Here is a 55,419-nt window from a genome sequence, read left to right as displayed (position 1 = left end):
TGGCGCATGTGCTGAAGGGCTGGCTCTACGGCCTGTCGACCGAGCGGGAAGCGATGGCTGTGGCGCGGGATTGCCACCAGACGGCGGCCGGTCTTGCCGCAACGGCGCGCGAGAAGGCACATGTCGCCGCCCTCGGGCGTCTCGCCGGCGGTCACTGGCACGAAGCCGGGCATATCCTGGCGGAGCTGACGGCGGAGCATCCCACCGATGCGCTGGCGCTGCAGGCCGGGCACCAGATCGACTTCTTCACCGGCAACGCTCTGATGCTGCGCGACCGCATCGCACGTGCGATGCCGGCATGGGGCAGGGGCATGCCGGGCTATCACGCCATCCTCGGCATGCAGGCCTTCGGCTTCGAGGAGATGGGCGACTATAAGACCGCGGAGTCGCTCGGCCGCGAGGCGGTGGCGCTGGAGCCGCGCGACGGCTGGGCGCAGCATGCGGTGGCGCATGTGATGGAGATGCAGAGCCGCCAGGGCGACGGCATCGCCTGGATGCGCGGCAATGTCGACGCCTGGACGAAGGACAGCTTCCTGCAGGTCCACAACTGGTGGCACCTGGCGCTGTTCCACTACGATCTCGGCGAGACCGACGAGGTGCTCGCGCTTTATGACGGGCCGATCTACGGGGCACAGTCGAAGCTGGCGCTCAACATGGTCGACGCCTCGGCGATCCTGTGGCGGCTCAATCTCGGCGGCGTCGATGTCGGCGGGCGCTGGGCCAGCCTCGCGGCCAACTGGGCGCCGAAGGCCCAGGCCGGCAACTACGCCTTCAACGACGCGCATGCGATGATGGCCTTCGTCGGGGCCGGGCTCGAAGCGCCGGCCAGGGCGATGCTCGACGCCCAGCGCGAAGCGATTGCCCGCGACGACGACAATGCCGCCTTCACCCGCGATGTCGGCCACCCGGTGACGCTGGCGGTCAAGGCCTTCGGCAAGGGGAGGTACGGCGAAACGGTGCGGCTGCTCGAACCGGTGCGGAAGATCGCGCATCGTTTTGGTGGCAGCCACGCCCAGCGCGACGTGATCGAGCTGACGCTGATCGAGGCTGCCCTGCGTGACGGCAATGACGCGCTGGCAGTGCGGCTCGCCAACGAGCGCAACCATGCGCGGCCGGCAAGCCCGCTGTCGGGCCTGTTCGTGCAGCGTGCAGCACTTCTTGCCCATGGCTGACTGAGACCGAAGGCCCGTCGCCGAGGCGCTCGATTTATTTTTTGCGAGTTCCGAAATAAATGTCGACCCGACCCGGGAATGTTTGCTAATAAGCATCGTCCGTCGGAGGAACGGGCAGGTGGCCCGGCCGTTTGCCTCTTGGCGACAACGCCGGCCAATGACGTGAGAGGATGGACGCGACGAGCGTCCGCGTCGCTCATTCGGGAGGAATGGCATGTATCTCGGGCTCGATCTCGGCACGTCAGGCGTGAAGGCGCTTTTGATGGACGCCGACCAGAAGATCATCGGCTCCGGCCACGGTTCGCTCGACGTGTCGCGGCCGCGTCACGGCTGGTCCGAGCAGGACCCGGCCGACTGGATCGCCGCCACGGAAGAGGCGATCGCCGAACTCAAGGCGGCACATCCCGGGGAAATCGCCGCCGTGCGCGGCATCGGCCTGTCGGGCCAGATGCATGGCGCGACGCTGCTCGACGTCTCGGGCAGGGTGCTGCGGCCGTGCATCCTTTGGAACGACACGCGCAGCTTTGCCGAGGCGGCCGCGCTAGACGCGGATCCGCGCTTCCGCAAGATGACCGGCAACATCGTTTTCCCCGGCTTCACCGCGCCCAAGCTCGCCTGGGTGAAGGCCAACGAGCCCGACATCTTCGCCAAGGTGGCCAAGGTGCTGCTGCCCAAGGACTATCTGCGGCTCTGGCTGTCGGGCGAATACACTTCGGAGATGTCCGATTCCGCCGGAACCTCGTGGCTGGACGTCGCGGCGCGGCGCTGGTCGCCCGAGCTTCTGGCCGCCACCGGCCTCGGCATCGAGCACATGCCGTCGCTGGTCGAGGGCACCGACAGGGCCGGGGTGCTGCGCGGTGAACTCGCGGCAAATTGGGGCATGGGGCAGGGCGTCGTGATCGCCGGCGGCGCCGGCGACAACGCGGCTTCCGCCTGCGGCATGGGCACGGTCAAGCCGGGCGCGGCCTTCGTGTCGCTCGGCACCTCGGGCGTGCTGTTTGCCGCCAACGGCGCCTATCTGCCCAATCCGGAAAGCGCCGTGCACACGTTCTGTCATGCGCTGCCCAATGCCTGGCACCAGATGGGCGTCATCCTGTCGGCGACGGACTCGCTCAACTGGCTGAGCGGCATCACCGGCAGGGACGCGGCCGAGCTGACCCGCGAGCTGGGCGAGGAGCTGCGCGCACCCTCGGGCGTGACCTTCCTGCCTTATCTCTCGGGCGAACGCACTCCGCACAACGACGCGGCGATCCGCGGTTCGTTCAGCGGCATCGCGCATGAGACCGGCAGGGCGGCGATGACGCAGGCCGTGCTCGAGGGCGTGGCCTTCGCCTTCCGCGACAGCCTTGAAGCCTTGGCCACGGCCGGGACCACGCTGACGCGCGTGACGGCAATCGGCGGCGGCTCGCGCTCGCGCTACTGGCTGAGGTCGATCGCCACCGCGCTCGGCCTGCCGGTCGACATTCCCGCCGACGGCGATTTCGGCGCCGCCTTCGGTGCCGCGCGCCTCGGCCTCATCGCCGCCGAGGGCGCCGACCCGCACCGGGTCTGCACGCCGCCGGCGACCGCCGAAACCATCGAGCCGGTCGCGGCGCTGGCGGGCGCCTATGACGAGGCCTACCAGCGCTACCGCAAGCTCTATCCGGCGATCCGGGGGACGATGTGAGGTCGCACTCCTTCGCACCCCCCTCTGCCCTGCCGGGCATCTCCCCCACAAGGGGGGAGATCAGTCGCGTCGCCTCAGCCCGGCACCTTGTCGAGGAAGCCGGTGATGGCGCTCAGGCGGCCGCCTTCGATGGTGGCGAAGTCGGTGCCTTCGACCACCGCGTCGACGCCGTCGGGGCCAAGGCCCCAGGAGAAGCGGATGGTGTCGCCGAAGCCGTCGGCCTTGCGGACGGCTGCGTCGGTCTCGTTCCAGGCGGCGAAGTAGGCGTCAGTGATGGCGTTGTAGTCGGTCATTGCCGCTCTCCGTCGGGTTCGTCCTGGTTGACGCAGCCCTTTTCGCAGCAGGCGCGTCTGAGACCAATTACGCCTGAGGTAATCGAATTCGGAATTTCGGCAGCAGCCCGGCAGCGGGCGGCGATGCGTACTCACTGAAAGGAGTTCTCCCATGAGCACCGGCTATTTCGGCGACACCAAGCCCGTCAAGTATGAGGGTCCCGACAGCACCAATCCGCTGGCCTACCGGCACTACAACGCCGACGAGGTGGTGCTGGGCAAGCGGCTGGAGGACCACCTGCGCTTCGCCGTCGCCTACTGGCATACATTCGCCTGGCCGGGCGGCGACCCGTTCGGCGGCCAGACTTTTGAACGCCCCTGGTTCGGCGAGACGATGGAGCACGCCAAGCTGAAGGCCGACGTCGCCTTCGAGCTGTTCTCGCTTTTGGGCGTTCCCTACTACTGCTTCCACGACGCCGACGTGCGGCCCGAGGGTGCCAATTTCGCCGAGAGTGCCAAGCGCCTCGACGAGATCGCCGACCATTTCGAGGCCAAGATGGCCAAGACCGGCGTCAAGCTTCTGTGGGGCACGGCGAACCTGTTCTCCAACCGCCGCTTCATGGCGGGTGCGGCGACCAACCCCGATCCGGACGTCTTCGCCTATGCGGCGGCGACGGTGAAGCACTGCATCGACGTGACCAAGCGGCTGAATGGCGAGAACTACGTTCTGTGGGGCGGTCGCGAAGGTTACGAGACGCTGCTCAACACCGACATGGGCCGCGAACTCGACCAGCTCGGCCGCTTCCTCAACCTCGTGGTCGACTACAAGCACAGGATCGGCTTCACCGGCACGATCCTGATCGAGCCCAAGCCGCAGGAGCCGACCAAGCACCAGTACGACTACGACGTCGCCACCGTCTACGGCTTCCTCAGGAAGTACGGGCTGGAGAAGGAGGTGAAGGTCAACATCGAGCAGGGCCACGCGATCCTCGCCGGCCACTCGTTCGAGCACGAGCTGGCGACCGCCAATGCGCTCGGCATCTTCGGCTCCATCGACATGAACCGCAACGACTACCAGTCGGGCTGGGACACCGACCAGTTCCCCAACAACGTGCCGGAGATGGCGCTCGCCTATTACCAGGTGCTGCTCGGCGGCGGCTTCAAGACGGGCGGCACCAATTTCGATGCCAAGCTGCGCCGCCAGTCGCTCGACCCCGAGGACCTGCTGGTCGCCCATATCGGCGGCATGGACGCCTGCGCCCGTGGCCTCAAGGCGGCGGCCAGGATGATCGAGGACAAGGCGCTGTCCGGCCCGCTCGACGCTCGCTATGCCGGCTGGAACTCGGCCGAGGCCAAGGCGATGCTTGCGGGCGAGCGCAGCCTCGAGGAGATCGCCGCGCGCGTGGTGAAGGACGGCATCGAGCCGCAGCCGAAGTCGGGCCGGCAGGAGTATCTGGAGAACGTCGTCAACCGCTACGTCTGATGCGCCTTCCGGGCATGGCTGTCGGAAACCGTTGAGGCCCCACGCGCCGCCGATGGCGCGTGGATAGGGCGGTTGAGGTTCCGGCGGGGGCACACCTTGCCCCCGAATTGCCCCTTTCTCGCCCTCATGGCGCCAGTCGAATCAGCCACTTAGTGCCGCATGAGACGGGAACAAAAGACTTTCACCACCCATGATCCGGCGATCGAGGCGCTCCTGGACAAGTCGGAGGCCGTTTCCATCGTCGATCGCCTGATGGCGCTGCCGCCTGTGGCGGAGACCGAACTGTCCGACGAATGGAGCCGGGCAGTGGCAAAGCGGCTCGAACTCGTGCTCGCCGAGAGCATGCGGGCGCGCATCGACCACGAGGGCCGCGACGCGGCATAGCCTTCTCGCCGTTGCGTTTGACGAACGGAGGATGGTCCGCCATCCTCCGTCGATGATACGCGCCGTGCTCCTGGATCTCTCGGGCGTCGTCTATGACGGCGACACGCCGATCCCGGGCGCGGTCGAGGCGATCGCGCGACTGCGCGATGCCGGTTTGCCCATCCGCTTCGTCAGCAACACCACGCGCTCGCCGCGACAGGCGATCGTGGCGCAACTCGACGGCCTCGGCATCGCTGTATCCGACGACGAATTGCTCACGCCGGCGAATGCCGCGGTCGCCTGGCTGACGGCGCATGGCTGCAGCCCGCATCTGCTTGTCCATCCGGATCTCGAACCGGAGTTTTCCGGCGTCCAAGAGGGCGGGCTGAAAGCCGTCGTGGTCGGCGACGCTGCCGAGGCGTTCGGCTACACCGCGATGAACGCGGCCTTCCGGCAACTCGTCGACGGCGCCGAGTTCCTGGCGCTCGCCACCAACCGCACCTTCAAGGATGCCGACGGAGGGCTCAGCCTCGATGCAGGCGCGTTCGTCGCGGCACTGGAATTCGCGGCAGGCAAGCAGGCGATCGTGCTGGGCAAACCGTCGAGGGACTTTTTCCATGCAGCGCTCGTCGGTCTCGACTGCACGCCGGGACAGGCGGTCATGGTCGGCGACGATGCCGAAAGCGATGTGGCGGGGGCGTTGCGGGCCGGCATCGGATTGGCCTTGCTGGTGAGGACCGGCAAGTATCGTACCGGCGACGAGAGCCGGTATGCGCCGCATCCGACTGCCGTCGTCGACGACCTGGAAGCTGCGGTCGAGTGGGTTGTTCGCAAGCGAGGCTGAGGGCTGCCTTGGTCGCCGACATCCTCCTCACCGCCCGGCGCCTACGAGGTTACCCCCACCCCTAACCCCCACCCACAAGGGGGAGGGGGATTCCGGCACTGCCCACGCCAAGCGAGATGGGCTCACCATTGGATCGCAAGGCGCGACGCAAGCCTCCCTCCCCCTTGTGGGGAGGGATTGAGGGTGGGGGTCTGAAGCCGCGAGACCGTCCCTGCAGTGTGCTGGTTATCCCCGGCGCATCCTGACGGGCGCCGTTCCGAACGCGCGCGAAAAGCTGCGCGAGAAGGCGGCGGCCGAGGAGAAGCCGGCTCGCTCGGCAACTTCGGCCATGCTGACGCGGGTATCCACCACCAGCCGGCGGGCGGCACTCAATCTGAGCCTCAGATAATAGGCGCCCGGCGTTTCGCCGATAGAAGTGCGGAAGATGCTTTCGAGCGTGCGCGCCGTCACCCCGGCGCGCCTGGCGATCGCGGCGATCGTCAGCGGGCGGTCGACATGCGCCTCCATCAGCCGGATCGCCTGGGCGAGCCGCGGATCGTAACCGTCGAGCCGGCCGAGCGAGACCAGCGGCTGGGCGTCGGTCGCCGCCCGCGACTGGTCGTAGATGAAGACGCTCGCCACATCGAGCGCCACGGCCATGCCGAGCCGCGACCGCACCAGATGCAGCATCAGGTCGAAAGTCGGGGCGGCACCGCCGCAGGTGAACACCGGGCCGTCGATGATGTAGCGGTCGGGGCGCACCTCGACCTCGGGAAAAGCCACTGAAAAGTCCTCCAGGTCCTCCCAGTGCGTGGTCGCGGCCCGCCCGTCCAGCAGGCCGGCGCGAGCGACCAGCCAGGTGCCGGCCTCGACGCCGCCGACGGCCCGCGCGCCACGCGCGGCGCGGCGGAGGCCGCCAAGCAGTTTCGACGTCGTGTAGCCCTGGGTGCCGAAGCCGGCGACGACGACGAGCACGTCGCACGGCTCCGCGGGATCGAAGGCGCCGGATACGGCTACCGGCAGGCCGCAGGTGGTGACCGCCGGCTCCCCGGTGGCCGAGACGAGGCGGAAATCGAACAGCGTTTCGCCGGCGATGCGGTTGGCGGCGCGCAGCGGATCGATGGCGGAGGCCACGCACATGATGGACGCGCCGGAGAAGACCAGCATCGTCACCCTGAGCGGGGCGCGCTCGCTGCGAAAGATTGTCGGTTTTTCGCTCTTGGCCATTTGGATTTCGTAAAACGCAAAACAGATGCACGCAAGCGGCGCGATGATCGCGGCCAGATGTTTCGTATGGGAGGAATGCGATGCCGCTCGAGATGAACCGCGAGGTCTTCATTACCTGTGCCGTGACCGGGTCCGGCGGCACGCAGGATCGCAGCCATCTGGTGCCGCGCTCGCCCAAAGAGATCGCCGACTCGGCCATCGAGGCGGCCAAGGCGGGTTCGGCGATCGTGCACTGCCACGTCCGCGACCCCGAGACCGGCAAGCCGCGCCGCGACATCCATCTCTACCGCGAGGTGACCGAGCGCATCCGCGAGGCCGACGTCGACGTGGTGCTCAACCTCACCGCCGGCATGGGCGGCGACATGGTGTTCGGTGGCGTCGAGAGCCCGCTGCCGCTGAAGGAAGCCGGCACCGACATGGGCGGCGCGTCGAACCGCGTCGAGCATGTGCGCCAGTGCCTGCCGGAGATCTGCACGCTCGACTGCGGCACGATGAACTTCGCCGAGGCCGACTACGTCATGACCAACACGCCGGGCATGCTGCGCGCCATGGGCGGCATGATGACGGCGATGGGCGTGAAGCCCGAGATCGAGGCCTTCGACACCGGCCACCTGTGGTTTGCCAAGCAGCTGGTGGAGGAGGGCGTGCTTGCTCCCGACGCGCTGGTGCAGCTGTGCATGGGGGTGCCGTGGGGGGCGCCCGACGACCTCAACACCTTCATGGCCATGGTCAACAACGTGCCGAAGAGCTGGACCTTTTCGGCCTTCTCGCTCGGCCGCAACCAGATGGCCTATGCGGCGGCGGCCGTGCTTGCCGGCGGCAACGTGCGCGTCGGCCTCGAGGATAATCTCTGGCTCGACAAGGGCGTGCTGGCGACCAACGCGCAGCTGGTTGAGAAGGCGGTGACCATCGTCGAGAATCTGGGCGCGCGGGTGATCGGGCCGGAGGAGGTGCGCAAGAAGCTGAACCTGGTGAAGCGCGCGCCGCTGGCGGCGTAGGAAAATCGCGAACATGGCATTCCTTCGCGCCCCCCCTCTGTCCTGCCGGACATCTCCCCCACAAGGGGGGAGATCAGCCAGCCGCACAGGGGGCGCCAACTTTCGGCGTCGCGGGGAAGGTAGGGAAATCGAAGCTGCCAATCTCCCCCCTTGTGGGGGAGATGTCCGGCAGGACAGAGGGGGGCAACGTAGAGTGCTACGCCCTCGGTGAGAGGGAGTTCACACGATGACAATTTCCAAGGCAGCCGCCATCGGCGGCGGGGTGATCGGCGCCGGATGGGTGGCGCGGCTGCTGCTCAACGGCATCGACGTGTCGATCTACGATCCCGACCCGGAGGCCTCCCGCAAGGTCGGCGAGGTGATGAAGGGCGCGCGCCGCGCCTACAAGCAGATGCTGCCCGGCGGCCTGCCCAAGGAGGGCAAGCTGACCTTCGCCAAGACCATCGCCGAGGCCGTGGCCGATGCCGACTTCATCCAGGAAAGCGTGCCCGAACGGCTCGACCTCAAGCACAAGGTGCTGGCGGAGATCGACAGCCACGCCCCCGCCAATTCGATCATCGGTTCGTCCACCTCGGGCATCAAGCCGTCGGACATGCAGGTGGCGATGAAGAAGCATCCCGAGCGGCTGGTGGTCGGCCATCCGTTCAATCCGGTCTACCTGCTGCCGATCGTCGAGATCGTCGGCGGCGCCCAGACCTTCCCCGAGGCCATCGAGGTGGCCAAGGAGATCTACGCCTCCATCGGCATGAAGCCGGTGGTGATCCGCAAGGAGATCGAGGCCTTCGTCGGCGATCGTTTGCTGGAGGCGGCATGGCGCGAGGCGCTGTGGCTGATCAAGGACGGCATCTGCTCGGTCGAGGAGCTCGACGACATCATGCGCTACGGCTTCGGTCTGCGCTGGGCCCAGATGGGCATGTTCCAGGTCTATCGCGTCGCCGGCGGCGAGGCCGGCATGCGCCACTTCATGGCCCAGTTCGGCCCGTGCCTGAAATGGCCGTGGACCAAGCTGATGGACGTGCCCGAGTTCAACGACGAGCTTGTCGACCTGATCGCGACCCAGTCGGACGAGCAATCCGACAAATGGTCGATCCGCGAACTGGAAAAGATCCGCGACGACAATCTCGTGGCGATCATGGATGCGCTGTCGAAGCAGAACAAGGGCAAGGGATGGGGCGCCGGCGCGCTCTACAAGGACTACACCAGGCAGCTGGCGGCCCAGGCCAAGCCGAAGGTTTCCAAGGCAGCCGAAAAGGCCAAGGCAAGCAAGCCCGTGAAGACGGTGAAGAAGGCTGCGGCCAAGAAGAAGGGCTAGCGCCATGCATTTCGGTCTGTCCGAGGAACAGCAGCTGATCGTCGACACGACGCGCGCCTTCGTCGAGAACGAGCTCTACCCGCATGAGCGCGAAGTCGAGCGCACGGGCCATCTGCGGCGCGAGCTGATCGAGGAGATCAAGCAAAAGGCGATCGCCGCCGGGCTCTATGCCGCCAACATGCCGGCGGATGTCGGTGGCGCCGGGCTCGATACGCTGACCTGGCTGCTCTACGAGAAGGAGCTCGGCCGCGCCAACTATGCGCTGCATTGGACCTGCGTGGCGCGCCCGTCGAACATCCTGCTCGCCGGCACGCCGGAGCAGCGCGAGAAGTATCTCTTCCCCTGCATACGCGGCGAGAAATGGGACTGCCTCGCCATGACCGAGCCGGGCGCCGGCTCCGACCTGCGCGGCATGAAGGCATCCGCCGTCGAGAAGGGCGGCGACTGGGTGCTGAACGGCACCAAGCATTTCATCTCCCACGCCGACCTCGCCGATTTCGCCATCGTGTTCATGGCATCGGGCGAGGAAGACACGCCGCGCGGAAAACGCAAGAAGATCACCGCCTTCTTCGTCGACAAGGGCACGCCGGGCTTCACCGTGCGCGACGGCTACCGCAACGTCTCGCATCGCGGCTACACCAATTCGGTGTTGGAGTTCGACGACTGCCGCCTGCCGGCGAGCCAGGTTCTGGGCGAGGTGCACAAGGGTTTCGAGGTCGCCAACAGCTGGCTGGGGGCGACGCGCCTGCAGGTGGGCGCCACCTGCCTCGGCCGCGCCGAACGGGCGCTGGGCCACGCCGTCGAATATGCGGCGCAGCGCGAGCAGTTCGGCCAGCAGATCGGCAAGTTCCAGGGCGTGTCGTTCAAGCTCGCCGACATGGCGACCGAACTCAAGGCGGCCGAGCTGATGGTGATGGAGGCCGGCTGGAAATACGACCAGGGCACGGTCACCGACCAGGACATGGCGATGGCCAAGCTGAAGGCCACCGAGATGCTGGCCTTCGTCGCCGACGAGGCGATCCAGGTCCATGGCGGCATGGGCCTGATGGACGACCTGCCGCTGGAGCGCATCTGGCGCGACGCCCGCGTCGAGCGCATCTGGGAAGGAACGTCGGAAATCCAGCGGCACATCATCTCCCGCGCCCTGCTCAGGGCGGTGGGCGGATGATGTCGCGGCTTCCTGGTTCGACCCTCCCCCTTGTGGGGAGGATGGCCCGCAGGGCCGGGTGGGGGTAAATATGTCTGGCTCGACTTCATCTACCCCCACCCCGAAGCCGGCGCCGCCCGAACCCGGCAAGGGCAGGCTCGAACGCCTGCTGCGGCCGAAATCGATTGCCGTGTTCGGCGGCTCGCAGGCAGCCGCCGTGGTCAGGCAATGCCTGAAAATGGGCTTTGCCGGCGACATTTGGCCGGTGCACCCGACGAAGGAGGTAGTCGAGGGGATAAAAACCTTCCGCTCCGTCGCCGAACTGCCGGGCGCGCCCGACGCGGCCTTCGTCGGCGTCAACCGCTTCCTGACCATCGAGGTGATCGCGCAGCTGTCTGCGCGCGGCGCGGGCGGGGCGATCTCTTTTGCCTCCGGCTTCCTCGAGGCCGGCAACGACGATGCCGATGGCGAGCGGCTGCAGGCCGAGCTGGTGGCGGCCGCCGGTGCCATGCCGGTCATCGGACCCAACTGCTACGGCCTGATCAACTATGCCGACGGCGCGCTATTGTGGCCCGACCAGCATGGCGGTCAGCGGCTTGCGCCTGGTGGGCGGGGTGTCGCCATCATCACGCAATCGTCCAACATCGCCTGCAACCTGACCATGCAGAAGCGCGGCCTGCCGGTGGCCTTCCTGATGACCGCGGGCAACCAGGCGCAGACGGGCCTGTCCGAGATGGCGCTGGGCCTGATCGAGGACGAGCGGGTGTCCTGCCTCGGCCTGCATATCGAGGGCTTCGACAAGGTCGAGGGCTTCGAGCGGCTGGCGGCGCGGGCGCGGGAACTGAACAAGCCGATCGTCGCCATGAAGGTCGGCCGCTCCGAGCAGGCGCGCAAGGCGACGATCTCGCACACGGCGTCGCTGGCTGGTTCGGACGCAGCGTCCGACGCCTTCCTCAAACGCCTCGGCATTGCCCGTGTCGACACCATCCCGTCGCTGCTCGAGACGCTGAAGCTCCTGCACGCCGTCGGCCCGCTGCCGGGATTTTCGCTGTCGTCGATGAGCTGCTCGGGCGGCGAGGCATCGGTCATGGCCGACAGCGCCGAGGGCCGGCGGCTCCACTTCCCGGCGCTGTCGCCGGAGCATTATGCCCGGGTCAAGTCGACGCTCGGCGCCTTCGTGGCGGTCGCCAACCCGCTCGACTACCACACCTTCATCTGGAACGACGAACCGGCGATGACAGCCACCTTCACGGCGATGGCGTCGAGCGGGTTCGACCTCAACATGCTGGTGCTCGATTTCCCGCGCAGCGACCGCTGCTCCGACGCCGACTGGTGGCCGACCGTACGTGCCTTCGAGGCGGCGCTGAAGGCCAACGGCGCGCGCGGGGCGATCGTGGCGTCGATGTCGGAGAACCTGACCGAGGCGCACGCGGCCGACCTGTTTGCGCGCGGCATCGTGCCGTTGCAGGGCATCGCCGAGGCGATGGACGCGGCGGAGGCGGCGGCGATGATTGGCGAGGCGTGGGCGAAGCCCTTTGCCTCCCTCTTGTGGGGAGGTCGCGCCGAAGGCGCGGGTGGGGGTAACCGAGCCGCCGCCAATACCCCCACCCCGGCGCTGCGCGCCGACCCTCCCCTCAAGGGTGAGGGTGGAACCCTCGACGAAGCTGCCGCCAAATCCCTGCTGCGCGAAGCAGGCCTTGCCGTGCCGGCGGGTCGTCGCGCGAAAAGCGTAGCCGAAGCCATCGCGGCAGCCGAGGCGCTCGGCTATCCCGTCGCGCTCAAGGCGCTGGGCGTCGCCCACAAGAGCGAGCTGGGCGCCGTGCGGCTCAACTTGAAGAACGGCGAGGACGTCGGCGCGGCGGCTGCCGCCCTGCTGCCGCTCGGCTTCGGCCTCTATGTCGAGAAGATGGTTTCAGGCGGGGTGGCGGAGCTGATCGTTGGAATCGTACGCGATCCGCTTTTCGGGCCGGTGATGACCATCGGTACCGGCGGCGTGCTGGTCGAGCTGATCAAGGACAGCGCCACGCTGCTTTTGCCCGCATCGCGCGGCGAGGTCGAGCTAGCGCTCAAGCGGCTGAAGATGTTCCCGCTGCTCGACGGCTACCGCGGCCGCGCCCGGGCGGACGTTGGCGCCGCCGTCTATGCGATCATGGCGATCGCCGAATTCGTCTCCGATCATGCCGATGCAATCGAGGAACTCGACATCAACCCGCTGATCGTCTGCGGCGAAGGGCAGGGCGCCTGGATCGCGGACGCGCTGCTGGTAGGTTCAAATGGCCCCTCATCCCCTGCCGGACCTTCTCCCCGTCGTGACGGGGAGAAGGAGGATGGCCGCGGCGTTGACGCCCCCCTCTCTCCGTCATCTACGGGGAGAGGGAAAGGGTGAGGGGCCAAAGGTCGTGAGGGCCATCCAGGCCAAGGGTGAGTGAGGGCAATGGAGGGAAAAATGTCCGACGTCGTGAAAACCCGCCGCGAGGGCGCCATCCTCGAGGTCACGCTCGACCGGCCCAAGGCGAACGCCATCGATCTCGCGACGTCGCGGCTGCTGGGCGAAACCTTCAAGGCCTTCCGCGACGATCCGGAGCTGCGCGTCGCCATCGTCAAGACGGCGGGGGAGAAGTTCTTCTCCGCCGGCTGGGACCTCAAGGCCGCCGCCAATGGCGATGCGGTCGACGGCGACTATGGCGTCGGCGGCTTCGGCGGGCTGCAGGAGCTGCGCGACCTCAACAAGCCGGTCATCGCCTGCGTCAACGGCATGGCGGTGGGCGGCGGCTTCGAGCTGGCGCTGTCCTGCGACCTGATCTACGCCTCCGAACATTCGAGCTTCGCGTTGCCCGAGATCAAGGCCGGCACGCTGGCGGATGCGGCGACCATCAAGCTGCCCAAGCGCATTCCCTATCACGTGGCGATGGACCTCCTGCTCACCGGCCGCTGGATGGACGTGGCCGAGGCGCATCGCTGGGGCCTGGTCAACGAGGTGCTGCCGTCCGACAAGCTCGAGGACCGCGTCTGGGAGATCGCCCGGCTGCTCGCCGGCGGCCCGCCGCTGGTCTTCGCCGCCATCAAGGAGGTGGCGCGCGCGGCCGAGGTGATGGGCTTTCAGGAAACTATGAACCGCATCACCAAGCGCCAGTTCCGCACGGTGGACGAACTCTACGCCTCGGAGGACAATCTCGAGGGCTTCAAGGCATTCGCCGAAAAGCGCGATCCGGTGTGGAAGGGGAAGTAGGTTCGTGGAGATGACTGCGTTCTCTCGCGCCCCCCCTCTGGCCTGCCGGCCATCTCCCCCACGAGGGGGGAGATCAGTCGCGTCGGCCTCGCGCCAAGCTCCTCGGCTTCGCAACGCGGCGTACATCTGGGAAGCTTGCGATTGGTCGCGACGTCGGCGGCAGCCTGATCTCCCCCCTCGTGGGGGAGATGGCCGGCAGGCCAGAGGGGGGCAACGTAGAGTGCAATTCATGCCGGAGTCAGCACCAATGACCGATTACGCCAAACTCATCGACGCCGAAACCTGGGCCTTCATCGAGCGGACCAATTCCTACTATCCGCCCGACACGATCGACTACACCATCGCCGAGCAGCGCGCGATCTACGACCGCATGTGCCGCGAGTTCTTCGCCGGCTATCCCGAGGGCGTTGCAGCCGAGACGACGGCCATCGCCGTCCCGGGGCGGAAAATCCCGATCCGCATCTACAGGGCAGCCGGCAAGACGCCGGAAGCGGTGGTGCTCTATCTTCATGGCGGCGGCTTCGTGGTCGGCGGGCTCGACAGCCATGACGATGTCTGCGCCGAACTCTGCAGCCGCACCGGCTGCGAAGTCGTGTCGGTCGACTACCGGCTGGCGCCCGAGCACCGGCATCCGGCGGCCTTCGACGACGCCATGGCCGCGTTCGAATGGGCGATCCAAAACTACGCTCAGCCAATCGTGCTCGTCGGCGACAGCGCCGGCGGCAACCTCGCCGCCGCCGTCAGCCACGCCACGCGCGGCCACAAGCGCCGACCGGTCGGGCAGGTGATGATCTATCCCGGGCTGGGCGGCGACCAGTCGCGCGGCTCCTATGTCCGTCACGCCGAGGCGCCGATGCTGACCATGCGCGACGTCGAATTCTACAGGGACATACGCACCGGCGGCGAGGACCGCACCGGCGACATCACGCTTACGCCGCTCGCCGACGCCGATTTCTGCAATCTGCCGCCGACGGTGATCATCACCGCCGAATGCGACCCGCTGTCTTCCGACGGCGAGGCCTATGGCGAACGCGTGGTCGCCGCCGGCGGCAAGGCGTTCTGGCACGAGGAACCGGGGCTGGTGCACGGCTACCTGCGCGCCCGTCACACCGTCGGCCGCGCGCGCGCCAGCTTCACCCGCATCGTCGATGCGGTCGCCGTGCTGGGGCGAGCGGAGTGGGTGTGGTGAGGCTCGGCCGGATGCAGCAGGTTGGGCACATGCGCATTCGCGGGTTCGGAACTACTCGTCCAGCCGAGCCTCGATATCCATGCGCCGGTGAAGAATACGGACGACGTCTACCGCGTCGCCTACAATGCTGTAGACGACAAGATGCGATCCGACATTCGCCTTGAAATAGCCGGGACGGATACTCGCAAGGGATCGGCCTTTGCGCCTGCCTGCCGCTATCTCCAGGCCGCAACCGTGAATTTGCAGCACGTATCGGTCGGCTTGTTCCTGACTCCACTGGCTAGCGGTGTAGCGCCAGATCTGTTCGAGATCCGCTTCGGCTGCCGGTGAGAAGAGCAGGCGCTTATCGGCCATGGCCGGCTCGCATCCGGCCTAGGAATGTCTCGACTTCGAGCGGTTTGGAGGGGCCACTTTCCTCGCCTTCGATGATGGCAGCGCGCAACCGGGCCACCTGCAGCTCATGTTCTTCCAATAGCCGCAGACCCGCCCGGATGACCTCGCTGGCCGAGTTGTAGCGGCCATCCTCGACCTGTCTGTCGACAAAATCGGAGAAATGCTGGCCGAGCGAGATGGAGGTGTTCTTGTTCATGGCAAGACGATACCAAAAATTGGTATCGTTGCCAAATTCGGCAATGTTGCACGACCGGCCAGCTTCACCCGTATCGTCGATGCGGTCGCCGCGCTCGGACGCGGCGCGTGGGTGTGGTGAGGTTCGGCAAGTAGCGCCTCATTTCTTCCCACCCCCCTCTGGCCTGCCGGCCATCTCCCCCACAAGGGGGGAGATCAGGCCTTCGTCGAAGCCGGCCATAATCACCAACTTCGCAAGGGGCTGCTCGGCAAGCACAATTGTTCGAGCCCGCAGTATGAGCGCCGCCGCGGACGTGACTAATCTCCCTCCTTGTGGGGGAGATGGCCGGCAGGCCAGAGGGGGGTGGGAAGGGGCGCGACTTACACAAGAATGTTGTTGCGCACCCCTCAATTCCCCGCGCTTGCCATCCTGCGGCCCTTGATGGCCTTTTCCAGCCAGCCCATCTCCATCTCCGGCACAGACGAGAGCAGCAGGTCGGTATAGGCGTCGAAGGGCGGCTCGAGCACCTGGGACTTCGGCCCGTAGCGCACCACTTCGCCGCGATACATGACGGCGATGGAGTCGGCGATCGACTTCACCGTGGCCAGGTCGTGGGTGATGAAGAGGTAGGCGACGCCTTCCTCCTGCTGCAGCTCGAGCAGCAGCTTGAGGATGCCGTTGGCGACCAGCGGGTCGAGCGCGCTGGTGACCTCGTCGCAGATGATGAGCCTGGGCTTGGCGGCCAGCGCCCGTGCGATGCAGACGCGCTGCTTCTGCCCGCCCGAAAGCTCGGCCGGATAGCGGTCGGCGAAGCCGCGCCCCAGCTCGATCTTGTCGAGCAGTTCGGCGACGCGTGCGTCGCGCTCCTTGCCGCCCATGCCGAAGTAGAATTCCAGCGGCCGGCCGATGATGGTCGCCACCGTTTGGCGCGGGTTCATCGCCACGTCGGCCATCTGGTAGATCATCTGCAGCTCGCGCAGGTCGTCGCGCGTGCGGTCGGACAGGCGGTTGGCGAGCGTGCGCCCGGCGAAGGAGATGCTGCCCTGCTCGGGCGGCAGAAGCCCGGTGATGGCGCGCGCCAGCGTCGACTTGCCGGAACCGGATTCGCCGACGACGGCGAGCGTCTGGCCGGGCAGGACGTCGACCGAGACGTTCTTCAGCACCTTGATCCTGCCGCCGGCATAGGCCGCCGTGACGTTCTTGACCGACAGGAAGGGGGCCGCGTCCGGCTTCTTCTCCTCGTGCGCGATCTCGTGCACGGAGACAAGGGCCGTGGTGTATTCCTGCCGCGGCTCCTTGATGATCTGGCGCGTGCCGCCCCATTCCACCAGCTTGCCGTGCCTGAGCACCATGATCTCGTCGGCGACCTGGGCGACCACGGCGAGGTCGTGGCTGATGTAGAGGGCTGCCACGCCGGTGTCGCGGATCGCCTCCTTGATCGCGGCGAGCACGTCGATCTGGGTGGTGACGTCGAGCGCGGTCGTCGGCTCGTCGAAGACGATCAGGTCGGGTTCGGAGCACAGCGCCATGGCGGTCATGACGCGCTGCAGCTGGCCGCCCGAGACCTGGTGCGGGAAGCGCTTGCCGATGTTTTCCGGATCGGGAAGGCTGAGCTTCCTGAACAGCGCCACGGCGCGCTTCTCGGCCTCTTCGCGGCTGCAGACGCCGTGCAGCACCGAGGCCTCGACCACCTGGTCCATCAGCCGGTGGGCGGGGTTGAAGGCGGCCGCCGCCGACTGCGCGACATAGCAGACCTCGCGGCCGCGCAGGGCACGGACGCTGGGCGTGCCGGCCTTGCGGATGTCGCGGCCGTTGAGGATGATCTCGCCGCCGGTGATCTTCACGCCGCCGCGGCCGTAGGCCATCGACGACAGCCCGATGGTCGACTTGCCGGCGCCGGATTCGCCGATCAGGCCGAGCACCTTGCCCCGATGCAGGCTGAGCGAGACGTCGTGCACGAGCGTGATCGTCCTGGGCGCCTCGCCGGGCGGGTAGACCTTGGCCTCGAGCCGGAGGTTGCGGATGTCGAGCAGCATGTCCGAACCGGCTGCCGGCCTGGGTGTCCTAGCCATTGCCGCGCCCTCCCTTGAGATCAGTCGTCCGGTTGAGCACCCAGTCGGCGACGAGGTTGACGGAGATGGCGAGTGCTGCGATCGCCGCGGCGGGGATCAGCGCCGCCGGGATGCCGAAGACGATGCCGTCCTTGTTCTCCTTGACCATGCCGCCCCAGTCCGCGTCCGGCGGCTGCACGCCGAGGCCGAGGAAGGATAGCGCCGAGAGGAACAGCACCGCATAGATGAAGCGCAGGCCGAGCTCGGAGACGAGCGGGGAGAGCGCATTTGGCAGGATCTCGCGGAAGATGATCCAGCCCTTGCCCTCGCCGCGCAGCTTGGCCGCCTCGACGAAGTCCATGACGTTGATGTCGACGGCGACCGCCCGCGACAGGCGATAGACGCGGGTGGCGTCGAGGATGCCCATGACCAGGATCAGCGTCAAAATCGTCGAGGGCAGCACCGACAGCACCACGAGCGCGAAGATCAGCGTCGGGATCGCCATCAGCAGGTCGACCAGCCGCGACATGGTGGTGTCGAACCAGCCGCCCACGACGGCTGCGGTAAAGCCGAGGATCGAGCCGAGCGAGAACGACAGCGCGGTTGCCAGCACGGCGATGAAGATCGTCGTGCGGGCGCCGTAGATCATGCGCGAGAGCAGGTCGCGGCCGAGATTGTCGGTGCCGAGCAGGAACTGGCCGCTCGATGGTGCCCACACGTCGCCGACGATTTCGGCCTTGCCATAAGGTGCGACCCACGGCGCGAAGACGGCCGCGACCAGGAACAGCGCGGTCAGGATCAAGCCGATCCAGGCGCCGATGGGAATGCGTTTGAGGTCTCGCATGGCGCCGTCCTATTTCGGGTGCCGGAGGCGCGGGTTGGCGACGATGGCGGCGATGTCGGCGACCATGTTGAGGCCGATATAGACCGCGGCGAAGATCAGCCCGACCGCCTGCACCACCGGCACGTCGCGCTTGGCGACATGGTCCACCAGGTACTGCCCCATGCCGGGATAGACGAAGATCACCTCGATGACGACGACGCCGACGATGAGGAAGGCGAGGTTGAGCATGACGACGTTGATGATCGGCGCGATCGCGTTGGGGAAGGCGTGCTTGCGGATGATGTCGAAGGGCGAAAGCCCCTTGAGTTCGGCCGTCTCGATGTAGGCCGACTGCATGACGTTGAGGATCGCCGCGCGCGTCATGCGCATCATGTGGGCGAGTACCACGAGGGTCAGCGCCGTGGCGGGCAGGGCGATCGCCTTCATCCGCTCGAGGAAGGGCATGCCGTCATAGACGGTGGAGATGCCGGGGAAGATCTGCCACTTCACGGCGAAGAAATAGACGAGCAGGTAGCCGACGAAGAACTCCGGCAGCGAGGTCGAGGCCAGCGCCAGGCCGGAGATCGCCTTGTCGATGAAGCCGTTGCGGTAGCGCACCGCAAGCAGCCCGAGCAGGATCGCCAGCGGCACCGAGACGATCGCCGCCCAGAAGGCGAGGAACAGGGTGTTCTTGAGGCGCCCGCCGATAGCGGTGGCGATGTCCTGGCGGCTGGAGAGCGCCGTGCCGAGGTCGCCGGTCAGCACCCCGCCCAGCCACCTGAAGTAGCGGATATAGGCAGGATCGTTGAGGCCGAGCGACTCGCGCAAATTGGCGAGCGCCTGCGGCGTCGCCGACTGGCCGAGAATGGATTGGGCGACGTCGCCGGGCAGGATTTGCGTGCCGGCGAAGATCAGGACCGAAACGGCCAGAAGCAGCAGAAGGCCCAGCGCGATGCGCTGGGCGATCAGTTTCAGAATCGGAGTGGACATGCGGGCGTGGCCGATCTCACGCGTTGAGCCAGCACTTGGACAGTGCGTAGCCGCCCATCATCTCCTGGTTGCCGTCGTCGACCCAGCCGCCGACCTTGGCGCTGGTGGCGTCGATGAAGTCGTTGAACATCGGCGTGATGACCCCGCCTTCGTCGCGGACGATCTGGCCCATGTCGGCGTAGATCTTCTTGCGCTTGTCCTTGTCGAGCTCGGCGCGCGCCGCAAACAGCATCTTGTCGAAATCCTCGCGGAAGAAGCGCGTGTCGTTCCAGTCGGCCTTGGAGTAGTAGGCGGTCGAATACATCTGGTCCTGCGTCGGACGCCCGCCCCAGTAGGACGCGGAGAAGGGCTGCTTGTTCCAGACCTCCGACCAGTAGCCGTCGCCGGGCTCGCGCTTGACCTCGATGGTGATGCCGGCCTTGGCTGCACTCTGCTGGTAGAGCTGGGCGGCGTCGACCGCACCCGGGAAGGCGACGTCGGAAGTGCGCAGCAGCACCGAGCCGGAATGGCCGGACTTCTTGTAGTGGAAGGCCGCCTTGTCGGGATCGTACTTGCGCTGCTCCATCTCGGTGAACAGCGGATAGGCCTTGTTGATCGGCGTGTCGTTGCCGACCGAGCCGTAGCCCATCAGGATCTTCTGCAGCATCTCCTCGCGGTCGAGCGCGTATTTGAGCGCCAGCCTAAGATCGTTGTTGTCGAAGGGGGCGGTGTTGCAGTGGGCGATGAAGACGTAGTGGCCGCGGCCGGCGACGTTGCGGATGACCACGCCCGGCACGCGCTTGATCAGTTCGACGATCTTCGGCTCGACGCGGTTGATGATGTCGACCTGGCCGCCCTGCAGCGCCGCGGTGCGGGCCGTGGCGTCATTGATGACGATGATCTCGATCTGGTCGGCGAAGCCGCGGTCGTCGCGCCAGTAATTGGCGAACTTCTCGCCGCCGAGCCGCACGCCCGCCTCGTTGACGGTAACCTTGTAGGGGCCGGTGCCGATGCCGGCGTCGGGCTTGTCCTTGCCGCCGTTGGGCTGGATCATCAGGTGGTAGTCGTCGAGCAGGAAGGGCAGGTCGGCATTGGCCTCCTTGAGCGTGAAGACGACGTTCTGGCCGTCCGTCTTGACCGAGGCGATGCCGCCCATCAGGCCGAGCGCGCCAGACTTCGCCTTTTCGTCCGAGTGGCGTTCCATGGTCGCCACCACGTCGTCGGGGGTCATCTCCTTGCCATTGTGGAACTGCACGCCCTTGCGGATCTTGAAGGTCCAGGTCTTGGCATCGTCGGATGCGCCCCACTCCTCGGCAAGGGCGGGATGCACTTCGCCGGTCGGCGAGATCTGCACCAACTGCTCGCCCCACTGGCGGCCAAAGAAATAGGGAACCTGGCTCGACCAGGATGCCGGGTCGAGGCTGTCGGTTGCGGCGCCACCCTGCATGCCGGCGCGAAGGATGCCGCCCTTGACCGGGCCTTCGGCCCTGGCGGCGTTGGACATGAGCGTGTTGGCGAATGTTGCGGAGACGCCAAGGGCAGCGGCGCGGCCCAGGAAGTCGCGCCGGCTCAATTTGCCTACAGCGACATGACGGCTCAGGAATTCCAGTTCATCGGACATTGGAAGGCTCCTCACTCTGGCGGTCGTTATGGCTCGACTTCTGATGCCGATATTGACCGCACGTAAGGACAGCGGCAAGACCGATTGCGACATCGCATGGCGCAATCGGCATGTCGCTTCTGGACCAATCGCCCGCGAGCGTCAGATCCTGTCGCGGGGGATAACTTCGTCGAAATCGCGTTCGAAGATCAGCTTTTCGCCTTCGTAAGCCTCGATGCGGCCCGTGAGATGGAAATTCATCGCATCCGAGCGCATCGTCGTGAAGGTCTCGGTGCGGACGGCCCAGTCGTTTCTGGACAATGTCTGCGTCCAGTGGGTCTCGCCATGGGCCGAGAGCGGATCGGAAGGGGTGATGGACCAGGTCTCGCGGGCGACGTCGCCGATGATCAGGCCATGGTCGGTATCGCGGATTTCGCCGAAGTCGTCGACGATGGCGAGCGTCACCTTGCCGGTCGCTTCATTGCGCTCGATCCTGCGGCTGTTCGAACTCTCGCGCAGGGTCTCGATCTGCCATGGGTTGGCACCCTCGGGCTCCTCGAAGGTCCATTCGTCGCCTTCGCTGGGCGGACGTACCGGCAGGTCGATCGCGCCCTCGCGCAGGTTGAGCGTGACTGCTTCCGGCGAAGGCCAGACCAGCGGCCAGTAGGCCGACGAGACGGCGACGCGCAGCCTGTTGCCGGCAGCGACGCGATAGGCGATGTCGTCGAGCTTGAAGGCAACCTCGAACGTCTCGCCCGGCACCACGTCCACGGGAAATTCGTGGCCGTTGCGGTGGCAGAGATTGAGCACCCCATAGGTGATGCGCGTCGAGGCGCCGCCGGGCTGGACGTCGCACAGGCGCACCGCGACCATGGCGCGTTTGCGGTCGGCGGAGAGCTTCAGCCGGATCACCGGGCTGCCGACGATGTCCATCGGCGCATCCAGCGGAGCGCTGTCGAAGCAGGTGGATTTCCGGTCGTCGAGGCGCTGGTCGCCCGGCAGCTCGGGCCCGAGCCAGATCGCGCAATATTCGCCGCCGTCCATGCCGCAGTCCTGCGGCGAGGCGATGGTCGCGGGCGCGTCGAGCCTGGCGGCCTCGGCCAGGCGACCGCCTGCGCCGAGCGAGAGGCTCCTGGCGACGATGTTCGGCGATGGCCATTGCTGTTCGGCGATCCAGCGGCCCTTGCGCTCGAGATACCAGTCGCGCGGCGGCTCCGAATCCATGACGTAGAGCCGCATCGCCGGGTCTTCCTCGACGCCGGTGTCCTTGCCCTTGAGCCAGTGGTCCCACCAGCGCAGCGCCTCCTGCAGGAACCCGATCGCGGGCTTCGGCACGGCGAAGTGCGGGTATTTGTGGATCCACGGGCCGACGATGCCCTTGGTGGGCGATTTCAGGTTCCCGACCAGCCGCGATACCGTGTTCTTGTAGGCGTCACCCCAGCCGCCTATGGCCAGGACCGCGGCCTTGATGGCGGAATAGTCCTCGTTGACCGAGCCGCGCTTCCAGTAGGCGTCGCGCCGCTGGTGCCTCAGCCAGACGCCGGGCAGGAAGGGTTCGTGCTCCAGCCGGTCGAGCCACATGTCGCGCCATTTGTCGCCGACCAGCGCCGGATCCGGCGGGCGCGACGAATAGGACAGCATGGTCGCGCCCCAGCCCATGTTCTCGTTGAGCAGAAGGCCGCCCTTGTAGTGGATGTCGTCGGCGTAGCGGTCGTCGGTCGAGCACAGCGTGATGACGGCCTTGAGCGCCCTGGGCTGGAGGGCTGCCACCTGCAGGCCGTTGAAGCCGCCCCAGGAGATGCCCATCATGCCGACCTTGCCGTTGCACCAGGGCTGGGCGGCCGCCCAGGCGATGACCTCGCATGCGTCCTGCCATTCCTGGTCGGTGTATTCGTCCTCCATCAGCCCTTCGGAATCGCCGTTGCCGCGCATGTCGACGCGGATCGAGGCGTAGCCGTGGCCGGCGAAATAGGGGTGGGTCAGGCAGTCGCGCGTCGTGGTGCCGTCGCGCTTGCGATAGGGCAGGTGCTCGACGATGGCGGGCACCGGGTCCTGGTCTGCGTCCGCCGGCATCCACACCCGCGCCGACAGCCGCGTGCCGTCGGGCATGACGATGCCCATGTCGGGAAATTCGACGATGTCGCGCGGAAACTCGGTGATGGTTTTCATTGATATTCCAGTCTTGTGCCTGCCCATTTGTGCACGCCTGCAGCGTTGCTGGCTAGCGCGGAAACGTCACCGACGGCCGCACGACACGGCAGATTGAAGAGACCTGTTAAAGGTACTATTTATAGTTCTCGAAAAGGGGCTACGAAAATGCCGAACACAGTCCTCGCCGAAGTCACGGCCAGCGTCTCCGAGTTGAAGAAGAACCCGATGGGCACGGTTGCTGCCGGGGAAGGCTTCCCCGTCGCCATTCTCAACCGGAACGAGCCGGCCTTCTATTGCGTGCCGGCGAAGGCATTCGAGGCGATGATGGAGCGGCTCGAGGATATCGAACTCAATGCGCTCGCCGACGCCCGCAAGGGCGAGAAGCGCATTCGGGTCGATCTCGATGCCCTATGAGGTCGAGTTCCTCGAAACCGCATTGAAGGAATGGAAGGCGCTCGACGCCAACACGCGCGAGCAATTCCGCAAGAAGCTGAAGGAGCGTTGCGACAACCCGCGCGTTGCCTCGGCCAAGCTGCACGGCGCCAAGGACCGCTACAAGATCAAGCTCCGCAGCGCCGGCTATCGCCTCGTCTATGAAGTGGAGGACGGCCGGCTGGTGATCCTGGTCATAGCCGTGGGCCGGCGGGACCGCTTTGAGGTCTATGCCAAGGCGGCCAGGCGCTGAGCTAGTTCAGCGGGATGTCGTTGTCGGCCTTGCTCTCCTGGTAGGTCTCCGACATTTCGTCGTAGCGCTTGGAGATTCTGGCGACGCGTTCTTCCAGGCGCTTGCGGTCGGCCTCGGGCAGTTCGCGCACCAGCTTGCGCAGGGAAAAACTCTTCCAGTAGGCGTTTTCGGCGTTGTAGCCGCCCGGCTCCAGCGTGAAGACCTCCTTCAGGATCTTGAGATCATGCGGGATGGCGAAGCTGTCGCGCGAATCCTCGTGGCTGAAGAGATAATAGAAATTGTCGAATCCGGCCCAGGTGATGGCCGACAGGCAGAGCGAGCAGGGCTCGTGGGTCGACAGGAAGATCAGTTCCTTGGTGTCCGGCCGGCCAGCCTTCGGCATCTCGTAGAAGCGTTTCAGGCAATGCATCTCGCCGTGCCAGAGCGGGTTTTCGAGCTCGTTGTTGGTCTCGGCGATGACCAGGGAGCGGTCGTCCTTGGCGAGCAGGGCCGCGCCGAACAGCTTGTTGCCCTTCTTCACGCCCTCGGCGGTCTTGGGCACGATGTCGTCTTCGATGACGTCGAACAGGCGCTCGATCAGGGAGAGTTCGGCCATCTGCTCAAAAGCCTTCCGGGAGGACGATTTCGTAAGGGTGGGAGAAGTGGAATTCTTCGAGGTTCGAGCCCGAGCCGCCGCGGTCGACGACGATGAAATCCTGGTTCTCGCCGATCGGGGTCAGCACCGCGTGCCAGAGATTGCGCGGATAGTTGACGCCCTGGCCGGGCGCCGTGACGAAGGCGTGCGGTTCGCCCGGGCCGTCGTCGGTGTCGGGGCAGACGACCACGAGATAGGGACGCGGCGAAAGCGGGATGAAGGCCTGGCTGCCGAGCGGATGGCGCTCGACCATCGAGAGCTTCAGGGGGAGGTCGTAGGGCGTCCCCTTGAAGATGTTGATGATGACGCAGGCGTCCGGTCCGGTTGCCTCGGCGCGGGCGAGCGCGTGGAAGCGCTCGCATTTGCCGGCATTGATCGGGTAGTGCGTGTCGCAGTTGGTGTCGATGACCTCGCCGAATTCGGCGAAGTTTTCGCGGGTCAGGGGTCTTGCGACGATGCGCTTCACGATCGGCTCCCGGTGATCAGCCGCGGCGCGAGGCGAACGGCGCGCCGAGCTTCATGTGGCGGTTGACGTCCTTGTAGAGCAGGTAGCGGAACCTGCCAGGCCCGCCGGCATAGCAGGCCTGCGGGCAGAAGGCGCGCAGCCACATGAAATCGCCGGCCTCGACCTCGACCCAGTCGTTGTTCAGCCGGTAGACCGCCTTGCCTTCGAGCACATAGAGCCCGTGCTCCATGACGTGGGTTTCGGGGAAGGGGATGATGCCGCCCGGCTCGAAGGTCACGACGGTGACGTGCATGTCGTGGCGCAGGTCGTCGGGATCGACGAAGCGGGTCGTCGCCCAGGTGCCGTTGGTATCCGGCATGGCGTTCGGCTCGACGTCGTTGTCGTTGAGGAACAGCGGCTCGGGCGCGTCGAGGCCGTCGACATATTCGTAGGCCTTGCGGATCCAGTGGAAACGCGCGGTCGCCGAGCCGGCGTTGCGGGCCGTCCATTTGCTGGCCGGCGGCAGGTAGGCGTAGCCGCCGGGCGTCAGCACGTGGCTCTTGCCGGCGACGGTCACGGTCACTTCGCCCTCGACCACGAAGAACACGCCTTCGGCGCCCGCATCCGGTTCCGGCCGGTCGCTGCCGCCGCCCGGCTGCACTTCCATGATGTATTGCGAGAAGGTCTCGGCGAAGCCCGACAGCGGGCGGGCGATGACCCACAGCCGCGTCTTGTCCCAGTGCGGCAGGAAGCTGGTGACGATGTCCGAGAACTCGCGCTTCGGGATCACCGCATAGGCTTCGGTGAAGACGGCGCGGTCGGTGATCAGGTCCGTCTGGGGAGGCAGGCCGCCTTTCGGCGCATAATAGGAGCGTTTTGTCATCGGTCTTAATGTGGAAGGAGGTCGTTGAGGCGATACCAGGCGATGCGTTCCACCTGCTTGCAGGCAGTCGTGAATTCCTGGTCTCGGGAGTTGGCTATGCGGGTCTCGAATGCCTTGAGGATGCTTGCCTTGTCATTGTCGCGCACGGCGATGATGAAGGGGAAGCCGAACTTCTCGACATAGGCGGTATTGAGCTCGGTGAAGCGGGCGCGCTCGGCGTCGGTCAGCGCGTCGAGGCCGGCGGAGGCCTGCTCCCTGGTCGATTCCTCGGTCAGGCGCTTGGCCTGGGCCAGCTTGCCGGCGAGATCGGGGTGGGCGGTCAGCACGCCGAGCCGCTCCGCGTCGGTTCCCGAACGGAAGGCGCGGCAGAGCGCATTGTGCAGGCCGCCGGAGCTGTCATGGGCCGGGCCCAGCTCGAGGTCGAAGGCGCGCTCGGCGACCCAGGGCGAGTGCTCGAAGATCGAGCCGAAGCGCTGGACGAACTCCGGGCGCTCCATGCGCGAGGGGCGCAGCGCCTGCGCCTGGTAGGGATGGTTTGCGCGCCAGTGCCTGGCGATGTCTGCGCGGCGGGCGATCCACACCTTGTCGTGGCTCTGCACATATTCGATGAAGCGGCGCAGCGATTCGGCGCGGCCGGGGCGGCCGACGAGGCGGCAGTGCAGGCCGATGCTCATCATGCGCGGCCGGCCGGCGGCACCCTCGCGGTAGAGCGTGTCGAAGCTGTCCTTCAGATAGGCATAGAACTGGTCGCCCGAGTTGAAGCCCTGGGCGGTGGCAAAACGCATGTCGTTGGCGTCGAGCGTGTAGGGGATGACCAGCTGCGGCGGAATGGCGTTGCCGTGGCCGTCATGGTCGAGCCAATAGGGCAGCTCGTCGTCATAGGTGTCGGAGATCCAGTCGAAACCGCCTTCGGCAGCGGCAAGCCGCACCGAATAGACCGAGGTGCGGCCGAGATAGAGGCCGGTCGGGCGTTCGCCGACGACTTCCTTGTGCAGGCGGATCGCTTCCAAAAGGTCGGCGCGCTCGGCGGCTTCCTCATGGTCGCGGTAGTCGATCCAGCGCAGGCCGTGCGAGGCGACTTCCCAGTCGGCGTCCTGCATCGCCGCGACATGGTCGGGCGAGCGGGCGAGCGCGGAGGCAACGCCATAGACGGTCACCGGCACCTTGGTTTCGGTGAACATGCGATAGAGCCGCCAGAAGCCGGCGCGGGCGCCGTATTCGTAGATCGATTCCATGTTCCAGTGGCGCTTGCCCGGCCAGGGGGCCGCGCCCACGACCTCGGAGAGGAAGGCTTCCGAGGCGGCGTCGCCGTGCAGGACGTTGTTCTCGCCGCCCTCTTCGTAGTTGACCACGAATTGCACGCACACATTGGCACCACCCGGCCATTTCGGGTCTGGTGGGTTCGCGCCGTAGCCGCGCATATCTCTTACGTAACGCATGGTCCCTCGAAAGCCGTGTTTTCTGCCACTTGAGCAGGATAGCGAAAGGAACGGCAGATATTCCCTCGAAAAATTTTGAAAGTCTTTTTGTACGCCTCTTCTCGACCGCACCTTATGCAATGCCCTTAAATGGCGCAAAATCCATAGTCATGGCGTGCATAGCCAACAGGGAGAGAGAATGACAAAGGCCGAAGGCGGGCGCCTCACCACCCATGTCCTCGATACTGCAACCGGCAAGCCTGCCGAGGGCCTGTCGATCACGCTGTTCCATATCGAGGGCGATGTGCGGACGCTGCTCAAGAGGGTCGTGACCAATTCCGACGGCCGCTGCGATGCGCCGCTGCTTGCCGGCGACGAATTCCTGACCGGCGAATACGAGCTGGTGTTCGAAGCCGGCGACTATTTGCGCCGCCAGGGAACCGAACTGCCGAAGCCGGCTTTCCTCGACGTCGTGCCGATCCGCTTTGGCATGGCCGAGCGGACGCACTATCATGTACCCTTGCTGATTTCCCCCTACGGCTACTCCACCTACAGGGGCAGTTGAGCCATGGCGACGGTCAAGACACGCAACCAGATCCGCTTCATCCTCAACGGCGAGGACGTGGTGCTCTCCGACGTTGCGCCCGCCGAGACGCTGCTCGACTATCTGCGCCTCAGCCGTTCGCTGCGCGGCACCAAGGAGGGCTGCGCCGAGGGCGACTGCGGCGCCTGCACCGTGCTGGTCGGCCGGCTTTCGGGCGGCAAGCTGGTATACGAGAGCGTCAATGCCTGCATCCGCTTCGTCGGCTCGCTCGACGGCTGCCATGTCGTGACCATCGAACATCTCGCCGGCCAAGGCGACAAGCTGCATCCGGTGCAGCAGGCGATGGTCGATTTCCACGGCTCGCAGTGCGGCTTCTGCACGCCGGGCTTCGTGATGTCGCTCTACGGCCTGTGGATGGTCTCGCCCGAACCGTCGGACGCGGCGATCGAAAAGGCGCTGCAGGGCAATCTCTGCCGCTGCACCGGCTATGAGGCGATCATGCGCGCCGCGCGTGCCATCTCCGACTATGGCAAGGTGGCCAAGGACCCGCTGCTCGTCGAGCGCAAGGCGACCATCGCCCGGCTCGAGGCGCTGAAGGACGGCACCCGCGTCGAGGTTGGCGAGGGCAGGGACCGCTTCGTCATCCCGGCCGATGTCGACGATCTCGCCGCCGTGCTCGAAGCCGAGCCGGGTGCCACCGTGGTCGCCGGCTCGACCGACGTCGGTCTCTGGGTCACCAAGCAGATGCGCGACATCGCGCCCGCCGTCTTCATCGCCAATGTCGACGGCCTGCATTCGCTGAGCGAGGACAAGGGCGTCGTCTCCATCGGCGCCGGCGTCACTTACACCGAGGCGTTCGAGACGCTGTCGAAGCGCATCCCGGCGCTCGGACCGCTCATCGACCGCATCGGCGGCGAGCAGGTGCGCAACATGGGCACCATCGGCGGCAACGTCGCCAACGGCTCCCCCATCGGCGACACGCCGCCGCCGCTGATCGCGCTCGGCGCGACGCTCACCCTGCGCAAGGGCAAGACCCGTCGCACCATCCCGCTGCAGGACTTCTTCGTCGCCTATGGCAAGCAGGATCGCGCACCGGGCGAATTCGTCGAGGCCGTGCACGTGCCGGTGCCGGCGAAGGGCGACCATTTCGCCGTCTACAAGGTCACCAAGAGGCGCGACGAGGACATCACCGCGACGCTCGGTGCCTTCTGGCTGAAGCTCGCCAAGGACGGCACCGTGGCGGACGTCCGCATCGCCTATGGCGGCATGGCGGCGACGCCGAAGCGTGCGAGCGCGGTGGAAAAGGCGCTTGTGGGCCAGCCATGGACCGAGGCTACGGTGGAAGCGGCGATGGCGAAGTACGCCGAGGACTTCACGCCACTGACCGACATGCGGGCCACCGCCGAGTATCGTGCGCTTGCAGCGAAAAACCTGCTGTTGCGTTTCTACACGGAAACCACCGGTACCAAGGCGCCGCTGACGGTGTCGAGATACGAGGCTGCGTGACATGACCCAGCACCAACCGAACCTCAAGGCCGCCAAGATCACCGGCGGCGTGCATTCCGACCAGCGCCACGATTCCGCGCACAAGCACGTGGCCGGCGAGGCCGTCTACATCGACGACATGCCGGAACCGGCGGGAACGCTGCATGTCGGGCTCGGCCTGTCCAATGTCGCGCACGGCATGCTGAAGTCGGTCGACCTTTCGGCCGTCCGCGCCGCTCCCGGCGTCGTCGACGTGCTCACCTATGCCGACGTGCCTGGCGACAACGACGTGTCGCCGAGCGGCATGCATGACGACCCGGTGTTCGCCGAGGGCAAGGTGCAGTTCCACGGCCAGCCGATCTTCGCGGTGGTCGCCAGGACCCGCGAGCAGGCCCGCCGCGCGGCGCGCCTCGCCAAGATCGAATATGAAGAGCTGCCGGCGATCATCAATATCTGGGACCTCGATCCGGAAAAGGACAAGCAGGTCACCTCGCCGCTGACGCTGAACCGCGGCGACGCTGCCGCCGCCATCGCCGCTGCCCCGCGCAAGGTGAAGGCGCGGATGAAGCTCGGCGGCCAGGACCATTTCTATCTCGAGGGCCAGGTGTCGATGGCGGTGCCGGGCGAAGACGACGAAGTCGTCGTCTATTGCTCGACGCAGGGGCCGAGCGAGACCCAGCACCTCGTTTCCCATGTGCTCGGCGTGCCGAGCCATGCGGTGACGGTTGAAGTGCGCCGCATGGGCGGCGGCTTCGGCGGCAAGGAAACCCAGGCCAACCAGTGCGCGGCGATTGCTGCGATCGCGGCCAAGAAGCACAAGCGCGCCGTCAAGGTCCGGCTCGACCGCGACGAGGACATGACCGCCACCGGCAAGCGCCACGACTTCGCCATCGACTACGAGGTCGGCTTCGACGACGAGGGCAGGATCCTCGGCGTCGACTTCATGTTCGCGCTCAACGCCGGCTTCTCGGCCGACCTGTCGGGACCGGTGGGCGACCGGGCGCTGTTCCACTGCGACAACGCCTATTTCTATCCGAACGTGCACGCCAAGTCGGCGCCGCTCTACACCAACACGGTGTCGAACACGGCGTTCCGCGGCTTCGGCGGCCCGCAGGGCATGGTCGGCGCCGAGCGCGTCATCGAGGAGGTGGCGTTCGCGGTGGGCAAGGACCCGCTCGAGATCCGCAAGCTCAACTTCTACGATGCCATGGGCACGCCGGGCGAACGCAACCTGACGCCCTATCACCAGAAGGTCGAGGACAACATCATCCACCGCATCGTGGCGGAACTGGAGGAAAGCTCGTCCTACCAGCGCCGCCGGCGCGAGATCGCGGCCTTCAACAACAACAGCCGCTTCGTCAAGCGCGGCCTGGCACTTACGCCGGTCAAGTTCGGCATCTCGTTCACCAAGACCGAGTCCAACCAGGCAGGTGCCTTGGTGCATGTCTATGCCGACGGCTCGGTGCACATGAACCACGGCGGCACCGAGATGGGGCAGGGCCTGCACCTCAAGGTGGCGCAGGTGGTGGCCGAGGAGTTCCAGATCGACCTCGACCGGGTGAAGATCACCGCGACGACCACGGCCAAGGTGCCGAACACCGCGCCGACGGCGGCGTCGTCGGGCGCCGACCTCAACGGCATGGCGGCGCAGAACGCGGCGCGGCAGATCCGCAAGCGCCTGACCGACTTCGCCGCCGACAAGTACCAGGTGCCGGCCGACCAGATCGTGTTCCTGCCCAACCGGGTGCGCGTCGGCAACCAGGAAATCTCCTTCAACGACCTGGTCAAGCAGGCCTATCTCAACCGCATCCAGCTTTCGGCGGCCGGCCACTACAAGACGCCGAAGATCCACTGGGACCGCAGCAAGGGCAGGGGCCATGCCTTCTACTACTACGCCTATGGCGCGGCCTGTTCGGAGGTCTCGGTCGACACGCTGACCGGCGAATACGTCATCGAGCGCGCCGACATCCTGCACGACACCGGCCGCTCGCTGAACCGGGCCATCGACATCGGCCAGGTCGAGGGCGGCTTCGTCCAGGGCGTGGGCTGGCTGACGACCGAGGAGCTGTGGTGGGACGGCAAGGGCCGGCTGCGCACGCATGCGCCGTCGACCTACAAGATCCCGCTGGCATCGGACCGGCCGAAGGTCTTCAACGTGGCGCTGACTGACTGGTCGGAGGCCTACGAGCCGACCATCCACCGCTCCAAGGCCGTCGGCGAGCCGCCGCTGCCGCTCGGCATCTCGGTGCTGCAGGCGCTGTCGGATGCGGTCGCCAGCGTCGCCGACCACAAGATCAGCCCGCGTCTCGACGCACCGGCGACCCCGGAGCGGGTGCTGATGGCGATCGAACGCCTCCGGGCCGAGGCGGCCCAGGCCAAGTGAGCAGGACGGCCAGGCGCCTCCGGGCATTCCTCGACGCAGCACCCTCGGCGGCGCTGGTCGAGGTGACCGAGGCCAAGGGCTCGACCCCGCGCGAAAAGGGCGCGTGGATGCTGGTGTCGCCGGAGCGCATCTTCGGCACCATCGGCGGCGGCCAGCTCGAATTCATGGCGATCGACGCGGCGCGGGCGATGCTGAGAGATGCCCCTCACCCTTACCCTCTCCCCGTGAAAGACGGGGAGAGGGGGGCGTCGACGTCGATGCCGGCCTCCTTCTCCCCGCCTGCGGGGAGAAGGTCCCGGCAGGGGGATGAGGGGCAACTTGCCGACATAACAAAGGATGTCACCCTCGACATCCCGCTTGGCCCGGAGATCGGCCAGTGCTGCGGCGGGCGCGTCGAGATCGCCGTGCGCGCGGTGGACGAGGCGATCGCGGCGGAGCTGGTCGCCTTGGCCGAGACGTCGGACGCGGCCCTGCCGCATGTCTATGTCTTCGGCGGCGGCCATGTCGGCCATGCGCTGGCATCCGCCTTCGCGCTGCTGCCGCTCAATGTGGTGGTCGTCGAGACCCGCGCCGATGCGCTGGACGGCATGCCCGTTGGCATCGACACCCGGCTGACCCCTGTGCCGGAGGAGATGGTGCGCGAGGCGCCGCCCGGGGCGGCCTTCGTCGTGCTCACCCATGACCACGCGCTGGATTTCCTGATCGTCGCCGAGGCGCTCAAGCGCAACGACGCCGCCTATGTCGGCATGATCGGCTCGAAGACCAAGAAGGCGACGTTCAGGAGCTGGTTCCTGAAGACCGCCGGCGGCAGCGAGAAGGTCTTCGCCCGGCTCGTCTGCCCGATCGGCGGGAGCGCGGTGAAGGACAAGCGTCCCGCCGTGATCGCCGCGCTCGCCGCCGCCGAGATCATGAGGGCGCTGGCGGGCGCCGCGAAGGGCTGAGCCTCAGTCGGCCATAGCTGTGGCATTTTTGGCCACGACAGCAAGATAGGCGGCCTGCAGTTCGGCGCGAACCGGCAGGCGTTTGGCGGCGGCCTGCGACAGCGGCTCGCCAAGATGGTCGGCGCGCAGTTCCTCCATGAAGCGGTCCCACATCTCCGGTCCGCCCTTTTCCAGAAGTTCGGCGCGGATGCTGAGTTCCTCGCTCACCGGCAGCCATTTACGTCCCCATGCGGCGATGTGGGCGAACACCGGCAGCAGTTCGATCGCCATTTCGGTCAGGCTGTAGATCGCCTTCTGCTTGTGGCTGGGGTCGTCCGCCTTGCTGATCAGCCCGTCCTCGAGCAGCCGCTTCAGCCGGTCGGCCAGGATGTTGGAGGCGATGCCCTCCTCGGACTGGGTCAGCAGTTCGCGAAAGTGGCGGCGATTGCCGAACATCATGTCGCGTAGGACGATCAGGCTCCATTTGTCGCCGACGACCTCGAGGGTGAGGTTGATCGGACAGCCCGAGCGATGCTGCTGGTTCATGCAAGGGAACTCCCCGGAAAACTGGTTGCAATATAAAATCAGTTGAGCTGGCGTGCAACTGATTAGTGATTGCAACTGGTTGGTGGAAGTCTGTCGCAAGGGCTGGAGCGTGCGAAAGCGCCGGCGGCCGAAGCCTATGCTCGACCGAATGCGAGGACCGTGGCGGGCTATGGCGAGCGCGGCGTCGTGCCGGGCCTGGTGTGGGTGGTCGACCGAGGTGGCTCGAGCGAACGGCGTAATCGGCCAAGACAGGCTCAGCGTCCGGCCAATATGTCCTTGATCAGCCGTTGGCAGCGGTCGGCCATGAAGTCGAGCAGCAGCCGGACCTTCGGGTCCTGCAGCTTCTTGTGCGGATAGACGGCCGCGAACTGCACGGGAACGGGCGGGGTCTGCGGCAGGATGACCTTCAGCCGCTGGTCGCGGAGGAAGGGCTCGACCTCGAAGCGCGGCTTGTTGACGATGCCGCGGCCGGCCAGCGCCCAGCCGGTCAGCACGTCGCCGTCGTCGGAATCGAACGGGCCGTGGACCTCGAACTTGGCCGGGCCCGCGCCCGTCTCCAGCAGCCAGAAGAACTCGCGCGAACCGGGATAGCGCAGCATCAGGCAATCGTGCTTGTTGGAGACCAGCTCCTGCGGCGACTGCGGCTCGCCGCGTCGCTCCAGATATTTGGGCGAGGCGACCAGCACGCGCTCGCATTCCATGATGCCGCGCATCCTGAGGCTCGAATCCTCGATCAGGCCGAGCCGGAAGGCGACGTCCAGGCCTTCCTTGAGGATGTCGACATTGTGGTCGGAAAGCCGGAGCCGGACCTCGATGTCGGGATATTTGTCGTGGAACTCGGGGATGCCCGAGGCGATCAGCCTGCGCCCGAGGCCGAGCGGGGCGGTGACGCGGATCGTGCCGCGCGGCTGGCCCGAGAGCGCCGCGACGGCCGCCTCCGCCTCGACGATCGAATCCAGCACCTGCTTGGCGCCGGCGTAGAACACCGTGCCGTGTTCGGTCGGCATCAGCTGCCGCGTCGTGCGGTTGAACAGGCGCACGCCCAGGTGCTTCTCCAACTCCTTGATTCGGTTGGAGGCGACAGCCGGGGAAATGCGCATGTCGCGGCCTGCGGCGGAGAGATTGCCGAGCTCCACGACGCGCACGAAAACGGCGATGTTGTCCAGATATGCCATTGGCGTCCCATAGCCGGCTTATGCCGTGCGGCAATACGCTAGTATTTTCCAGATTTTTTTGAAAGTCATCGCGAATCCGTCCTCTTCCGCAGGGCGTGCGGCGTCGTAAGATTGCCGCCACGTTGGGAAGAGGAACGGCGGATGGTGAACGATTACGCGCTTTTGTGGGATTGGCTGAGCTTCGGCGTCAGATGGCTGCACGTCATCACCGCCATCGCCTGGATCGGATCGTCGTTCTACTTCATCGCCCTCGACCTCGGGCTTAGAAAGCACGCGAACCTGCCGGCCGGCGCCCATGGCGAGGAATGGCAGGTGCATGGCGGCGGCTTCTACCACATCCAGAAGTACCTGGTGGCGCCGGCGCAGATGCCCGAGCACCTGACCTGGTTCAAATGGGAATCATACGCCACCTGGATGTCGGGCTTCGCGCTGCTGTGGGTGGTCTACTACGGCGGGGCCGAACTGTTCCTGATCGACCGCAACGTGCTCGACGTCTCGGTGCCGGTGGCGATCGGCATTTCGCTGGCCTCGATCGCGCTCGGCTGGGTGGTCTACGACCTGCTGTGCAAATCGCGCCTCGGCGACAACGACACCCTTTTGATGCTGGTGCTCTACGGCGTCGTCGTGTTCATGAGCTGGGGCTACACGCAGCTCTTCACCGGCCGCGCGGCCTTCCTGCATCTCGGTGCCTTCACCGCGACGATCATGTCGGCCAACGTCTTCATGATCATCATCCCGAACCAGAAGATTGTCGTGGCCGACCTGATCGCCGGTCGCACCCCGGACCCGAAATACGGCAAGATCGCCAAGACCCGCTCGACGCACAACAACTACCTGACCCTGCCGGTCCTGTTCTTCATGCTGTCGAACCACTATCCGCTGGCATTCGGCACGCAGTTCAACTGGGTCATCGCCGCGCTCATCTTCATCATCGGCGTGCTGATCCGCCACTACTTCAACACGGTCCACAAGCGTGCCGGCAACCCGCACTGGACCTGGCTCGCCGCCACCCTGCTGTTCATCGTCATCATGTGGCTGTCGACGGTGCCGAAGGTGCTGACCGGCGAGGACAAGAACGCCGCCAATGCCGCGGCCGCCGCCCAGCCGCTAATCGCAGCGGCGCAGTTCCCGGCGGTCCGCGACACGGTGCTCGGCCGCTGCGCAATGTGCCATGCCGACACGCCTTCCTACGAGGGTGTCTACCAGGCGCCCAAGGGGGTGAAGCTCGAGACCGACGCCCAGATTGCCCAGCATGCGCGCGAGATCTACCTGCAGGCCGGGCGCAGCCATGCGATGCCGCCCGGCAACGTCACCCAGATCACGCCGGAAGAGCGCCAGATGCTCGCCAGCTGGTTCGAAGAAGCGCAGAAGCTGCGCTGACTGAGAAGACCCGGATTGAAACCGGAAGTACGTTTCCGCGAGGAAACGGCCGATTTCGCCTGGGCAGAAAAGCTCGTAGGGTTCCATCATGACGACAACACTCCTCCGCGGCCGCACGCTCTCCTTCCTGCGCTGGCCCGACAGTGCCGACGACCACGCCTCCTATGCCCATGAGGCGGATGGCGCCGTGCTCATGCGCGACGGCAGGATAGCGGCCGTCGGCGCCTACGAGCGGGTGGCCGCCGAGGCGGGCAGCGGCGTGAGCGTGGTCGATCACCGGCCCCACCTCATCCTGCCCGGCTTCATCGACGCCCACGTGCATGTGCCGCAGATGCAGATCATCGCCTCCTACGGCGCCGAGCTGCTGGAGTGGCTGAACAAGTACACCTTCCCCGAGGAAACGCGCTTCATCAATGCCCAGCATGGGCGCCGCATCGCCAGGACCTTCCTCGACGAGATGGTGCGGCACGGCACCACCACCGTCGCCGCCTACTGCTCCGTGCACAAGCAGTCGGCCGAAGCCTTCTTCGCCGAATCGCACGACCGCAACATGCTCAACATCGCCGGCAAGGTGATGATGGACCGCAACGCCCCCGAGGGCGTGCTCGACACGCCGCAGGCGAGCTACGACGACACCAAGGCGCTGATCGCCGAGTGGCACGGCAGGGGCCGCCAGCACTATGCAATCACGCCCCGCTTCGCGATCACGTCTTCGCCGGAGCAGATGGAGATGGCGGGCCAGCTCGCGAAGGAGCATCCCGACCTGCACATCCAGACGCACCTGTCGGAGAACCACGCCGAGATCGCCTTCACCCAGGAGCTCTATCCCTGGTCGCGCGACTACACCGACATCTACGAACACTACGGCCTGCTCGGCAAGCGCACGCTGCTCGGCCACTGCATCCATCTCGGCGAGCGCGAATCCGACGCGCTCTCCGAGCATGGCTCGATCGCGGTGTTCTGCCCGACCTCCAACCTGTTCCTCGGCTCGGGGCTGTTCGACTACCATCGCTATCGGCGGCGCGAAAAGCCGCTGCGCATCGCGACCGCGACCGACGTCGGCGGCGGCACCAACTATTCGATGCTGCGCACCATGGACGAGGCCTACAAGGTCATCGCGCTCAACGGCGAGAAGCTGAACCCGCTCGCTTCCTATTGGCAGCTGACGCGCGGCAACGCCGAATCGCTGTCGATCGCCGACAAGGTGGGCACGCTGGAGGTCGGCACCGATGCCGACATCGTCGTGCTCGACGCCCGCGCGACGCCCGGAATGCGGCTGCGCATGGAGCGCGTCGAGACGCTGGCCGAGGAGCTGTTCCTGCTCCAGACGCTGGGCGACGACCGCGCGGTGGTCGAGGTCTATGTCGCCGGCCGCCCCGCCAAGTCGACCATGGATCAGGCGGCCTGACCTTGCGTCATCGCCCGGTGTCTGCCATGTGACCTCTGGTCTGAAGGAGGAGCGGACGATGGCGGCAGCCGATGACGTGAAGAAGATCGCCGAGCAGGAGGCCCGGCTGGTCTTTGACGGTTTCGACGAGGCAGCCGCGTTCGAGATCGGATCGGCCATCCGCGCCCGCGGCCTCGCCGAGAAATTCCCCATCGTCGTCGACATCCGCCTGTGGGACCGCACGCTTTTCTACTGCGCGCTGCCCGGCTCGACGGTCAGCAACACCGAATGGGCGCGGCGCAAGTTCAATGTCGTCCGGATGTTCCACCGCAGCAGCTACCGGATGGTGCTGACCAAGGCACGCGAGGACCGGACCTTCCCGGTCGGCGAGGCGCTGCCGATCGAGGACTACGTGCTTGCCGGCGGCGGTTTCCCGATCCGGGTCAAGGGCACGGGCGTGATCGGCTCGATCGCGGTGTCCGGACTGCCGGAGCGCCAGGATCACGAGGTCGTGGTGGCGGCGATCGCCGATCATCTCGGCATCGACCGGCGGGAACTGGCGCTGCCTCCCGTTTCGAAAAGCTGAAAAGAGACCCGGCATTCCATGGCAACGACCGACCCGAAGCAGTTCCTGACGAAGATCTTCGAGGCCGCCGTCGCGGCCGCCGATCCCGAGCTGACCATCCGCCGGCATCTGCCGGAAAAGCCCAAGGGACGGACCATCGTCATCGGCGCCGGCAAGGGCTCGGCGCAGATGGCGGCGGCCTTCGAGAAGGCATGGGACGGGCCGCTGGAGGGCGTGGTCGTCACCCGCTACGGCTTTTCAGCACCCTGCGAGCGCATCCGCATCGTTGAAGCCTCGCATCCGGTGCCGGATGCCAACGGCCTCGAGGCGGCGAAGCTGCTGCTCGACACCGTATCCGGCCTGACCGAGGACGATCTGGTCGTGGCGCTGGTCTCGGGCGGCGGCTCGGCGCTGCTGCCGTCGCCGGCGGGCGGGCTGACGCTCGCCGACGAGATCGCGGTCAACGAGGCGCTGCTTGCGTCGGGCGCGCCGATCTCGGCGATGAACACCATCCGCAAGCACATCTCGACCATCAAGGGCGGCCGGCTGGCCGCAGCCGCCCATCCGGCGCGCGTCGTCTCGCTGGTGGTGTCGGACATTCCCGGCGACAACCCGGCGCTGGTCGCCTCCGGCCCCACCGTGCCCGACGCGGCGTCACGCGCGGACGCGCTGCGCCTCATCGAGACCTACCGCATCCAGCTTCCGGCCAATGTCATTGCGCATATCAATTCGGCTGCCGCCGACGCCCCGTCGCCGTCCGATCCGCGCTTCGACCGCAACGAGGTGCATGTCATAGCCTCCGCCGCCGTGTCGCTCGATGCCGCCGCCGAAGCTGCGCGCAAGCTCGGCGTCGAGACGGTGATCCTCTCCGACGCCATCGAGGGTGAGGCGCGCGAGGTCGGCGGCGTGCATGCTGCGATCGCGCGTGAGGTCGTGCAGCGCAACCGTCCGTTCAACAAGCCGGTGCTGATCCTGTCGGGCGGCGAGACCACGGTGACCTTGCGCGCCAAACCTGGTGAAAAGGGAGGCAAGGGTGGCCGCAACAGCGAGTTCCTGCTCGCCTTCGCCATCGGCATCGACGGGCTTTACGGCATCGACGCGCTCGCCGCCGACACCGACGGCATCGACGGCTCCGAGGACAATGCCGGCGCCTTCGCCGACGGCTCGACGGTCGCCCGCATGCGCTCGGCCGGCGTCGACGCCAAGGCGATGCTCGCCGGCAACAACGCCTGGACCGCGTTCAATTCGGTGGGCGGCCTCTTCGTCCCCGGGCCGACCGGGACCAACGTCAACGACCTCAGGGCCATCCTTATCCGCTAACCGGGATGGTTTGCGCCTTGTGGCGCCAGCATTGATTTGCGAGCCTATGTAAACTATAGTTTACATATGTTCGAGGTCCGTCAGACCGACACATTCCGCGATTGGATTGATGGGCTTCGGGACTTGGCGGCCCGGCGCAAGATCGCCCAGCGCGTGGTTCGGCTTGAGGCCGGCCTGTTCGGCGATGTCAAATTCTTCGACGGCATCGGCGAACTGCGCGTGGATTTCGGTCCCGGCTACCGCGTCTATTTCGTGCAGCGCGGAAGGGTACTGATCATCCTGCTATGTGGCGGCGACAAGTCCACCCAGGGCCGCGACATCAAGCGGGCCCTCGAACTGGCCAAGGAGGTGTGAGCATGGTCCTCAAGACAACTCCGTTCGACGCGGCGGCGTATCTCGATACGCCTGAAGCGCAGGCCGAGCTGCTTTCCGATGCTTTCGAAACCGGCGATGCCGGCTACATTGCCCACGCTCTTGGTGTCGTTGCACGCGCTCGTGGCATGAGCCAGGTCGCGAAGGATGCCGGGGTGACGCGCGAGGGACTGTACAAGGCCCTCAGCGCCGATGGCGATCCGCGGCTGACGACGCTGCTCGGCGTCGTCAAAAGCCTCGGCCTGACGGTCACGGTCCAGCCAGCGACCAAGCCTTGACCTTAGGACCCCGCCCTCACACCTCGTGCAGATAGAGGTGGTAGTCGAGTTCGCTCACCGTGCGGGCGACGCGCAGGTATTCGCTTTCCTTGATCGACGTGAAGGTGCGGTGCAGGTCGTGTCCCAATGCCGTGCGCAGGAACTCCGAGGCCTTGGCAGCCTCGATGGCCGAGCGCCAGTCCGGCGGCATCACGCTTTCGGTGCCTTCGGCCTGCTCGTAGCCGTTGCCTGACGTCTCCGGGCCGGGATCGAGCTGTTCCTCCAGCCCCTTGGAGATGCCGGCAAGGATGGTCGCGGCGACGAGATAGGGGTTGGCGTCGACGCCCGAGGGTCGGTGCTCGATGCGGCGGTTCCTGGCGTCGCCGGCCGGCACGCGCAGCGCCACCGAGCGGTTGTTGACGCCCCAGGTGGGCGCCACCGGCGCATAGGACTGCGACACGAAGCGGCGCCATGAGTTGGCGTGCGGCGCGAACACCAGCATCGATTCCGCCATGGTTTCGGCGAGGCCGCCGAGCGCGTGCAAGAGCTTCGGCTCCCAGCTGCCTTCCTCGGCCTCGGTGAAGACGTTGCGGTCGTCCTTGTCGAGCAGCGAGACATGGAAGTGCATGCCCGAGCCCGCGTATTTCTCGATGGGCTTGGCCATGAAGCAGGCCGTCACGCCATGGCGGCGGGCCTGGGCGCGCACCAGCCGCTTCAGCAGGATCAGGTCGTCGGCGGCCTGCATCACGTCCTTGCGGTAGCGCAGGGTGAGCTCGTACTGGCCGGGGGCATACTCGGAAATCACGGTCTCGGCCGGGATTCCTTGCGCCTTGGCGGCGGCATAGATGTCGGAGAACAGCGGCTCCATGCCGTGCAGGTGGTCGACCGAATAGACCTCGGTCTTGCCCGAGGCGCGGCCGTCGAGCACGGCGCGCGCCGGCTGGACCTTGCCGTCGCCGTCGCGGTCATTGGCGAGCAGGAAGAATTCGAGCTCGAAGGCGCCGGCTGGGCGGAGACCCTTTTCGGCCAGCCTGTCGACCTGGCGCTGCAGGGCCAGCCGCGGGTCCGAGGTCATCGGCGCGCCGTCGAGATGGTACATCGACATCAGCACCTGGCCGCGCGCCGGGCTCGTGCCGTAGAGCGGCTTCAGCGTGCCGGGGATCGGCCAGGCGCGCAGGTCGCCGTCGCCGGAATCCCAGATCAGGCCGGTCTCGTGCACGTCCTCGCCGGTGATGTCGAGGCCGAGGATGGAGATGGGCAGGTGCCGCCCGCCTTCGTAAAGCCCCATCAGTTCGTGGCGGCGGATGATCTTGCCGCGGCCGACGCCGTTGGAGTCCGTCAGTACGATGTCGAAGGCTTCGATGCCGGGGTTGGCGTCCAGAAAGGCCCGCGCCTCGTCGATGGTCGAGCCGGAAGGTGATGTCATGATGTCACTCGATTGTCCGAAATGCCTTGTCTCACGCCGCAAGCCGGGCGGCAACATCGCCGAAAGCAGCAACCAGCCCGTCGACCTGCCGCGCGGTGGTGGCCGGCGAGACCAGCATCATGTTGTGAAAGGGCGCGATCAGCGCGCCGCGATTGACCAGCGCCACGTGCACGGCGGCCTCGAGCCGGGAGGCATGCGCATGCTCGGCCTCGCCGCCGTTGCGCAGCGGGCCGGGGGCGCAGATGAACTCGACGCGGGCGCCGACACGCATGACGTGCCAGGGCAGCTTCCGTTTTCGGATGGCTTTGTCGAGGCCGGTCGCCAGCCGCTCGGCCAGCTTCTCCATGCGGGCGTAGTTGGCCTCGGTCATCACCTCTTCCAGTGCCGCGCGCATCGCCGCGAACTGGAGGGGATTGGCCGACAGCGTCGTGCCCATGCCGGAATAGCCCGGCTCCTTGGTGCCGTTGTAGGCGGCGTAGCGGGCGGCGACTTCCTCGCTCAGGCCCCAGACGCTGGCCGGCACGCCGCCGGCGACGGGCTTGCCGAGCACGAACAGGTCGGGGTCGAGACCGTGTTTCCGGGTGTAGCCGCCCGGGCCGGTCGAGATGGTGTGGGTCTCGTCGATCAAAAGCAGCGTGCCGGCCTTGCGGGTGAGCTTGCGCACGCCTTCGAGGAAACCGGGCTCGGGCAGCACCATGCAGGAATTGGTCAGCACCGGCTCGGTGATGACGCAGGCGACGTCGCCATGCGCGAGGGCTGCTTCAAGGGCCGCAAGGTCGTTGAACTCGACGATGCGGGTGCGGGCGGTGAGGTCGCGGAACTCGCCGGCGAGGCCCGGTCGGTTGATCGGCTTGCCGTCGTCGAGCCGCACCATCGTCTCGTCGACCGAGCCGTGGTAGCAGCCGTTGAAGACGAGGATCTTGTCGCGCCCTGTCACGGCGCGCGCGACGCGCAGCGCAAAGCGGTTGGCGTCGGTGGCGGTGGTGGCGATCTGCCAGTGCGGCAGGCCGAAGCGTTTTGCCAGCAGCAGGCCGAGGGTGAGCGAATCCTCCGACGGCAGCATGTAGGTCAGACCGCGGCCCGCCTGCCTGCGGATGGCGCGGGCAACGGGAGCCGGCGAGTGGCCGAACATCGAACCGGTGTCGCCCAGGCAGAAGTCGGCGAGCGTGTTGCCGTCGGCATCGGTGATGGTTGCGCCGCGCGCCCTGTCGACCAAGATCGGGAAGGGCGTCGGCCAGTCCTTCATCCAATGCATCGGAACGCCGTTGAAGAAGCCCGCCATGCCGTTGCCGAGAGCGGCCTCGGATTTCGGCCGCGCCCGGCGGAAGACTTCCGCCTCCGTCGCCGCAAGCTCGGCGATGCGTGACAGCGGCACGCCGCCCTCCGTGGCTTCTGGTCGTTCGACGCGGTTCATCATGCCTCCCCATCCGACAGTCGGCGCCACTCTAGCCAGCCGCCACCGTTGACGGCAACTGGCCGCCATCGGAGTGTCGATTGGCTCAGCCATATTGATGTTCGGCGATCGTCGTCGATCATGCCGATGGGCTTTGGGGGGATGTGCCGATGCGTGCTATCATGACAGCCATGTCGATCCTGCTTGCGGCGGGCCCGGCCGTTGCCTCTGGCGGGCTCTCCTGCGGTGCCAAGGACGAGGCAGTGAAACTGACCATCGAGAGCGGCGTCACGCGTGGCATGGGAAGCCCCGTTTTTGATTTCCGGGGCGAGATCGAGATCCTCGACAATGCGGTGGCGCAGGACCTGCGCAGGATGAGCTTCGACAAGGCGCATCTCGCCCAGTACTGGCTCGACGGCGAGGAGCTTCGGCTGATCGTCTACCGCGAGCGGGAGGCCGACAAGCCGCACGGCTATGTCGAGGTCATGGTCAGGACGAAGTCGGGCGACGAAGGCGACTATATCGGCCAGTACTCGGTCACCGTGTTCGACATGGCCGATGCCACCGGCGGCGAGGGCAAGACCTTCAATTTCAGCGGCCGCGCCACCTGCCTGGTGGAGTGATCACCCTGCGATGTCGATGACGCCGCAGTCGCCGGCGGCACTGCCGAAGGCGATGCGGCGTTCCTGCTTGTCCCAGGCCATCGAGGTGATGGCGCCCTTGCCGGGGCGGCGCAAGAGCACTTCCTTTGCGTCGGCGAAGCGCACGGCGAGCACCATGCCGTCGTCGTAGCCGACGGCGACGATGTCCTCGCTCGGATGGCAGCAGACGGTGGTGACCATGACATTGCCGCGGGTGCCGAGTTCCAGCGGCGCCTTGCCCATCGGGCCGTCCTTGCCGGTGAAGGGCCAGACGATCGCCGCGGGTGCGCCGGAACTCGCCAGCCACTTGCCCTTGGCGCTCCACGACAGGCTCTTCACCTTGGCGGGATAGCCGGTCATGCGCATGTGCTTGCCGTCGGCGAGCTTCCAGCCGTGCAGGGCGTTCTCCTGCATGGTGGTCACGACATAGGCGCCGTCGGGTGAGAAGGTGATGCCGGTATGGGCGCCGTCCCACTGCAGTTCGGTCGGCGCGCCTGCGGCGGCGGGGAAATGCAGGGTCGCGCCGTTGTAGCGGGCGACGCCGAAACGCATGCCCTTGGGCGAGAAGGCGACACCTTCGACCGAGCGCGGGTGGGCGAATTCCTTCACCTTGCCGTCGGCGAAGCGCACCCAGGCGTTGCGGCCGCTGGCATAGGCGACGGCACCCTGCGGGCCCGATGCCACCGAGGTCACCCATTTCTTGCCGGCGCTGGCCAGTTCTTCCGCGGTTCCGGCGGAGGAAAGCGACATCACCTTGCCGTCCTCGCCGCCCGAGATCAGCAGGTCGTTCCTGGCCGTCGTGGTCGCCGCCAGAAGCCCATCGTGCAGCTTCAGCGACTTCTGGCCGTGGTCGAGCCAGTGCACCATGCCGTCGGCGAGGGCGAAAAAGGGAATGTCGTCGAGGAAGGCAGTAGCGACGCAATGGCCTTCGAGATCAAGCGGGGCGACTGTGGGCATGAGAAGGCTGGTTCCGTCTTCGATGTATCTTTGCCCCTCACCCTTACCCTCTCCCCGCAAGCGGGGCGAGGGGGGCGTCGACGTTGCGGCCATCTTCCTTCTCCCCGTCATTTACGGGGAGAAGGTGGCGGCAGCCGGATGAGGGGCGGATCAACTTGAGAAGAAAACAGGGCTCACGCCGCCTGGCAGGCCTCGAAGCTGCGCGTCAGGCGCTCGGCGTCGAGTTCGCGGCCGATGAACACCAGCCGGCTCTCGCGCTTCTCGCCGTCCTTCCAGGCGCGCTGATGGTCGCCCTCGATGATCATGTGCACGCCCTGGATGACGTAGCGATCGGGATCGTCCGCGATCGCGATGATGCCCTTGAGGCGCAGGATGTTCGGCCCTTCCATCTGGGTGATCTTCTCGATCCAGGGGAAGAACTTCTTCGGGTCCATGTCGCCGCCGCGCAGCGACACCGACTTCACCGTCACGTCGTGGATCGGCGATGCCGAGCCGTGGTCGTGATCGTGATCATGATGATGGTGATCGTGGTGATGATGGTCGTGGTCGCAGTCCGGACCGCATTCATGGTCGTGGTCATGGTCGTGGTCGTGCGCATCGAGGAAATGCGGGTCGTCGGCCAGCACGCGCTGGAGGTCGAAGGCGCCGCGGTCGAGCACCTGGTCGAGCGCCACGCCGGCGCGGGTGGTGCGATGGATCCTGGCGGTCGGGTTGATGGCGCGGATGGTTGCCTCGACCTGGCGCAGTTCGTCCTCGTTGACCAGGTCCGTCTTGTTGAGCAGCACGACGTCGGCGAAGGCGATCTGGTCCTCGGCCTCGCGGGAATCCTTCAGCCGCAGCGGCAGGTGCTTGGCGTCGACGAGCGCGACGACCGCGTCGAGCTTGGTCTTGGCGCGCACGTCCTCGTCCATGAAGAAGGTCTGGGCGACCGGCACCGGGTCGGCGAGGCCGGTGGTCTCGACGACGATGGCGTCGAAGCGGCCGGGGCGGCGCATCAGGCCCTCGACGACGCGGATCAGGTCGCCGCGCACGGTGCAGCAGACGCAGCCGTTGTTCATCTCGTAGATTTCCTCGTCGGATTCCACGATCAGGTCGTTGTCGATGCCGATCTCGCCGAATTCGTTGACGATGACCGCATAACGCTTGCCGTGGTTCTCCGACAGGATGCGGTTGAGCAGCGTCGTCTTGCCCGAGCCGAGATAGCCGGTCAGCACGGTCACGGGGATTTGGGTCTGGGCTTCGGTCATGGTCGTCCTCGGGTCGGATAGAGGCTCCATATAGGATGCCGCCCACGCTTTTGCACGCGGCAAACCGCTCGTCAGCGAGATTCCAGCTCGTCGAGCAGCGCCAGCATCTCGCGCAGCTTCAGCCGCGCGTCGACCAGCTTCTTCGCCGACACCAGGCCCGGCCGGCCGGACAGTGTGAGGAAGGTTTCCAGTACCTGATCCGAATGCCGGCACAGCATCACCAGGAACTCGCCGGAAGGGGCGTTCCTGCCGTCGAACCAGTTCTTGACCGCGCGCTCGTTGGCGAGGGTCAGGCCGGCGACGGTCTTCACGCCGCCGATCGGGAAGTCCCTGCGCAGGGCGCCGGCGATCGCGGCGGCGAATGCCGCCGATCCCATCCGCCCGACATTGCCCTCCGCAAAGGTCTTTCCGGAAATGGACCGATGATTTCTGTCTCTATTCGCAGACGACATTCCACCTAGCGCCCAATATCGTCGGTCTCGCCTGAGGAGGCCCGCCCACCAATCGTTTTGGACATCCGATCTTCGCCGCATCCGACGATGCCGGCGCAAGGCTGCCCGCGTGCGTCTGCGCGGGGGCTCCGAAGGCACAAACGACGTATCCCGAGAGGAGAAGCAAATGAGTGCCACATTGGATGCCACGATCGACCTGAACGCGTTCTACAAGCTGGCTCGCGAAGACATCAAATCGCTGTTGGGTGCGGCTGCGGTCAATTCCGCGGTCATCTTCAACAACAGCGCGAGCCCGGTCACCTTCTACGTCTACAACTACATCGACACCGTCTACTGGGTTTCGGCCCAGCGGGTGCTCGTCGCGCCCCAGACCTATGGCACGGTCGCGGCCTCGGGGTCGTTCTTCAAGATCCACCCGAACGACAACGCAAACGGGGAATTCCTGGTCGCTCCGAACCGGGCCTACGTCTACTCCGGCCCCGGCAACGTGCGACCGGCCTGAAACGGGACGATCGGGAGTTCATCAGGGAACAGGAGCTGATCATGGGAAGCTACACACCTGTGCGACTGGCGGGAGACCGCCTCGTGTCGGAGGGCAGGCCGATCGAGAAGACCGAGGCGATGCGACGCATCCGCCAGGGCCTGGATGTCCATGCCGACAAGAAGAAGGCGCACAGCCTGGCGCTGGCGCTGAGCGAAGGCCAGGGCGACTGGAAGGATGCGCCACACGTGCCGGGCGGCTACCGGCACTATCATGACGCCTCGCACCAGTACCGCGGGCACATATTCTACGGCGGCCCAAGCTGAGCCGCGTCGTGCCGCCTGAAAGGTCAGGCGTTGCCGCCGGGCTCCCGCGGACAGGGTGCCCGGTGGCAATTCTCTCATGGCGGGTCGGCGGATGTACAATTGCGCGGGAGCGCGACGGCCGGACCGTGACTGAACTTGCGGATCGGCAAGGCGGCGATCTTTCGCATTCGGTCATGGAGCGCTCGTCCCCGAGTCCCATGGGCCTATTTCGCATGCTGGACCCGTGATGAGCTGACATTCCGACTTTTCTGCAAAGATGCTGGGTTGCGCGCTCTGCCGGGGTCAAGGAGTTCGCAAATCGATAAAATTGCTCGCAAAGATTGTATATTGCAAGTATTTCGGTTGTAAAGACGTGCCCGGGTTTGGTCCTGGGGCAGATACGTCGCAAGATTAACGAAACTTAACTAGGCCTGGCGCGGATGGCCTCCTAGATTGATGGTCGGGCCGTGGGCATCGACCCTCAGAGGAGCTGGCGACCATGCCGGATCAGCCATTGCGCGCCAATCTCACCCGCCGCCGGGCGCTCGGCCTCATTGCCGTCACCGCAAGCGGCGGCGCCTTCATGCCGGCAACCGCGCGAGCGCAGGGCCAGCCGCTCCTGTTGCCCAATGCCGGGGTCTGCACGATCACGCCCGAGACGACGGAGGGGCCGTATTATTTCGATCCGGCGCTGAAACGCAGCGACATCACCGAGGGGCGCAAGGGGGTGGCGCTGACCGTCCGCCTCCAGGTCGTGGACCAGCACTGCCGGCCCATCGAGGGCGCCCGCGTCGACATCTGGCATTGCGACGCCGAGGGGCACTATTCGGGCTATCCGGGCCAGGGCGACGGGCGGGACGTGGACACCACCGGCGAGAAGTTCCTGCGCGGCTGGCAGCGTACCGGCAAGGACGGCATCGTCGCCTTCGGCACCATCTATCCGGGCTGGTATCGCGGCCGGACCACGCACATCCATTTCAAGGCGTTCCCGGACGAGGCTTCGGTGATGACCGGGCAGATGTTCTTTCCCGACGACGTCAGCGATCGCATCTTCGCCGGCGTCGTGCCCTACAACGGTCGGCGCGGCAAGCGCGACACGATGAACGCCGACGACGGCATCCTGCGCCGCGCCGGGACAGGCGTGGAGAGCAGGGTGCGTCGGATCGCTTCGGCCTATGAGGCGGCGATGATCGTCGCGATCGAGCGCCAGGGCTAGCGCGCCGGCAAATTTGCCGGCGAAACGTTTCTGTCATCGAACTGTAACATCCGTCTGGCAAGACGCCGTTGCGGGAGACGGTTGCCGGCAAAGCGACATGGCAACCTTCCGCCCAAATCGATTGCCAACGGCCACGCGGCAACTATTCTCAGCCGGCGCGGTGCGGGGCGTGGCGCGGGAGATGCGGATGTCCAAGTCCAACAAAGGCGCGGCGATGAGCCGACTTCATTCGGTGGCCCGGCTGGCGCGCACCACGCTCGCAGCCCGCCTCCTGGCGCACGGCTTCTACGCCGGCCAAGACCAGATCATGCTGTCGCTGCACGAAGAGGACGGCCAGACCCCCGGCCAGCTGGCCGCGCGGCTCGGCGTGCGGCCGCCGACGATCACCAAGACCATCAACCGGCTGCAGGCGCAGGGCTTCCTCGAGAAGCGCGCCTCCGACACCGATGCCCGCCAGGCGCACATCTTCCTCACCGAGGCCGGGCACAATGCCATTCGCGCCGTCGAGAAATCGGTCAAGAAGACCGAGAAGCAGGCGCTGAAGGGCTTCGACAAGAAGGACGTCAAGCAGCTGTCGAAGCTTCTGGTCCGGATCGAAGCCAATCTTTCGGATCTCGACCTCGTCGACGACGAGGCAGGCACCGAAGCCGATCCGGCGGCGGACGCGGAGCAGGAGCTGGAGGCCGAAGCGGCGGAATAGGCGTTTATTTGCCTGGTCCACCGATTTTGCCTTGCCGCGCGGCGGGCGTTGGCGCAATAGAGCACATCCGTTGTCCTTCGAACCGCGGAAACGCTCTATCTCTTTGTTTTGACGCAATTCCGGACGGAAAGCCGCTTCGCACTTTTCCTGGGATTGCTCTAGCCACACGACCTCGTCCTTACCCGGCCCGCCAGCGTGACCTCCCACAAGCCAGCAGAGACTGCGACGCCGACCTCGGCGATCCTGCTGATATTCGCCTCCGGCCTGGTGTTCTCCTTCCTCGACACCAGCGCCAAGCACCTCGTCACCTCGGGTATGGCCGCGCCCTTCGTCACCTGGGTGCGGTTCGCCGTCCACACGCTGCTCGTGCTGCTGCTCTTCAAGGCCTGGCAGCGGCCGGAGCGACTGGTGCCGCAGAGCCTGTCGCTGCAGATCCTGCGCGCCGTCTTCATGTTCGGCTCGACCATCTTCAACTTCATGGCGCTGCAGACGCTGCAGCTCGCCGAGACCGTGTCGATCAATTTCGCCAGCCCTATGGTCATCACCGCGCTCGCCGGGCCGCTGCTCGGCGAATGGGCGGGCTGGCGGCGCTGGCTCGCGGTCGGCGTCGGCTTCGTCGGCGTGATGGTCATCACCCGGCCGGGCTTCGGCGGCTTCAGCATCGGCTACGTTTTCTCGATCTGCGCCATGTTGAGCTCGTCGCTCTACACCATCATGACCCGCAAGATGGGCGCCAGCGAGACCGCCGAAAGCCTGATCCTCTATTCGGCCGCCGTGCCGGCGCTGTTCATGCTGCCGGCGGTGCCGCTGGCCGGCTCGCTGCCGGCGCGCGCCTATGACTGGCTGGTGCTGTTCGGGCTGGGCGTCTTCGGCGGCTTCGGCCACTGGCTGCTGATCAAGGCCTACCAGCGCGCCACCGCCACCGCGCTCGCTCCCTATCCCTATCTGCAACTGGTCTGGATGATCATTCTCGGCTGGCTGGTCTTCGGCCAGCTGCCCGACCGATGGACGCTCGCCGGCGGCGCGATCATCGTCGCCAGCGGCCTCTACATCATCCACCGCGAGCATACGCTGAGGGTACGTAACCGTGCGGCACCCAATGCCGAGGCCGAGGAACTGGCAAAAAAGCTTTGATTTGCCGTTGAACAATGGCATAGGGCTTTAAACGGTTTAAAAGACCGTCCGTTCACGCTTGCGGATGGAGGCCCCGCTGGCCCAGAAGATCAAGCTCTCGACGATCGCCGACGCGCTCGGCGTCTCGACCGCCACCGTGTCGCTTGCGCTGCGCGACAGCCCTCTGGTCGCCGATGTCACCCGTGACCGCATCAAGCAGCATGCCCGCGAGATCGGCTACATCTACAACCGCCGCGCCGCCAGCCTGCGCACCTCCCGCTCCGGCATCGTCGGCGTCGTCGTGCACGACATCATGAACCCGTTCTATGCCGAGATCCTGCGCTCCATCGAGAGCGAGCTCGACCGCAGCGGCCAGACCTTCATCCTGTCCAACCACTACGACCAGCTGGAGAAGCAGCGCACCTTCGTCGACACGCTCCTGCAGCTCGGTGCCGACGGCGTGATCATGTCGCCGGCCATCGGCACCCCGGCCGAGGACATCATCATGGCCGAGGAGAACGGCCTGCCGGCGGTGCTGATCGCGCGTACGGTGGAGGGTGCGGAGGTCCCGGTCTTCCGCGGCGACGATGCCTACGGCACGGCGCTCGCCACCAACCACCTGATCTCGCTCGGCCACAAGCGCATCGCCATGATCGGCGGCACCGACCAGACGTCGACCGGCCGCGACCGCTACCAGGGCTATCTCAACGCCATGCAGGCGGCGGGTCTCGAGGTCATGCCGTGGTGGCGTATCTCCGGGCCGCGCACCAAGCAGGGCGGCTTCGAGGCGGCGGGGCAGTTCCTGGCGCTCAAGGACAAGCCGACCGCAGCATGCTGCTGGAACGACCTCGTCGCCATCGGCCTGATGAACGGCATCGCCCGCGCCGGCCTGGTGCCGGGCATCGACGCATCCGTCACCGGCTACGACGACCTCGAGGAGGCCCAGATCGCCACGCCGGCGCTGACCACGGTGTGGAACGGCCAGCGCGAGGTCGGCCGGCGCGCCGCGAGCGCCCTGCTCGACAAGCTCAACGGCCAGCAGGTGCGCCCCTCGCAGGAGCTCATCAAGCCCGAGCTGCACGTCCGCCAGTCGACCGGACGGCCAAAGGAACGCGGCTGAGCGATCGTTGCTGCCTGGAGGCGGCACGGAATCAAAATCCCCATGGTTCGACAGGCTCACCATGAGGATTTTGGGAGGGCGGCGCCAAGGCCCGAGATGCCTGTGCTTCAATGTTGAAACGCGCGGCTGAACGCACGAGGCAGGCGCTACGCCTCGGTAGCCCTCATGATGAGCCTGTCGAACCACGAGGGCGCCGGGAGCTGCGTTCTGAAAGCCCTCCGCTAGGCGAGGCTTTGGCGACCAGCCGGACGGCGGCTTACTCCGCCGCCGTCCTCGCCGCCTGCCGCGCCACCGCATGGGCGCGGGCGGCGTCGCCGAAGGCCTTGAAGATGCGCTGCGAGACGTCGTCGGACTTCACCCAGTATTCGGGGTGCCACTGCACGCCGACGGCGAAGGCGCGGGCGTCGCGTACAGACACGGCCTCGACCGTGCCGTCGGGGGCGACGGCCTCGACCTGGAGCTTCGAGCCGAGCCGCTCGACCGCCTGGCGGTGAACCGAGTTGACCATGATGTCGCCCGCGCCGAACACGCCGGCAAGGCAGCTGCCCGGCTTGATGGTCGCCACCTGGCGGATGGCGAAGCGTTCGTCCTGGTTGTCGCTGACCGGGGCGCGGTGATCGTCGATGCCGTCGCGCTCCTGGATCTCGGTGGCGAGAGAACCGCCCAGCGCCACGTTCAGCTCCTGGATGCCGCGGCAGATGGCGAGCAGCGGCACGCCGCGCTCGATCGCCTTGCGGATCAGAGGCATGGTGGTCGAGTCGCGGGCGAAGTCGTAAGGACCATTTGCTTCAATCGCTTCTTCGCCATAGAGGCGCGGGTCGACGTTCGACTTCGAACCCGTCAGCATCACGCCGTCGACGGAAGACAGGAGTTCGTCGAGATCGAGGCGGCCGCCGAAGGAGGGGACCAGGACGGGCAGCACGCCGGCACCCGCGATCGCCGCCTCGAGATATTGCTGCGGCGCCGCATGCCAGGTGTAGTTCTCGAACTGCTTGACATCGGTCGAGACGGCGACGAGCGGCTGGCGCATGATTGGATTCTGGTCCTTCTGAGAAACAGGCGGTTTCCTCGACTACAAAATAGGCGAAGCCAAGGCGCATTTCCAATGCAAGTTTGATCGTGCAGCCAAGCGGTCGACACAAGAGTTAGACTATAGTTTTAGGCGCGCGCGGCGGCCGCAGGATTTGCGTCGTCAATCGGCGAGAGCTGGCCGGCGCGCGCTTTACTCGCATCATCGGCCGTGTATTGATGCCCGCGACGTTGGTTGCGGGAGGCCAAAGAGTCCCCCCCTACGTCATGCATTTTCGTTCGGTCCAGCATGGGAGGATCTTAATGGATCGCCGTTCATTCATCAGGAAAGCCGGCGCGACCGGCGTGGGCGCAGCGGCTGCGGCCACAACACTTGCCGCACCGGCTATCGCCCAGGCCAACCCCAAGGTGACCTGGCGCCTGACTTCGTCGTTCCCGAAGTCGCTCGACACCATCTATGGCGGCGCCGAGGTGCTGTCGAAGTACCTGTCGGAAGCGACGGACGGCAACTTCACGATCCAGCCCTTCGCGGCCGGCGAGATCGTTCCCGGCCTGCAGGCGGCGGACGCCACCACGGCCGGCACCGTCGAGGCCTGCCACACTGTCGCCTATTACTACTGGGGCAAGGACCCGGCCTGGGCGCTCGGCGCGGCCGTGCCGTTCTCGCTCAATGCGCGCGGTATCAACGCCTGGCACTATCACGGCGGCGGCATCGACCTGTTCAACGAGTTCCTGGCGACCCAGGGCCTGTTCGGCCTGCCCGGCGGCAATACCGGCGTGCAGATGGGCGGCTGGTTCCGCAAGGAGATCAACACGGTCGCCGACCTGCAGGGCCTGAAGATGCGCGTCGGCGGTTTCGCCGGCAAGGTCCTCGAGAAGCTCGGCGTCGTGCCGCAGCAGCTCGCCGGCGGCGACATCTACCCGGCGCTCGAAAAGGGCACCATCGACGCCGCCGAATGGGTCGGCCCCTATGACGACGAGAAGCTCGGCTTCCAGAAGGTCGCGCCCTACTACTACTACCCCGGCTGGTGGGAAGGCGGCCCGACCGTCCACTTCATGTTCAACAAGGCCAAGTACGAGGAGCTGCCGGCGGCCTACAAGTCGCTGCTGCGCACCGCCTGCCATGCGGCCGACGCCAACATGCTGCAGAAGTACGACTTCCTGAACCCGACGGCGGTGAAGAACCTCGTCGCCAACGGCGCCCAGCTGCGCCCGTTCAGCCCGGAAATCCTGTCGGCCTGCTTCGACGCGGCCAACGAGGTCTATGCCGGCATGGAAGCCTCCAACGCCAACTTCAAGAAGATCTGGGATTCGATCAAGGCGTTCCGCAAGGAGCACTACCTCTGGGCCCAGATCGCCGAGTACAACTACGATACGTTCCTGATGATCCAGCAGCGCAACGGCAAGCTCTGAGCGCAGCACCGATCAGTTGAAAGGGCCTCGCGGCGCGAGCCGCGGGGCCTTTTATTTTCTGCGCAATTCCCATTCGCTTCGGTTATTCTGCGCCCGCGCCGGTTAAGACAGAACACATGGGGTCCGGCGCGCATTCAAGAAAATGTCCAACAACGAATGGGAGCAAGGGATGGATCGCAGATCTTTCATCCGCAGGGCAGGTGCATCCGGCCTTGGGGCGGCCGCAACCGCGTCGATGCTGGCAGCGCCGGCAATCGCGCAATCATTGCCGAAGGTGACCTGGCGCTGCACCTCGTCGTTCCCCAAGGCGCTCGACACGATCTATGGCGCCGCCGAGACGATGGCGAGCTACGTGCGCGAGGCGACCGACGGCAACTTCAGCATCCAGGTCTTCGCGGCCGGCGAGATCGTGCCTGGCCTGCAGGCCGCCGACGCGGCGTCCGCCGGCACGGTGGAGTGCTGCCACACGGCCTCCTACTACTACTGGGGCAAGGACCCGACATATGCGCTGGCGACGGCGGTGCCGTTCATGTTCAACGCGCGCCAGATGAATGCCTGGATCTACCACGGCGGCGGGCAAGACCTGCTCAACGGATTCTACGCCACGCAGGGCCTCTACGGCCTGGCCTGCGGCAACACCGGTGCGCAGATGGGCGGCTGGTACCGCAAGGAGATCAACACGGTCGCCGATCTCAAGGGCCTGAAGATGCGCGTCGGCGGTTTCGCCGGCAAGGTGCTCGAGACGCTCGGCCTGGTGCCGCAGCAGATCGCCGGCGGCGACATCTATCCGGCGCTGGAGAAGGGCACCATCGACGCGGCCGAATGGGTCGGTCCCTATGACGACGAGAAGCTCGGCTTCCACAAGGTCGCGCCCTACTACTACTATCCCGGCTGGTGGGAGGGCGGCCCGACGCTGCACACGCTGGTCAATCTCGCCAAGTGGCAGGAACTGCCCAAGCCCTACCAGGTGGCGCTCACCTCGGCCTGCCAGGCCGCCAATACCGACATGATGGCGAACTACGACTACAAGAACCCGGCGGCGCTGCGCCGGCTCGTGGCCAACGGCGCGCAACTGCGTCCGTTCAGCCAGGAGATATTGAAGGCCTGCTTCGACGCCGCGCACCGGACCTATGGCGAGATCTCGGCCTCCAATGCCGCGTTCAAGAAGATCTTCGACAGCCAGGCCGCCTTCCGCAAGGACGCGTATCTGTGGGCGCAGCTGTCGGAGTACAGCTTCGACACCTTCATGATGGTGCAGCAGCGCAGCCAGGCGCTGTGATCCCACAAGGATCGCGGCTTGTGCCGCCGGTCCGGTCATCGAAACGACAAAGGGCGCCGCGAGGGCGCCCTTTCCGTTCCTGCAGGTCAGTTGAAGCTCGGCGGCTTCGACAGGTCGTTTGCCGGTGCCGCCGGCTGCGCCGGAGCGGTTCCCGGTTGCGCGGGAGCCGTACCGCCGGCGGGCGCACCGAGCGGCGGCAGGCCGAGACCGCCGCCAAGGCCCGGCATGTCCGGCATCTTGATCTCGATGGTCGAGGGATCGACCGGCTTGCCCTTGTAGTGCATGACCATCTGCGGGAAGGCGATGGTGAGGCCGATCATGATGATCTGGATGCCGACGAACGGCACCGCGCCCCAGTAGATCTGGCCTGTCGTCACCGGCTGGATCGCCTTGCCCGTCAGCCTGTCGAGATAGGGCACGCGGGCCGCGACCGAGCGCAGGTAGAACAGCGCGAAGCCGAAGGGCGGGTGCATGAAGCTGGTCTGCATGTTGACGCCCAAGAGCACGCCGAACCAGATCAGGTCGATGCCGAGCTTGTCGGCGGCCGGCGCGAGCAGCGGCACGATGATGAAGGCGAGTTCGAAGAAGTCGAGGAAGAAGGCGAGCAGGAACACCAGTATGTTCACCGCGATCAGGAAGCCGATCTCGCCGCCGGGCAAGGACACCAGCAGGTGCTCGACCCAGAGGTGGCCGTTGACGCCGTAGAAGGTGAGCGAGAAGACGCGGGCGCCGATCAGGATGAAGATGACGAAGGAGGAGAGCTTGGTCGTCGAGGCCAGCGCCTGGCGGATCACGTCGAGCGACAGCCGGCCCTTGACCGCGGCCATGATGAGGGCGCCCACCGCGCCCATGGCGCCGCCCTCGGTCGGGGTGGCGATGCCGAGGAAGATGGTGCCGAGCACCAGGAAGATCAGTGCCAGCGGCGGGATCAGCACGATGATGACCTGCTGCGCCAGCTTCGACATCATGTTGATGCCGAGACCGCGGTCGGCGATGGCGATGAGATAGATCGCAACCACGCCCACGCAGGCGCCGAGGATGTCGGCGTTGGCGCCGTGGGTCGGCGAAAGGTAGACATGCGCGCCATAGGCGAGGGCGCCGGCGAAGATCAACGCCACGATCAGCGAGGTGATGCCGTGGCCGAGCGTCCTGGCCTCGGGCGGCAATGCCGGCATCGAGTTCGGCCGGATGATCGACATCAGCAG

At 66.3% G+C, this 55,419-nt stretch carries 54 protein-coding genes (2 of these 54 cut by a window edge); 32 read left to right on the top strand and 22 right to left on the bottom strand.

Annotation, left to right across the window (positions count from 1 at the left end):
• Together J2X50_RS05905 and xylB are read left to right on the top strand one after the other, a co-directional pair.
• A protein-coding gene (locus J2X50_RS05905; protein ID WP_429092741.1) for a tetratricopeptide repeat protein crosses the window boundary here: on the top strand, nucleotides 1-1,172 show its 3' portion. Its footprint begins 151 nt before the window's first position; the window shows 1,172 of its 1,323 coding nt (coding positions 152-1,323); the start codon falls outside the window, past its left edge; the stop codon is at nucleotides 1,170-1,172.
• 214 nt (nucleotides 1,173-1,386) lie between these two features.
• Nucleotides 1,387-2,838, top strand: coding sequence for a xylulokinase (gene xylB, locus J2X50_RS05900; RefSeq protein ID WP_429092739.1), 1,452 nt, complete (start codon nucleotides 1,387-1,389; stop codon nucleotides 2,836-2,838).
• A 74-nt stretch (nucleotides 2,839-2,912) separates the two neighbouring features.
• Here xylB and J2X50_RS05895 read toward each other — a convergent pair whose 3' ends face one another.
• Nucleotides 2,913-3,131 carry a hypothetical protein gene (locus J2X50_RS05895; RefSeq protein ID WP_429092736.1) on the bottom strand — a complete coding sequence of 73 codons (219 nt, stop codon included), beginning with the start codon at nucleotides 3,129-3,131 and terminating at the stop codon, nucleotides 2,913-2,915.
• Between the two features lie 151 nt (nucleotides 3,132-3,282).
• On the opposite strand from J2X50_RS05895, the gene xylA reads away from it, so the two are divergent.
• From xylA to J2X50_RS05880, 3 genes are all read left to right on the top strand, one after another.
• Nucleotides 3,283-4,593, top strand: coding sequence for a xylose isomerase (gene xylA, locus J2X50_RS05890; protein ID WP_429092734.1), 1,311 nt, complete (start codon nucleotides 3,283-3,285; stop codon nucleotides 4,591-4,593).
• 159 nt (nucleotides 4,594-4,752) lie between these two features.
• Nucleotides 4,753-4,977, top strand: a complete 225-nt coding sequence (locus J2X50_RS05885; protein WP_429092732.1) for a hypothetical protein — start codon at nucleotides 4,753-4,755, stop codon at nucleotides 4,975-4,977.
• Nucleotides 4,978-5,041: 64 nt separating this feature from the next.
• Nucleotides 5,042-5,800 (top strand): TIGR01458 family HAD-type hydrolase, encoded by a 759-nt coding sequence (locus J2X50_RS05880; protein WP_429092730.1) that lies wholly within the window; start codon nucleotides 5,042-5,044, stop codon nucleotides 5,798-5,800.
• 225 nt (nucleotides 5,801-6,025) lie between these two features.
• On the opposite strand, the gene J2X50_RS05875 is transcribed toward J2X50_RS05880, so the two are convergent.
• Complete coding sequence (locus J2X50_RS05875; RefSeq protein WP_429092728.1) at nucleotides 6,026-7,006, bottom strand: GlxA family transcriptional regulator; 981 nt, start codon at nucleotides 7,004-7,006, stop codon at nucleotides 6,026-6,028.
• An 80-nt stretch (nucleotides 7,007-7,086) separates the two neighbouring features.
• Here J2X50_RS05875 and J2X50_RS05870 point away from each other — a divergent pair, with 80 nt between their 5' ends.
• The 6 genes from J2X50_RS05870 to J2X50_RS05845 all read left to right on the top strand — a co-directional run bounded on the left by J2X50_RS05870 (nucleotide 7,087) and on the right by J2X50_RS05845 (nucleotide 14,881).
• Nucleotides 7,087-8,004, top strand: a complete 918-nt coding sequence (locus J2X50_RS05870) for a 3-keto-5-aminohexanoate cleavage protein (protein WP_429092725.1) — start codon at nucleotides 7,087-7,089, stop codon at nucleotides 8,002-8,004.
• 226 nt (nucleotides 8,005-8,230) lie between these two features.
• A complete protein-coding gene (locus J2X50_RS05865; protein WP_429092722.1) occupies nucleotides 8,231-9,316 on the top strand; it encodes a carnitine 3-dehydrogenase in 1,086 nt (361 codons plus the stop codon).
• A gap of 4 nt (nucleotides 9,317-9,320) precedes the next feature.
• Nucleotides 9,321-10,484 (top strand): acyl-CoA dehydrogenase family protein, encoded by a 1,164-nt coding sequence (locus J2X50_RS05860; protein WP_429092719.1) that lies wholly within the window; start codon nucleotides 9,321-9,323, stop codon nucleotides 10,482-10,484.
• A 70-nt stretch (nucleotides 10,485-10,554) separates the two neighbouring features.
• On the top strand, nucleotides 10,555-12,849 hold the full coding sequence (locus tag J2X50_RS05855; RefSeq protein ID WP_429092717.1) for an acetate--CoA ligase family protein: 2,295 nt from the start codon (nucleotides 10,555-10,557) through the stop codon (nucleotides 12,847-12,849).
• A gap of 60 nt (nucleotides 12,850-12,909) precedes the next feature.
• Nucleotides 12,910-13,692, top strand: a complete 783-nt coding sequence (locus J2X50_RS05850; RefSeq protein WP_429092715.1) for a carnitinyl-CoA dehydratase — start codon at nucleotides 12,910-12,912, stop codon at nucleotides 13,690-13,692.
• A gap of 247 nt (nucleotides 13,693-13,939) precedes the next feature.
• A complete protein-coding gene (locus J2X50_RS05845) occupies nucleotides 13,940-14,881 on the top strand; it encodes an alpha/beta hydrolase (protein ID WP_429092712.1) in 942 nt (313 codons plus the stop codon).
• A 51-nt stretch (nucleotides 14,882-14,932) separates the two neighbouring features.
• On the opposite strand, the gene J2X50_RS05840 is transcribed toward J2X50_RS05845, so the two are convergent.
• From J2X50_RS05840 to J2X50_RS05810, 7 genes are all read right to left on the bottom strand, one after another.
• Nucleotides 14,933-15,235 carry a type II toxin-antitoxin system RelE/ParE family toxin gene (locus tag J2X50_RS05840; protein WP_429092709.1) on the bottom strand — a complete coding sequence of 101 codons (303 nt, stop codon included), beginning with the start codon at nucleotides 15,233-15,235 and terminating at the stop codon, nucleotides 14,933-14,935.
• Nucleotides 15,225-15,470: a type II toxin-antitoxin system ParD family antitoxin gene (locus J2X50_RS05835; RefSeq protein WP_429092707.1), complete on the bottom strand. Its 246-nt coding sequence runs from the start codon at nucleotides 15,468-15,470 to the stop codon at nucleotides 15,225-15,227. The genes J2X50_RS05840 and J2X50_RS05835 overlap by 11 nt, the downstream gene beginning before the upstream one ends.
• A 386-nt stretch (nucleotides 15,471-15,856) precedes the next feature.
• Entirely contained in the window at nucleotides 15,857-17,521 is a 1,665-nt protein-coding gene (locus tag J2X50_RS05830; RefSeq protein WP_429092704.1) for an ABC transporter ATP-binding protein, read from the bottom strand.
• A complete protein-coding gene (locus tag J2X50_RS05825; protein WP_429092701.1) occupies nucleotides 17,514-18,344 on the bottom strand; it encodes an ABC transporter permease in 831 nt (276 codons plus the stop codon). Before J2X50_RS05825 ends, J2X50_RS05830 begins: the two co-directional genes overlap by 8 nt.
• Before the next feature lie 9 nt (nucleotides 18,345-18,353).
• Complete coding sequence (locus tag J2X50_RS05820) at nucleotides 18,354-19,313, bottom strand: ABC transporter permease (RefSeq protein ID WP_429092699.1); 960 nt, start codon at nucleotides 19,311-19,313, stop codon at nucleotides 18,354-18,356.
• Between the two features lie 16 nt (nucleotides 19,314-19,329).
• Complete coding sequence (locus tag J2X50_RS05815; protein WP_429092697.1) at nucleotides 19,330-20,913, bottom strand: ABC transporter substrate-binding protein; 1,584 nt, start codon at nucleotides 20,911-20,913, stop codon at nucleotides 19,330-19,332.
• Nucleotides 20,914-21,054: 141 nt separating this feature from the next.
• Nucleotides 21,055-23,061, bottom strand: coding sequence for a CocE/NonD family hydrolase (locus J2X50_RS05810; protein WP_429092694.1), 2,007 nt, complete (start codon nucleotides 23,059-23,061; stop codon nucleotides 21,055-21,057).
• A 147-nt stretch (nucleotides 23,062-23,208) separates the two neighbouring features.
• Between J2X50_RS05810 and J2X50_RS05805 the strand changes: the two genes are divergently transcribed.
• Nucleotides 23,209-23,457 carry a type II toxin-antitoxin system Phd/YefM family antitoxin gene (locus tag J2X50_RS05805; RefSeq protein ID WP_055980024.1) on the top strand — a complete coding sequence of 83 codons (249 nt, stop codon included), beginning with the start codon at nucleotides 23,209-23,211 and terminating at the stop codon, nucleotides 23,455-23,457.
• Nucleotides 23,447-23,728 (top strand): type II toxin-antitoxin system RelE family toxin, encoded by a 282-nt coding sequence (locus J2X50_RS05800; protein WP_429092691.1) that lies wholly within the window; start codon nucleotides 23,447-23,449, stop codon nucleotides 23,726-23,728. Before J2X50_RS05805 ends, J2X50_RS05800 begins: the two co-directional genes overlap by 11 nt.
• A gap of 1 nt (nucleotide 23,729) precedes the next feature.
• Here J2X50_RS05800 and J2X50_RS05795 read toward each other — a convergent pair whose 3' ends face one another.
• From J2X50_RS05795 to puuE, 4 genes are read right to left on the bottom strand one after another with little or no spacing between them, the layout of a single operon-like run.
• Entirely contained in the window at nucleotides 23,730-24,323 is a 594-nt protein-coding gene (locus J2X50_RS05795; RefSeq protein ID WP_429092689.1) for a nucleoside deaminase, read from the bottom strand.
• 4 nt (nucleotides 24,324-24,327) lie between these two features.
• Nucleotides 24,328-24,828 (bottom strand): ureidoglycolate lyase, encoded by a 501-nt coding sequence (locus J2X50_RS05790; RefSeq protein WP_429092687.1) that lies wholly within the window; start codon nucleotides 24,826-24,828, stop codon nucleotides 24,328-24,330.
• A 16-nt stretch (nucleotides 24,829-24,844) separates the two neighbouring features.
• A complete protein-coding gene (locus J2X50_RS05785; RefSeq protein ID WP_429092684.1) occupies nucleotides 24,845-25,690 on the bottom strand; it encodes a bifunctional allantoicase/(S)-ureidoglycine aminohydrolase in 846 nt (281 codons plus the stop codon).
• Nucleotides 25,691-25,695: 5 nt separating this feature from the next.
• Nucleotides 25,696-27,129, bottom strand: coding sequence for an allantoinase PuuE (puuE, locus tag J2X50_RS05780; protein WP_429092682.1), 1,434 nt, complete (start codon nucleotides 27,127-27,129; stop codon nucleotides 25,696-25,698).
• A gap of 178 nt (nucleotides 27,130-27,307) precedes the next feature.
• Between puuE and uraH the strand changes: the two genes are divergently transcribed.
• Genes uraH through xdhC form a run of 4 tightly spaced genes read left to right on the top strand, consistent with a single transcriptional unit; the run spans nucleotide 27,308 to nucleotide 32,461 of the window.
• Nucleotides 27,308-27,673, top strand: a complete 366-nt coding sequence (gene uraH, locus J2X50_RS05775) for a hydroxyisourate hydrolase (RefSeq protein WP_429092679.1) — start codon at nucleotides 27,308-27,310, stop codon at nucleotides 27,671-27,673.
• A 3-nt stretch (nucleotides 27,674-27,676) separates the two neighbouring features.
• Nucleotides 27,677-29,158, top strand: a complete 1,482-nt coding sequence (xdhA, locus tag J2X50_RS05770; RefSeq protein ID WP_429092677.1) for a xanthine dehydrogenase small subunit — start codon at nucleotides 27,677-27,679, stop codon at nucleotides 29,156-29,158.
• Nucleotide 29,159: 1 nt separating this feature from the next.
• Entirely contained in the window at nucleotides 29,160-31,520 is a 2,361-nt protein-coding gene (gene xdhB, locus J2X50_RS05765) for a xanthine dehydrogenase molybdopterin binding subunit (protein WP_429092674.1), read from the top strand.
• Complete coding sequence (gene xdhC, locus J2X50_RS05760; protein WP_429092671.1) at nucleotides 31,517-32,461, top strand: xanthine dehydrogenase accessory protein XdhC; 945 nt, start codon at nucleotides 31,517-31,519, stop codon at nucleotides 32,459-32,461. The genes xdhB and xdhC overlap by 4 nt, the downstream gene beginning before the upstream one ends.
• Nucleotides 32,462-32,464: 3 nt before the next feature.
• Here xdhC and J2X50_RS05755 read toward each other — a convergent pair whose 3' ends face one another.
• Entirely contained in the window at nucleotides 32,465-32,986 is a 522-nt protein-coding gene (locus J2X50_RS05755; protein WP_429092668.1) for a winged helix-turn-helix transcriptional regulator, read from the bottom strand.
• Between the two features lie 254 nt (nucleotides 32,987-33,240).
• Nucleotides 33,241-34,161 carry a LysR substrate-binding domain-containing protein gene (locus tag J2X50_RS05750; RefSeq protein ID WP_429092665.1) on the bottom strand — a complete coding sequence of 307 codons (921 nt, stop codon included), beginning with the start codon at nucleotides 34,159-34,161 and terminating at the stop codon, nucleotides 33,241-33,243.
• A gap of 144 nt (nucleotides 34,162-34,305) precedes the next feature.
• On the opposite strand from J2X50_RS05750, the gene J2X50_RS05745 reads away from it, so the two are divergent.
• From J2X50_RS05745 to J2X50_RS05720, 6 genes are all read left to right on the top strand, one after another.
• Nucleotides 34,306-35,541, top strand: a complete 1,236-nt coding sequence (locus J2X50_RS05745; protein WP_429092848.1) for a urate hydroxylase PuuD — start codon at nucleotides 34,306-34,308, stop codon at nucleotides 35,539-35,541.
• 88 nt (nucleotides 35,542-35,629) lie between these two features.
• Complete coding sequence (guaD, locus tag J2X50_RS05740) at nucleotides 35,630-36,949, top strand: guanine deaminase (RefSeq protein ID WP_429092662.1); 1,320 nt, start codon at nucleotides 35,630-35,632, stop codon at nucleotides 36,947-36,949.
• 58 nt (nucleotides 36,950-37,007) lie between these two features.
• Nucleotides 37,008-37,514 (top strand): heme-degrading domain-containing protein, encoded by a 507-nt coding sequence (locus J2X50_RS05735; protein ID WP_429092659.1) that lies wholly within the window; start codon nucleotides 37,008-37,010, stop codon nucleotides 37,512-37,514.
• Between the two features lie 18 nt (nucleotides 37,515-37,532).
• Nucleotides 37,533-38,813, top strand: coding sequence for a glycerate kinase type-2 family protein (locus J2X50_RS05730; protein ID WP_429092656.1), 1,281 nt, complete (start codon nucleotides 37,533-37,535; stop codon nucleotides 38,811-38,813).
• A 66-nt stretch (nucleotides 38,814-38,879) separates the two neighbouring features.
• A complete protein-coding gene (locus J2X50_RS05725) occupies nucleotides 38,880-39,167 on the top strand; it encodes a type II toxin-antitoxin system RelE/ParE family toxin (RefSeq protein WP_429092653.1) in 288 nt (95 codons plus the stop codon).
• A 2-nt stretch (nucleotides 39,168-39,169) separates the two neighbouring features.
• Complete coding sequence (locus J2X50_RS05720) at nucleotides 39,170-39,463, top strand: addiction module antidote protein (RefSeq protein ID WP_429092651.1); 294 nt, start codon at nucleotides 39,170-39,172, stop codon at nucleotides 39,461-39,463.
• Nucleotides 39,464-39,479: 16 nt separating this feature from the next.
• On the opposite strand, the gene J2X50_RS05715 is transcribed toward J2X50_RS05720, so the two are convergent.
• Both J2X50_RS05715 and J2X50_RS05710 read right to left on the bottom strand, forming a co-directional pair.
• Nucleotides 39,480-40,868: a glutamine synthetase family protein gene (locus tag J2X50_RS05715; protein WP_429092648.1), complete on the bottom strand. Its 1,389-nt coding sequence runs from the start codon at nucleotides 40,866-40,868 to the stop codon at nucleotides 39,480-39,482.
• A gap of 31 nt (nucleotides 40,869-40,899) precedes the next feature.
• Entirely contained in the window at nucleotides 40,900-42,285 is a 1,386-nt protein-coding gene (locus J2X50_RS05710) for an aspartate aminotransferase family protein (RefSeq protein WP_429092646.1), read from the bottom strand.
• 146 nt (nucleotides 42,286-42,431) lie between these two features.
• On the opposite strand from J2X50_RS05710, the gene J2X50_RS05705 reads away from it, so the two are divergent.
• Entirely contained in the window at nucleotides 42,432-42,884 is a 453-nt protein-coding gene (locus J2X50_RS05705; protein ID WP_429092644.1) for a hypothetical protein, read from the top strand.
• Here J2X50_RS05705 and J2X50_RS05700 read toward each other — a convergent pair whose 3' ends face one another.
• The 3 genes from J2X50_RS05700 to J2X50_RS05690 all read right to left on the bottom strand — a co-directional run bounded on the left by J2X50_RS05700 (nucleotide 42,885) and on the right by J2X50_RS05690 (nucleotide 45,483).
• Nucleotides 42,885-43,859: a WD40 repeat domain-containing protein gene (locus tag J2X50_RS05700; protein WP_429092641.1), complete on the bottom strand. Its 975-nt coding sequence runs from the start codon at nucleotides 43,857-43,859 to the stop codon at nucleotides 42,885-42,887.
• A 173-nt stretch (nucleotides 43,860-44,032) separates the two neighbouring features.
• Nucleotides 44,033-45,106, bottom strand: coding sequence for a CobW family GTP-binding protein (locus tag J2X50_RS05695; RefSeq protein WP_429092638.1), 1,074 nt, complete (start codon nucleotides 45,104-45,106; stop codon nucleotides 44,033-44,035).
• A 71-nt stretch (nucleotides 45,107-45,177) separates the two neighbouring features.
• A complete protein-coding gene (locus J2X50_RS05690; protein WP_429092635.1) occupies nucleotides 45,178-45,483 on the bottom strand; it encodes a hypothetical protein in 306 nt (101 codons plus the stop codon).
• A gap of 241 nt (nucleotides 45,484-45,724) precedes the next feature.
• On the opposite strand from J2X50_RS05690, the gene J2X50_RS05685 reads away from it, so the two are divergent.
• The 6 genes from J2X50_RS05685 to J2X50_RS05660 all read left to right on the top strand — a co-directional run bounded on the left by J2X50_RS05685 (nucleotide 45,725) and on the right by J2X50_RS05660 (nucleotide 50,493).
• The gene (locus J2X50_RS05685; RefSeq protein ID WP_340036547.1) at nucleotides 45,725-46,060 is read left to right on the top strand and encodes a hypothetical protein; all 336 of its coding nucleotides are present in this window, start codon (nucleotides 45,725-45,727) and stop codon (nucleotides 46,058-46,060) included.
• Nucleotides 46,061-46,101: 41 nt separating this feature from the next.
• Nucleotides 46,102-46,365, top strand: coding sequence for a hypothetical protein (locus tag J2X50_RS05680; protein ID WP_429092632.1), 264 nt, complete (start codon nucleotides 46,102-46,104; stop codon nucleotides 46,363-46,365).
• A gap of 478 nt (nucleotides 46,366-46,843) precedes the next feature.
• The gene (locus J2X50_RS05675) at nucleotides 46,844-47,560 is read left to right on the top strand and encodes an intradiol ring-cleavage dioxygenase (protein WP_429092629.1); all 717 of its coding nucleotides are present in this window, start codon (nucleotides 46,844-46,846) and stop codon (nucleotides 47,558-47,560) included.
• A 187-nt stretch (nucleotides 47,561-47,747) separates the two neighbouring features.
• Nucleotides 47,748-48,260 (top strand): MarR family winged helix-turn-helix transcriptional regulator, encoded by a 513-nt coding sequence (locus J2X50_RS05670; protein ID WP_429092626.1) that lies wholly within the window; start codon nucleotides 47,748-47,750, stop codon nucleotides 48,258-48,260.
• A 195-nt stretch (nucleotides 48,261-48,455) separates the two neighbouring features.
• Nucleotides 48,456-49,394, top strand: coding sequence for a DMT family transporter (locus J2X50_RS05665; protein WP_429092623.1), 939 nt, complete (start codon nucleotides 48,456-48,458; stop codon nucleotides 49,392-49,394).
• Between the two features lie 76 nt (nucleotides 49,395-49,470).
• On the top strand, nucleotides 49,471-50,493 hold the full coding sequence (locus J2X50_RS05660) for a LacI family DNA-binding transcriptional regulator (protein WP_429092846.1): 1,023 nt from the start codon (nucleotides 49,471-49,473) through the stop codon (nucleotides 50,491-50,493).
• Between the two features lie 256 nt (nucleotides 50,494-50,749).
• Here the strand turns inward: J2X50_RS05660 and J2X50_RS05655 are convergent, their stop codons facing one another.
• Nucleotides 50,750-51,523 carry a gamma-glutamyl-gamma-aminobutyrate hydrolase family protein gene (locus J2X50_RS05655; RefSeq protein ID WP_429092620.1) on the bottom strand — a complete coding sequence of 258 codons (774 nt, stop codon included), beginning with the start codon at nucleotides 51,521-51,523 and terminating at the stop codon, nucleotides 50,750-50,752.
• A gap of 302 nt (nucleotides 51,524-51,825) precedes the next feature.
• Between J2X50_RS05655 and J2X50_RS05650 the strand changes: the two genes are divergently transcribed.
• Both J2X50_RS05650 and J2X50_RS05645 read left to right on the top strand, forming a co-directional pair.
• Nucleotides 51,826-52,935: a TRAP transporter substrate-binding protein gene (locus J2X50_RS05650; RefSeq protein ID WP_347968702.1), complete on the top strand. Its 1,110-nt coding sequence runs from the start codon at nucleotides 51,826-51,828 to the stop codon at nucleotides 52,933-52,935.
• Nucleotides 52,936-53,104: 169 nt separating this feature from the next.
• A complete protein-coding gene (locus J2X50_RS05645; protein WP_347968701.1) occupies nucleotides 53,105-54,214 on the top strand; it encodes a TRAP transporter substrate-binding protein in 1,110 nt (369 codons plus the stop codon).
• 86 nt (nucleotides 54,215-54,300) lie between these two features.
• Here J2X50_RS05645 and J2X50_RS05640 read toward each other — a convergent pair whose 3' ends face one another.
• Nucleotides 54,301-55,419: the 3' portion of a TRAP transporter large permease gene (locus tag J2X50_RS05640; protein WP_429092616.1), read on the bottom strand. Its footprint extends 627 nt past the window's final position; the window shows 1,119 of its 1,746 coding nt (coding positions 628-1,746); its start codon lies off the right edge, out of view; its stop codon occupies nucleotides 54,301-54,303.

The sequence above is a fragment of the Aminobacter sp. BE322 genome (genome assembly GCF_050433525.1).
Taxonomy (GTDB): domain Bacteria; phylum Pseudomonadota; class Alphaproteobacteria; order Rhizobiales; family Rhizobiaceae; genus Aminobacter.
This window is presented reverse-complemented; position numbering and strand designations above follow the sequence as displayed.

What these genes read in the sequence shown, in the direction of transcription:
- xylB (WP_429092739.1), top strand. Translation starts at nt 1,387, where the DNA reads ATGTATCTCGGGCTCGATCTCGGCACGTCAGGCGTGAAGGCGCTTTTG.
- J2X50_RS05895 (WP_429092736.1), bottom strand. Translation starts at nt 3,131, where the DNA reads ATGACCGACTACAACGCCATCACTGACGCCTACTTCGCCGCCTGGAAC.
- xylA (WP_429092734.1), top strand. Translation starts at nt 3,283, where the DNA reads ATGAGCACCGGCTATTTCGGCGACACCAAGCCCGTCAAGTATGAGGGT.
- J2X50_RS05885 (WP_429092732.1), top strand. Translation starts at nt 4,753, where the DNA reads ATGAGACGGGAACAAAAGACTTTCACCACCCATGATCCGGCGATCGAG.
- J2X50_RS05875 (WP_429092728.1), bottom strand. Translation starts at nt 7,006, where the DNA reads ATGGCCAAGAGCGAAAAACCGACAATCTTTCGCAGCGAGCGCGCCCCG.
- J2X50_RS05870 (WP_429092725.1), top strand. Translation starts at nt 7,087, where the DNA reads ATGCCGCTCGAGATGAACCGCGAGGTCTTCATTACCTGTGCCGTGACC.
- J2X50_RS05865 (WP_429092722.1), top strand. Translation starts at nt 8,231, where the DNA reads ATGACAATTTCCAAGGCAGCCGCCATCGGCGGCGGGGTGATCGGCGCC.
- J2X50_RS05860 (WP_429092719.1), top strand. Translation starts at nt 9,321, where the DNA reads ATGCATTTCGGTCTGTCCGAGGAACAGCAGCTGATCGTCGACACGACG.
- J2X50_RS05855 (WP_429092717.1), top strand. Translation starts at nt 10,555, where the DNA reads ATGTCTGGCTCGACTTCATCTACCCCCACCCCGAAGCCGGCGCCGCCC.
- J2X50_RS05850 (WP_429092715.1), top strand. Translation starts at nt 12,910, where the DNA reads ATGTCCGACGTCGTGAAAACCCGCCGCGAGGGCGCCATCCTCGAGGTC.
- J2X50_RS05845 (WP_429092712.1), top strand. Translation starts at nt 13,940, where the DNA reads ATGACCGATTACGCCAAACTCATCGACGCCGAAACCTGGGCCTTCATC.
- J2X50_RS05840 (WP_429092709.1), bottom strand. Translation starts at nt 15,235, where the DNA reads ATGGCCGATAAGCGCCTGCTCTTCTCACCGGCAGCCGAAGCGGATCTC.
- J2X50_RS05835 (WP_429092707.1), bottom strand. Translation starts at nt 15,470, where the DNA reads ATGAACAAGAACACCTCCATCTCGCTCGGCCAGCATTTCTCCGATTTT.
- J2X50_RS05830 (WP_429092704.1), bottom strand. Translation starts at nt 17,521, where the DNA reads ATGGCTAGGACACCCAGGCCGGCAGCCGGTTCGGACATGCTGCTCGAC.
- J2X50_RS05825 (WP_429092701.1), bottom strand. Translation starts at nt 18,344, where the DNA reads ATGCGAGACCTCAAACGCATTCCCATCGGCGCCTGGATCGGCTTGATC.
- J2X50_RS05820 (WP_429092699.1), bottom strand. Translation starts at nt 19,313, where the DNA reads ATGTCCACTCCGATTCTGAAACTGATCGCCCAGCGCATCGCGCTGGGC.
- J2X50_RS05815 (WP_429092697.1), bottom strand. Translation starts at nt 20,913, where the DNA reads ATGTCCGATGAACTGGAATTCCTGAGCCGTCATGTCGCTGTAGGCAAA.
- J2X50_RS05810 (WP_429092694.1), bottom strand. Translation starts at nt 23,061, where the DNA reads ATGAAAACCATCACCGAGTTTCCGCGCGACATCGTCGAATTTCCCGAC.
- J2X50_RS05805 (WP_055980024.1), top strand. Translation starts at nt 23,209, where the DNA reads ATGCCGAACACAGTCCTCGCCGAAGTCACGGCCAGCGTCTCCGAGTTG.
- J2X50_RS05800 (WP_429092691.1), top strand. Translation starts at nt 23,447, where the DNA reads ATGCCCTATGAGGTCGAGTTCCTCGAAACCGCATTGAAGGAATGGAAG.
- J2X50_RS05795 (WP_429092689.1), bottom strand. Translation starts at nt 24,323, where the DNA reads ATGGCCGAACTCTCCCTGATCGAGCGCCTGTTCGACGTCATCGAAGAC.
- J2X50_RS05785 (WP_429092684.1), bottom strand. Translation starts at nt 25,690, where the DNA reads ATGACAAAACGCTCCTATTATGCGCCGAAAGGCGGCCTGCCTCCCCAG.
- puuE (WP_429092682.1), bottom strand. Translation starts at nt 27,129, where the DNA reads ATGCGTTACGTAAGAGATATGCGCGGCTACGGCGCGAACCCACCAGAC.
- uraH (WP_429092679.1), top strand. Translation starts at nt 27,308, where the DNA reads ATGACAAAGGCCGAAGGCGGGCGCCTCACCACCCATGTCCTCGATACT.
- xdhA (WP_429092677.1), top strand. Translation starts at nt 27,677, where the DNA reads ATGGCGACGGTCAAGACACGCAACCAGATCCGCTTCATCCTCAACGGC.
- xdhB (WP_429092674.1), top strand. Translation starts at nt 29,160, where the DNA reads ATGACCCAGCACCAACCGAACCTCAAGGCCGCCAAGATCACCGGCGGC.
- J2X50_RS05755 (WP_429092668.1), bottom strand. Translation starts at nt 32,986, where the DNA reads ATGAACCAGCAGCATCGCTCGGGCTGTCCGATCAACCTCACCCTCGAG.
- J2X50_RS05750 (WP_429092665.1), bottom strand. Translation starts at nt 34,161, where the DNA reads ATGGCATATCTGGACAACATCGCCGTTTTCGTGCGCGTCGTGGAGCTC.
- guaD (WP_429092662.1), top strand. Translation starts at nt 35,630, where the DNA reads ATGACGACAACACTCCTCCGCGGCCGCACGCTCTCCTTCCTGCGCTGG.
- J2X50_RS05735 (WP_429092659.1), top strand. Translation starts at nt 37,008, where the DNA reads ATGGCGGCAGCCGATGACGTGAAGAAGATCGCCGAGCAGGAGGCCCGG.
- J2X50_RS05730 (WP_429092656.1), top strand. Translation starts at nt 37,533, where the DNA reads ATGGCAACGACCGACCCGAAGCAGTTCCTGACGAAGATCTTCGAGGCC.
- J2X50_RS05725 (WP_429092653.1), top strand. Translation starts at nt 38,880, where the DNA reads ATGTTCGAGGTCCGTCAGACCGACACATTCCGCGATTGGATTGATGGG.
- J2X50_RS05720 (WP_429092651.1), top strand. Translation starts at nt 39,170, where the DNA reads ATGGTCCTCAAGACAACTCCGTTCGACGCGGCGGCGTATCTCGATACG.
- J2X50_RS05715 (WP_429092648.1), bottom strand. Translation starts at nt 40,868, where the DNA reads ATGACATCACCTTCCGGCTCGACCATCGACGAGGCGCGGGCCTTTCTG.
- J2X50_RS05710 (WP_429092646.1), bottom strand. Translation starts at nt 42,285, where the DNA reads ATGATGAACCGCGTCGAACGACCAGAAGCCACGGAGGGCGGCGTGCCG.
- J2X50_RS05705 (WP_429092644.1), top strand. Translation starts at nt 42,432, where the DNA reads ATGCGTGCTATCATGACAGCCATGTCGATCCTGCTTGCGGCGGGCCCG.
- J2X50_RS05700 (WP_429092641.1), bottom strand. Translation starts at nt 43,859, where the DNA reads ATGCCCACAGTCGCCCCGCTTGATCTCGAAGGCCATTGCGTCGCTACT.
- J2X50_RS05695 (WP_429092638.1), bottom strand. Translation starts at nt 45,106, where the DNA reads ATGACCGAAGCCCAGACCCAAATCCCCGTGACCGTGCTGACCGGCTAT.
- J2X50_RS05690 (WP_429092635.1), bottom strand. Translation starts at nt 45,483, where the DNA reads ATGGGATCGGCGGCATTCGCCGCCGCGATCGCCGGCGCCCTGCGCAGG.
- J2X50_RS05685 (WP_340036547.1), top strand. Translation starts at nt 45,725, where the DNA reads ATGAGTGCCACATTGGATGCCACGATCGACCTGAACGCGTTCTACAAG.
- J2X50_RS05680 (WP_429092632.1), top strand. Translation starts at nt 46,102, where the DNA reads ATGGGAAGCTACACACCTGTGCGACTGGCGGGAGACCGCCTCGTGTCG.
- J2X50_RS05675 (WP_429092629.1), top strand. Translation starts at nt 46,844, where the DNA reads ATGCCGGATCAGCCATTGCGCGCCAATCTCACCCGCCGCCGGGCGCTC.
- J2X50_RS05670 (WP_429092626.1), top strand. Translation starts at nt 47,748, where the DNA reads ATGTCCAAGTCCAACAAAGGCGCGGCGATGAGCCGACTTCATTCGGTG.
- J2X50_RS05655 (WP_429092620.1), bottom strand. Translation starts at nt 51,523, where the DNA reads ATGCGCCAGCCGCTCGTCGCCGTCTCGACCGATGTCAAGCAGTTCGAG.
- J2X50_RS05650 (WP_347968702.1), top strand. Translation starts at nt 51,826, where the DNA reads ATGGATCGCCGTTCATTCATCAGGAAAGCCGGCGCGACCGGCGTGGGC.
- J2X50_RS05645 (WP_347968701.1), top strand. Translation starts at nt 53,105, where the DNA reads ATGGATCGCAGATCTTTCATCCGCAGGGCAGGTGCATCCGGCCTTGGG.